The organism is Pseudomonas orientalis, assembly GCF_001439815.1.
Classification (GTDB): domain Bacteria; phylum Pseudomonadota; class Gammaproteobacteria; order Pseudomonadales; family Pseudomonadaceae; genus Aquipseudomonas; species Aquipseudomonas orientalis.
Map to the genome: position 1 here is coordinate 56,308 of NZ_JYLM01000002.1, position 56,547 is coordinate 112,854.

50 protein-coding genes and 1 pseudogene (1 of these 51 only partly in view) are annotated in these 56,547 nt (G+C 62.7%); 31 read left to right on the top strand and 20 right to left on the bottom strand.

Annotated features, from left to right (window positions below; translation table 11 throughout):
- Positions 1 to 180 precede the first annotated feature (180 nt).
- Together TU82_RS29485 and TU82_RS04705 are read right to left on the bottom strand one after the other, a co-directional pair.
- Positions 181 to 1,263: pseudogene (locus TU82_RS29485) on the bottom strand (HAMP domain-containing protein); the annotation flags it as partial.
- A 141-nt stretch (positions 1,264 to 1,404) separates the two neighbouring features.
- Positions 1,405 to 2,295 carry a bestrophin family protein gene (locus TU82_RS04705; protein ID WP_057721971.1) on the bottom strand — a complete coding sequence of 297 codons (891 nt, stop codon included), beginning with the start codon at positions 2,293 to 2,295 and terminating at the stop codon, positions 1,405 to 1,407.
- Positions 2,296 to 2,637: 342 nt separating this feature from the next.
- Here TU82_RS04705 and TU82_RS04710 point away from each other — a divergent pair, with 342 nt between their 5' ends.
- On the top strand, positions 2,638 to 3,489 hold the full coding sequence (locus TU82_RS04710; RefSeq protein WP_173667466.1) for a hypothetical protein: 852 nt from the start codon (positions 2,638 to 2,640) through the stop codon (positions 3,487 to 3,489).
- Between the two features lie 2 nt (positions 3,490 to 3,491).
- Positions 3,492 to 4,517, top strand: a complete 1,026-nt coding sequence (locus tag TU82_RS04715) for a GGDEF domain-containing protein (protein ID WP_057721973.1) — start codon at positions 3,492 to 3,494, stop codon at positions 4,515 to 4,517.
- A gap of 17 nt (positions 4,518 to 4,534) precedes the next feature.
- On the opposite strand, the gene TU82_RS04720 is transcribed toward TU82_RS04715, so the two are convergent.
- A complete protein-coding gene (locus TU82_RS04720) occupies positions 4,535 to 4,834 on the bottom strand; it encodes an ArsR/SmtB family transcription factor (protein WP_057721974.1) in 300 nt (99 codons plus the stop codon).
- A gap of 91 nt (positions 4,835 to 4,925) precedes the next feature.
- Between TU82_RS04720 and TU82_RS04725 the strand changes: the two genes are divergently transcribed.
- Together TU82_RS04725 and TU82_RS04730 are read left to right on the top strand one after the other, a co-directional pair.
- Positions 4,926 to 6,017 (top strand): NADH:flavin oxidoreductase/NADH oxidase, encoded by a 1,092-nt coding sequence (locus tag TU82_RS04725; protein ID WP_057721975.1) that lies wholly within the window; start codon positions 4,926 to 4,928, stop codon positions 6,015 to 6,017.
- A 285-nt stretch (positions 6,018 to 6,302) separates the two neighbouring features.
- Positions 6,303 to 8,429 (top strand): TonB-dependent siderophore receptor, encoded by a 2,127-nt coding sequence (locus TU82_RS04730; RefSeq protein ID WP_057721976.1) that lies wholly within the window; start codon positions 6,303 to 6,305, stop codon positions 8,427 to 8,429.
- A gap of 134 nt (positions 8,430 to 8,563) precedes the next feature.
- Here the strand turns inward: TU82_RS04730 and TU82_RS04735 are convergent, their stop codons facing one another.
- Both TU82_RS04735 and TU82_RS04740 read right to left on the bottom strand, forming a co-directional pair.
- Positions 8,564 to 9,286: a FadR/GntR family transcriptional regulator gene (locus tag TU82_RS04735; protein WP_057721977.1), complete on the bottom strand. Its 723-nt coding sequence runs from the start codon at positions 9,284 to 9,286 to the stop codon at positions 8,564 to 8,566.
- A gap of 48 nt (positions 9,287 to 9,334) precedes the next feature.
- Positions 9,335 to 11,071, bottom strand: a complete 1,737-nt coding sequence (locus TU82_RS04740) for an IlvD/Edd family dehydratase (RefSeq protein WP_057721978.1) — start codon at positions 11,069 to 11,071, stop codon at positions 9,335 to 9,337.
- A gap of 192 nt (positions 11,072 to 11,263) precedes the next feature.
- Between TU82_RS04740 and TU82_RS04745 the strand changes: the two genes are divergently transcribed.
- The 7 genes from TU82_RS04745 to araH all read left to right on the top strand — a co-directional run bounded on the left by TU82_RS04745 (position 11,264) and on the right by araH (position 19,702).
- The gene (locus TU82_RS04745; protein WP_057721979.1) at positions 11,264 to 12,586 is read left to right on the top strand and encodes an MFS transporter; all 1,323 of its coding nucleotides are present in this window, start codon (positions 11,264 to 11,266) and stop codon (positions 12,584 to 12,586) included.
- Positions 12,587 to 12,600: 14 nt separating this feature from the next.
- Positions 12,601 to 13,590 (top strand): AraD1 family protein, encoded by a 990-nt coding sequence (gene araD1 / locus TU82_RS04750; protein WP_057721980.1) that lies wholly within the window; start codon positions 12,601 to 12,603, stop codon positions 13,588 to 13,590.
- 11 nt (positions 13,591 to 13,601) lie between these two features.
- Positions 13,602 to 15,182: an aldehyde dehydrogenase (NADP(+)) gene (locus TU82_RS04755; protein WP_057721981.1), complete on the top strand. Its 1,581-nt coding sequence runs from the start codon at positions 13,602 to 13,604 to the stop codon at positions 15,180 to 15,182.
- A gap of 36 nt (positions 15,183 to 15,218) precedes the next feature.
- Entirely contained in the window at positions 15,219 to 16,082 is an 864-nt protein-coding gene (locus TU82_RS04760; RefSeq protein ID WP_057721982.1) for an SMP-30/gluconolactonase/LRE family protein, read from the top strand.
- A gap of 138 nt (positions 16,083 to 16,220) precedes the next feature.
- Entirely contained in the window at positions 16,221 to 17,225 is a 1,005-nt protein-coding gene (locus tag TU82_RS04765; RefSeq protein ID WP_057721983.1) for a substrate-binding domain-containing protein, read from the top strand.
- Positions 17,222 to 18,724: an L-arabinose ABC transporter ATP-binding protein AraG gene (araG, locus tag TU82_RS04770; RefSeq protein WP_057721984.1), complete on the top strand. Its 1,503-nt coding sequence runs from the start codon at positions 17,222 to 17,224 to the stop codon at positions 18,722 to 18,724. Before TU82_RS04765 ends, araG begins: the two co-directional genes overlap by 4 nt.
- A gap of 9 nt (positions 18,725 to 18,733) precedes the next feature.
- Complete coding sequence (gene araH, locus TU82_RS04775; protein WP_057721985.1) at positions 18,734 to 19,702, top strand: L-arabinose ABC transporter permease AraH; 969 nt, start codon at positions 18,734 to 18,736, stop codon at positions 19,700 to 19,702.
- 114 nt (positions 19,703 to 19,816) lie between these two features.
- On the opposite strand, the gene TU82_RS04780 is transcribed toward araH, so the two are convergent.
- Positions 19,817 to 20,965 carry an aldose epimerase family protein gene (locus TU82_RS04780; RefSeq protein ID WP_057721986.1) on the bottom strand — a complete coding sequence of 383 codons (1,149 nt, stop codon included), beginning with the start codon at positions 20,963 to 20,965 and terminating at the stop codon, positions 19,817 to 19,819.
- Between the two features lie 138 nt (positions 20,966 to 21,103).
- Here TU82_RS04780 and TU82_RS04785 point away from each other — a divergent pair, with 138 nt between their 5' ends.
- Entirely contained in the window at positions 21,104 to 21,871 is a 768-nt protein-coding gene (locus tag TU82_RS04785) for an SDR family NAD(P)-dependent oxidoreductase (RefSeq protein WP_057721987.1), read from the top strand.
- 153 nt (positions 21,872 to 22,024) lie between these two features.
- Here TU82_RS04785 and TU82_RS04790 read toward each other — a convergent pair whose 3' ends face one another.
- Positions 22,025 to 23,011, bottom strand: a complete 987-nt coding sequence (locus TU82_RS04790) for an AraC family transcriptional regulator (protein WP_057722592.1) — start codon at positions 23,009 to 23,011, stop codon at positions 22,025 to 22,027.
- A gap of 64 nt (positions 23,012 to 23,075) precedes the next feature.
- Here TU82_RS04790 and TU82_RS04795 point away from each other — a divergent pair, with 64 nt between their 5' ends.
- A complete protein-coding gene (locus TU82_RS04795; protein ID WP_057721988.1) occupies positions 23,076 to 24,302 on the top strand; it encodes an MFS transporter in 1,227 nt (408 codons plus the stop codon).
- A 45-nt stretch (positions 24,303 to 24,347) separates the two neighbouring features.
- Positions 24,348 to 25,175 (top strand): glutathione-dependent disulfide-bond oxidoreductase, encoded by an 828-nt coding sequence (gene yghU, locus TU82_RS04800; protein WP_057721989.1) that lies wholly within the window; start codon positions 24,348 to 24,350, stop codon positions 25,173 to 25,175.
- Positions 25,176 to 25,656: 481 nt separating this feature from the next.
- Here the strand turns inward: yghU and TU82_RS04805 are convergent, their stop codons facing one another.
- Genes TU82_RS04805 through TU82_RS04815 form a run of 3 tightly spaced genes read right to left on the bottom strand, consistent with a single transcriptional unit; the run spans position 25,657 to position 28,382 of the window.
- The gene (locus tag TU82_RS04805) at positions 25,657 to 26,583 is read right to left on the bottom strand and encodes a sugar ABC transporter substrate-binding protein (protein ID WP_057721990.1); all 927 of its coding nucleotides are present in this window, start codon (positions 26,581 to 26,583) and stop codon (positions 25,657 to 25,659) included.
- A gap of 18 nt (positions 26,584 to 26,601) precedes the next feature.
- On the bottom strand, positions 26,602 to 27,381 hold the full coding sequence (locus tag TU82_RS04810) for a TIM barrel protein (protein ID WP_082631964.1): 780 nt from the start codon (positions 27,379 to 27,381) through the stop codon (positions 26,602 to 26,604).
- The gene (locus TU82_RS04815) at positions 27,378 to 28,382 is read right to left on the bottom strand and encodes a Gfo/Idh/MocA family oxidoreductase (protein WP_057721991.1); all 1,005 of its coding nucleotides are present in this window, start codon (positions 28,380 to 28,382) and stop codon (positions 27,378 to 27,380) included. Before TU82_RS04815 ends, TU82_RS04810 begins: the two co-directional genes overlap by 4 nt.
- A gap of 173 nt (positions 28,383 to 28,555) precedes the next feature.
- Between TU82_RS04815 and TU82_RS04820 the strand changes: the two genes are divergently transcribed.
- Positions 28,556 to 30,517, top strand: a complete 1,962-nt coding sequence (locus tag TU82_RS04820) for a sigma-54 interaction domain-containing protein (RefSeq protein WP_057721992.1) — start codon at positions 28,556 to 28,558, stop codon at positions 30,515 to 30,517.
- Between the two features lie 590 nt (positions 30,518 to 31,107).
- Here the strand turns inward: TU82_RS04820 and TU82_RS04825 are convergent.
- Positions 31,108 to 32,157, bottom strand: a complete 1,050-nt coding sequence (locus TU82_RS04825; RefSeq protein WP_057721993.1) for a LacI family DNA-binding transcriptional regulator — start codon at positions 32,155 to 32,157, stop codon at positions 31,108 to 31,110.
- 161 nt (positions 32,158 to 32,318) lie between these two features.
- Between TU82_RS04825 and TU82_RS04830 the strand changes: the two genes are divergently transcribed.
- From TU82_RS04830 to TU82_RS04845, 4 genes are read left to right on the top strand one after another with little or no spacing between them, the layout of a single operon-like run.
- A complete protein-coding gene (locus TU82_RS04830; protein WP_057721994.1) occupies positions 32,319 to 33,410 on the top strand; it encodes a fatty acid desaturase family protein in 1,092 nt (363 codons plus the stop codon).
- Positions 33,411 to 33,443: 33 nt separating this feature from the next.
- Positions 33,444 to 33,764 carry a MocE family 2Fe-2S type ferredoxin gene (locus TU82_RS04835; RefSeq protein WP_057721995.1) on the top strand — a complete coding sequence of 107 codons (321 nt, stop codon included), beginning with the start codon at positions 33,444 to 33,446 and terminating at the stop codon, positions 33,762 to 33,764.
- A gap of 2 nt (positions 33,765 to 33,766) precedes the next feature.
- Complete coding sequence (locus TU82_RS04840; protein WP_057721996.1) at positions 33,767 to 34,966, top strand: NAD(P)/FAD-dependent oxidoreductase; 1,200 nt, start codon at positions 33,767 to 33,769, stop codon at positions 34,964 to 34,966.
- A gap of 1 nt (position 34,967) precedes the next feature.
- Positions 34,968 to 35,855 carry a sugar phosphate isomerase/epimerase family protein gene (locus TU82_RS04845; protein ID WP_231982747.1) on the top strand — a complete coding sequence of 296 codons (888 nt, stop codon included), beginning with the start codon at positions 34,968 to 34,970 and terminating at the stop codon, positions 35,853 to 35,855.
- Here the strand turns inward: TU82_RS04845 and TU82_RS04850 are convergent.
- Positions 35,795 to 36,667, bottom strand: coding sequence for an undecaprenyl-diphosphate phosphatase (locus TU82_RS04850; RefSeq protein ID WP_057721997.1), 873 nt, complete (start codon positions 36,665 to 36,667; stop codon positions 35,795 to 35,797). The two genes, TU82_RS04845 and TU82_RS04850, sit on opposite strands and share 61 nt — an antisense overlap.
- A gap of 177 nt (positions 36,668 to 36,844) precedes the next feature.
- Between TU82_RS04850 and TU82_RS04855 the strand changes: the two genes are divergently transcribed.
- The gene (locus tag TU82_RS04855) at positions 36,845 to 37,351 is read left to right on the top strand and encodes a GNAT family N-acetyltransferase (protein WP_057722595.1); all 507 of its coding nucleotides are present in this window, start codon (positions 36,845 to 36,847) and stop codon (positions 37,349 to 37,351) included.
- On the opposite strand, the gene TU82_RS04860 is transcribed toward TU82_RS04855, so the two are convergent.
- Positions 37,329 to 38,297: a GlxA family transcriptional regulator gene (locus TU82_RS04860; protein WP_057721998.1), complete on the bottom strand. Its 969-nt coding sequence runs from the start codon at positions 38,295 to 38,297 to the stop codon at positions 37,329 to 37,331. The two genes, TU82_RS04855 and TU82_RS04860, sit on opposite strands and share 23 nt — an antisense overlap.
- A 173-nt stretch (positions 38,298 to 38,470) precedes the next feature.
- On the opposite strand from TU82_RS04860, the gene TU82_RS04865 reads away from it, so the two are divergent.
- From TU82_RS04865 to TU82_RS04875, 3 genes are all read left to right on the top strand, one after another.
- Positions 38,471 to 39,100: a TetR/AcrR family transcriptional regulator gene (locus TU82_RS04865; RefSeq protein ID WP_057721999.1), complete on the top strand. Its 630-nt coding sequence runs from the start codon at positions 38,471 to 38,473 to the stop codon at positions 39,098 to 39,100.
- On the top strand, positions 39,097 to 39,774 hold the full coding sequence (locus TU82_RS04870; RefSeq protein WP_057722000.1) for a type 1 glutamine amidotransferase domain-containing protein: 678 nt from the start codon (positions 39,097 to 39,099) through the stop codon (positions 39,772 to 39,774). Before TU82_RS04865 ends, TU82_RS04870 begins: the two co-directional genes overlap by 4 nt.
- 94 nt (positions 39,775 to 39,868) lie before the next feature.
- Complete coding sequence (locus TU82_RS04875) at positions 39,869 to 40,996, top strand: alkene reductase (protein ID WP_057722001.1); 1,128 nt, start codon at positions 39,869 to 39,871, stop codon at positions 40,994 to 40,996.
- 605 nt (positions 40,997 to 41,601) lie between these two features.
- On the opposite strand, the gene TU82_RS04880 is transcribed toward TU82_RS04875, so the two are convergent.
- Positions 41,602 to 42,600 (bottom strand): NAD(P)H-quinone oxidoreductase, encoded by a 999-nt coding sequence (locus tag TU82_RS04880; RefSeq protein ID WP_057722002.1) that lies wholly within the window; start codon positions 42,598 to 42,600, stop codon positions 41,602 to 41,604.
- 195 nt (positions 42,601 to 42,795) lie between these two features.
- Between TU82_RS04880 and TU82_RS04885 the strand changes: the two genes are divergently transcribed.
- Positions 42,796 to 43,182: a DoxX family protein gene (locus tag TU82_RS04885; RefSeq protein WP_057722003.1), complete on the top strand. Its 387-nt coding sequence runs from the start codon at positions 42,796 to 42,798 to the stop codon at positions 43,180 to 43,182.
- 116 nt (positions 43,183 to 43,298) lie between these two features.
- Here TU82_RS04885 and TU82_RS04890 read toward each other — a convergent pair whose 3' ends face one another.
- The 3 genes from TU82_RS04890 to TU82_RS04900 all read right to left on the bottom strand — a co-directional run bounded on the left by TU82_RS04890 (position 43,299) and on the right by TU82_RS04900 (position 46,498).
- Positions 43,299 to 44,117, bottom strand: coding sequence for an alpha/beta fold hydrolase (locus tag TU82_RS04890; RefSeq protein WP_057722004.1), 819 nt, complete (start codon positions 44,115 to 44,117; stop codon positions 43,299 to 43,301).
- 96 nt (positions 44,118 to 44,213) lie between these two features.
- Positions 44,214 to 45,605, bottom strand: a complete 1,392-nt coding sequence (locus TU82_RS04895) for an alginate export family protein (RefSeq protein ID WP_057722005.1) — start codon at positions 45,603 to 45,605, stop codon at positions 44,214 to 44,216.
- Complete coding sequence (locus TU82_RS04900; RefSeq protein WP_057722006.1) at positions 45,602 to 46,498, bottom strand: VOC family protein; 897 nt, start codon at positions 46,496 to 46,498, stop codon at positions 45,602 to 45,604. The genes TU82_RS04895 and TU82_RS04900 overlap by 4 nt, the downstream gene beginning before the upstream one ends.
- Positions 46,499 to 46,645: 147 nt before the next feature.
- Between TU82_RS04900 and TU82_RS04905 the strand changes: the two genes are divergently transcribed.
- Complete coding sequence (locus TU82_RS04905; protein WP_057722597.1) at positions 46,646 to 47,722, top strand: NAD(P)-dependent alcohol dehydrogenase; 1,077 nt, start codon at positions 46,646 to 46,648, stop codon at positions 47,720 to 47,722.
- Positions 47,723 to 47,894: 172 nt separating this feature from the next.
- Here TU82_RS04905 and TU82_RS04910 read toward each other — a convergent pair whose 3' ends face one another.
- The gene (locus TU82_RS04910) at positions 47,895 to 48,467 is read right to left on the bottom strand and encodes a LuxR C-terminal-related transcriptional regulator (protein WP_057722007.1); all 573 of its coding nucleotides are present in this window, start codon (positions 48,465 to 48,467) and stop codon (positions 47,895 to 47,897) included.
- Positions 48,468 to 48,595: 128 nt separating this feature from the next.
- Here TU82_RS04910 and TU82_RS04915 point away from each other — a divergent pair, with 128 nt between their 5' ends.
- From TU82_RS04915 to TU82_RS04940, 6 genes are all read left to right on the top strand, one after another.
- On the top strand, positions 48,596 to 49,774 hold the full coding sequence (locus tag TU82_RS04915) for an acetyl-CoA acetyltransferase (RefSeq protein ID WP_057722008.1): 1,179 nt from the start codon (positions 48,596 to 48,598) through the stop codon (positions 49,772 to 49,774).
- Between the two features lie 3 nt (positions 49,775 to 49,777).
- Positions 49,778 to 51,307 carry a class I adenylate-forming enzyme family protein gene (locus tag TU82_RS04920; protein ID WP_057722009.1) on the top strand — a complete coding sequence of 510 codons (1,530 nt, stop codon included), beginning with the start codon at positions 49,778 to 49,780 and terminating at the stop codon, positions 51,305 to 51,307.
- Positions 51,308 to 51,340: 33 nt separating this feature from the next.
- Complete coding sequence (locus tag TU82_RS04925) at positions 51,341 to 52,660, top strand: MFS transporter (protein WP_057722010.1); 1,320 nt, start codon at positions 51,341 to 51,343, stop codon at positions 52,658 to 52,660.
- 77 nt (positions 52,661 to 52,737) lie between these two features.
- Positions 52,738 to 53,292: a histidine phosphatase family protein gene (locus TU82_RS04930; RefSeq protein WP_057722598.1), complete on the top strand. Its 555-nt coding sequence runs from the start codon at positions 52,738 to 52,740 to the stop codon at positions 53,290 to 53,292.
- 45 nt (positions 53,293 to 53,337) lie between these two features.
- Positions 53,338 to 54,093 carry a precorrin-6A synthase (deacetylating) gene (gene cobF, locus TU82_RS04935; RefSeq protein ID WP_057722011.1) on the top strand — a complete coding sequence of 252 codons (756 nt, stop codon included), beginning with the start codon at positions 53,338 to 53,340 and terminating at the stop codon, positions 54,091 to 54,093.
- Positions 54,094 to 54,103: 10 nt separating this feature from the next.
- Positions 54,104 to 54,820, top strand: a complete 717-nt coding sequence (locus tag TU82_RS04940; RefSeq protein ID WP_057722012.1) for an alpha/beta hydrolase — start codon at positions 54,104 to 54,106, stop codon at positions 54,818 to 54,820.
- A 131-nt stretch (positions 54,821 to 54,951) separates the two neighbouring features.
- On the opposite strand, the gene TU82_RS04945 is transcribed toward TU82_RS04940, so the two are convergent.
- Both TU82_RS04945 and TU82_RS04950 read right to left on the bottom strand, forming a co-directional pair.
- On the bottom strand, positions 54,952 to 55,506 hold the full coding sequence (locus TU82_RS04945; RefSeq protein ID WP_057722013.1) for a DcrB/PsbP domain-containing protein: 555 nt from the start codon (positions 55,504 to 55,506) through the stop codon (positions 54,952 to 54,954).
- Positions 55,507 to 55,578: 72 nt separating this feature from the next.
- Positions 55,579 to 56,547, bottom strand: the 3' portion of a protein-coding gene (locus TU82_RS04950; protein ID WP_057722014.1) for a monovalent cation:proton antiporter-2 (CPA2) family protein. Its footprint extends 840 nt past the window's final position; only the last 969 of its 1,809 coding nucleotides appear in the window; the start codon falls outside the window, past its right edge — the gene reads right to left on this strand; it ends in the stop codon at positions 55,579 to 55,581.

The following is a 56,547-nucleotide window of genomic DNA, read 5'->3' on the forward strand; positions in this document are numbered from 1 at the left end:
CACTTCATTGGCGGTAGCCACCATCTCGTTGAAGGCGGTGCTCACCAGTTCCACGGCTTCGCGCTGGCGACCGGCGGCCTGGTTCATGTTATTGGCCACTTCGCTGGTGTCGGCGGCGGCCGATTGCAGGTCCGAGGACGCGTTGCCGATGCGCTGCACCAGTTGGGCAATCATGCCCAGGAACTGGTTGAACCAGCCGGCGAGGCTGGCGGTTTCGTCCTTGCCTTGCACCTTGAGCTGGCGCGTGAGGTCGCCTTCACCTTCGGCGATCTCTTGCAGGCCATCGGCCACACCGCGAATCGGGCGCACGATCATGCTGGCGAAACTGGCGCCGACAATGGCGAACACCACGGCCAATACGGCGGCGATGGCCGCGATCAACCAGGTCAGGCGGGTGGCGCCGGCCATCACTTCATCGCGCTTGATCAGCCCGATAAAGCGCCAGCCCAGGTCTTTGGAGCTGACCACGTTGGCCATGTAGGCGACGCCGTCGATGTCGATCCGGGTCACGCCGTCGCCGCCCTTGGCCAGTTCCGCGTAGTTCGGGCCCAGGTCGGCCAGCGGCTTGAAGTTGTGCTTGGCATCGCTGGGGTCCACCAGCACGTTGCCGTTGCCTTCCACCAGCATCAGGTAGCCGCTGTCGCCAAGCTTGATGGTGCGCACCAGCTCAGTCAGTTGCTTGAGTGACACGTCCAGACCGACCACGCCGAGAATGCTGCCGGTGGCATCGGCGACGGTGCGTACGGTGCCGATCAGCACCACGTCATCCGGCGCCCAGTAGTAGGCGCCGGTGCGCACGGTCTTGCCCGGCGCGGCGACGGCGGCCTGGTACCAGGGGCGCACGCGTGGGTCGTAGTTGTTGAGCTTGGTGTCGTCCGGCCAACTGGCGTAGCCGCCGTCGCTCAGGCCCAGGGACAGGTAAGCGGTGCTGGGATGGCTTTTGGCGAACTGGTCGAAAATCGCCAGCAGTTCGGTATTGGTCGGTGTGAGCGGGATTTGCGCCGCGTCCGCGCCGGCGTAGCTTTTCAGGTCCTTGGCCGCGATAACACGCGGGTCCTTGGCCACGTACTCGACGTTCTGGCTGATGCCGTCGAAGAATTGCTTCATGCCGTTGTCGATCTGACGGATCTCGCGACCGCTGCTGTCGAGAAAGTTGGCGAGGGCGCCTTCGCGCACGTTCAGCACCACGATAACGGCGACCAGGATGACCGGCACGCACGCGATGGCCGCAAATGCCCATGTCAGCTTCTGCTTGATATTCATGACTTCACCCGCGGGTATTTATAGTTTTGGCAAGGGGAAACGGTCGTGCTAAGCGTCGCATGCGTTGTTATGGGGCCGAGGCCATGCGTACCCTCGGTTTATCGACCGAGGGCGCCGGCACTTGAGGGGAAGGGCGGGGGCTCAGCCGATCTGATCGCCGGCCAGGGCGTCACGGCGCATCGACTGCAGGTTTTTCTCGATGGTTTCGCAGATCGCTTCCATTTGGATCTGATGTTCACTGGAGCGAAACGGGCTTTGCAGGTCGGTGCCGATGCGTTCGATAGCCAGCAGCATGAAGCCCACCACCGTGGAGGCCAGCGGGGTGAACCAGCCGAGGGATTCCACCAGGCCCACGGGGACGATCAGGCAGAACAGCGAAATGAACAGCCGTGGGAAATACACGTAGGGGTAGGGCAGCGGCGTGTTGGCGATGCGTTCCATGCCGCCCTGGGCGTTGGACAGATCCACCAGCGTCGACTCCAGCCGCGCCAGGCGGATGCTGTCCAGGTGCCCGGCCTTGTATTCCCGGGCGAGCAAGGCGGCCGAGCCGGTCAGAATATCGTTGGCAAAGTTGTTGGTGGCGCCATTGCGTGCGAATTCCTCGTCAGGGATGAACGCGCGCACTTCCTCCGGGCAGGGCTCGCCCTTGAGGTGCGCGGCCAGGCAATTCACATAGGCCACATGCCGGCGCAGCAGGGTGGATTTGATCGGGTTCACTTCGCTGTCGGGGTCGTCCAGCAGGGTCAGCACCTGGCGCGCGAAGCTGCGCGAGTTGTTGACCATCGAGCCCCATAAGGTGCGCGCTTCCCACCAGCGGTTGTAGGCGCTGCTGTTACGAAAGCTGATCAGCACCACCAGCGCCGAACCCAGCAAGGTCAGGGGCATCAGCGGCAGGTTGATCTTGGAGTTGAGGAACAGCATGAAATCCACCGTGACGGCGATATCCCACAGCAACAGCCAGAACAGGGCCCAGCCCACATAGCCCATGGTCTTGATGATCAGGCGGTATTTCTTGAGAAGGGCAGCTTTCAAACGAGAACCTCGCGGCGTGCGGTTGGCGACAGTGCCAGGTTACGACGCCAGTGACGGGTGAAGGTTCGCCCGACGAGACCCGGTTGGATGTTCTAGTCAATGCAAGACCCGATGCCGGTGTGAATGTAACAGGAAGTATCTTCGAACGGCCGATGCCACGGGCCGGCGAGAAAACTGGAACAACTTTGGTACTGATGACGTCTTGCGCGGCAATCGCTGTACATTGCGTTCGAGGCAAAAAGCCATTAACCGCAGGGTTTACCACGTGATTTGTTTTGGGGCCGGGCTGCAGGGATTTCGTAGCTGAGATCAGGAATCAAGTTGGATGATCAGGGCTCTTTCATGCATGTCAGTTCGTTGAAGTCGGCTATGTGTAATACCGCGCAAGCGCTCGAACGTCATAAGGATTTTGAATCGTGCTTGAGGGCGCATTACCACGTGCTGCTCGTGCCTTATTCCAGACGACCGTTTTTCTATAAGAGTGCACTTAAATACAGCCGTTTGATGGTGTCGTTTGCGTTATTGAGTGAGTACTTCGCCACACCGTTACCGTTGTTGTCCGAAGTTAAAACCCTGTGCGTGACGCGCAGGTATTGTTCGAAAAACAGCCTGGAGTCAATGTTTCTGTTATTGCGCGCGCTGGGCTTCATGGACGTGGCGCCGCACCCGGAAGACAGTCGTTTCCGGGTCTATGCGCCCTCGGATGAAGCCTGCCGTGAAGCACGCTTGATGTTGACCTCGCTCACCGAGTCGTTGGCGCGGCTGTACCCCGATCGGGCGATCTTCCGGCAAATGCGCGAGTTGGATGACCGCGGCTTCCTGGCGCTCTATTTCAAGGGCTTTGCCATCATTCTCGACGCCGACCTGACGGTCGATGTATTGCTGCCCGAATGTTACTGGCTGGTGAAAAGAGACGCCGGGCACCTGTTGATGCTGGCCATTTATAACGATGCCTTTGCCCCCGAAAATGATCGGGCAACGTTCAGGTCTTCGTCCTATCTGGCATTGGCCAAGCAACTTTCGGTGTCCAAGACTCACGTTATCCGAATGGTTCAAGAGGGCGTGGACAAGGGCTATTTCAAAGCGCACTCCAAGACCCGCCTGGAAGTGCTGCCACCCTTCGTCAGCCTGGTAAAGCGGTTCATGGCCTTTTCATTTGCGGTGGGCCTGCATGCTATTGAAATGGGAGCGTAAGGATGCCGGCTCACTTGAAGTTAAGACCCAGGATGCGCAGGTTGCTGTCGCCTGCGGTCACGCAAGCCGAATGGATAGGCATCATTGCCTGGATCGGTATCGGTTGGATCCAGGCCACGCTGTTCGACCTCTGCATGTTGAGTGTCACCCTTGGCCTGTTGCTTGTTTGCCGTGCTCATTCGCTGACGACGAACTTTGTGCTGTGGCGATTGCTCGGGGTGACCTATATCGTGCTGTTGTCCGTAGGGTTCGCCTATGTCATTCACTTGAATCCGCAACTGCGTATCTATGGCTTGCCCTTGGCCGTCACGCTGGTGGTTGGCAGCGCGATTCTGTTTATCAGTGTCCAGGATTATCTGGTCGGCGCGCTGTCGGTGTGGCTCATTCTGTGGTCGCCCATGCAGGCCGAGCTGTATGCAGCAACCCAGGGCTATCTGCTGATATTTTGCGCTTCGTCGGTGTCGATCGGTTTTATCCTCAGTTACTCGTACCTGAAGAACCTGCGCTCGGTGTTGCTGGTGGAAAGCGAGTTTCGCGCCTTGGCCGAGACCGATTACCTGACCTCCATCCTCAACCGGCGCGCGTTCATGCAAAGCTTCGAAAAGTTGCTCGACAGTGGCCAGGGCGGCTACTTCATCATGCTCGACATCGACAGTTTCAAGGCCATGAACGACCGCTATGGCCACGACGTCGGCGACAAGATTCTACGCGCCATGGCGCTCTGCCTGAAAAACGCCAAAGGCAGCTACAGCTTTGGCAGGATCGGCGGGGAAGAATTCGGCGTGCTGTTGCAGGGCGATGACCCGGCGCTTGCCTGCGAGTATGTGCTGGATCTGCTGCAGGCGATCCGTTGCAGCGTCGCGGCGCCGCACAACTACACGTGCAGTGCCGGCATGGCGCGCTTTGCGTCAGGTGACGAACTGTCGATGGTACTCAAGATTGCCGACAAGAACCTGTATGGCGCCAAGCGCAATGGCAAGGACTGTGTGCACCTGGACGGCGCGCCGCTGCGGCCCGTCGCGGCCTGAAGCGCAGCCCGTGTTGTTCAGCGCTGGGCCAGCACACTGGCCAGCAACCCGGGGAAGCGCTCCTCGAGCTCGTCACGCCGCAATGAGTTCATATGGGTGGTGCCCACATTGCGCGTGTTCACAAGGCCCGCGTCGCGCAAGACCCTGAAGTGGTGGGACATGCTGGACTTGGGCCGCCCACCGTCCAGTTCGCCACAGGTGGCTTCGGGCACGCCGGCCAGGCAGCGCACGATGTCCAGGCGCACGGGGTCGCTGAGGGCGTAGAGCAGACGCTCCAGCGTGAGTTCTTGCAGGGTAGGGTGTTTGAAGGCGCGCATGGGGCGAATCATAACAGGGGGGTAGCACTGAATACCATAGTTCGATTACCATCGAACTATCGAATCACACACCCTTCCCATGGAGTCTCTGATGTCCGCGTTATTCGAACCGTTCAAACTAAAAGACGTTACCCTGCGCAATCGCATTGCCATTCCGCCGATGTGCCAATACATGGCCGACGACGGCATGGTCAATGACTGGCACCACGTGCACCTGGCCGGCATGGCCCGCGGCGGGGCCGGCCTGCTGGTGGTCGAGGCCACCGCCGTTGCGCCTGAGGGGCGGATCACCCCAGGCTGCGCCGGTATCTGGAGCGATGCCCATGCCGAGGCGTTCGTGCCGATGGTCAAGGCCATCAAGGCTGCGGGCTCCGTACCGGGTATCCAGATTGCCCACGCCGGGCGCAAAGCCAGCGCCAACCGCCCATGGGAAGGTGACGACCATATCCCGGCGTCCGATGCCCGCAGTTGGGAGACCATCGCCCCGTCGGCGATTGCGTTCGGCGCGAACCTGCCCAACGTCCCGCGTGCCATGACCCTGGAGGATATCGCCCGCGTCCAGCAGGACTTCGTCGATGCCGCCCGGCGTGCCCGTGATGCCGGTTTCGAGTGGATCGAATTGCACTTCGCCCACGGCTACCTGGGCCAGAGCTTTTTCTCCGAACACTCCAACCAGCGCACCGACGCCTACGGCGGCAGCTTCGACAACCGCAGCCGCTTCCTCCTGGAAACCCTGGCCGCCGTGCGTGAAGTCTGGCCGGAAAACCTGCCGCTTACCGCACGTTTTGGCGTGATCGAATACGACGGCCGTGATGAGCAGACCCTCACCGAGTCCATCGAACTGGCCCGCCGCTTCAAGGCCGGTGGCCTGGACCTGCTGAGCGTCAGCGTCGGGTTTACCATTCCCGACACCAACATCCCGTGGGGTCCTGCGTTCATGGGCCCGATTGCCGAGCGTGTGCGCCGCGAGGCGGGCATCCCGGTCACGTCGGCGTGGGGCTTTGGTACGCCGCAACTGGCCGAAGGCGCGCTGCAGGCCGGGCATCTTGACCTGGTGTCGGTGGGCCGCGCGCACCTGGCGGACCCGCATTGGGCGTACTTTGCGGCCAAGGAGCTGGGCGTGGAAAAGTCGTCCTGGACCTTGCCGGCGCCTTATGCGCACTGGTTGGAGCGCTATCGCTGAGCCAGCGGGTTGTAGGGTAACCGCTTTACTGTGGGAGGGGGCTTGCCCCCGATAGCAGTGGGTCAGTCTCAATATTTTTGACTGATACACCGCCATCGGGGGCAAGCCCCCTCCCACATTTTGTTTTTCATCCATCAGACAATCCGCGCCACGCCGTACAAAGCTGATACACGAAAAACAACAAATGAGAACCGATATCAAACGAGAATTGTTTGATATATGATGCGCGGCGAATTCTTGGCAGGTTTGCCGCCCCATCTGGCTCATTCACTAGGTTCAACATCCATGCGTCGTACCCTGATTTCCATTTGTGTGCTTCAGGCGTTTTCGCCGTTCAGTTGGGCAGATAGTGCCCCCACCGAAAAAACCAGCCTTGAGTTGCAAGCGACCACTGTGACCGGCACGGCGGATTTCGAGACGGCTCAAGGACCGGTCAAGGGCTACCACGCCACACGTTCAGCCAGTGCGACGCGTACCGATACATCCATCCATGAAACACCGCAGTCCATTACCGTGGTCTCCAAAGACGTGGTCGAGGACATTGGTGCGACCCGTCTGCAAGATGCGCTCGATTACGCGGGCGGGGTAGGCCGGGCGAATAACTTCGGCGGCCAGGGCCTCACCAGTTTCACCGTGCGCGGTTTTACCACTGCCGAGTTCTATCGCAACGGTTTCCCCGTGAACCGCGGCTACCCGGCCATGCCCGACGCCAACACGATCGAACGTCTTGAAGTGTTGCGCGGCCCGGCGACCATGCTCTACGGCCGGGGCGATCCCGGCGGCACCTTCAACGTGGTGTCCAAGCAGCCGTTGGCCGAGCGTACGGTCACACTGGGCAGCCAACTGGATGATCAAGGCATGAAACGCGGCACTCTGGATGCTTCCGGCCCGCTGGATGAAGACGGCCGCCTGGCCTATCGACTGAATGTGGTGGGCGAGGGCGGCGATACGTTCCGCGACCATGTCTCCACCGAACGCTACGGCGTGGCCCCGGTGCTGACCTGGCAGGCTACCGATGAGACCAAGGTGATCTTCGAAGGCGACTTCATACGTAACAACCACCCGCTGGATCGTGGCCTGACCCGCTTTGCCAACCAGCGCGGCACGCCGTCGCGCGACACCTTCTGGGGTGAAAAATACGCCGGTGATCTGCACAACGATAACAACACGGCGCAGTTGCGCTTTGAGCATCTGCTCAACGACAACTGGACCCTGGGCGGTGGTTTCCAGTGGCTGGACGGCACGATGAAGGGCAATGGCGTGGAGGCCAATAACGCGAGCAGCCTGGGGGCTGACGGCCGCACCCTGCAGCGCAACTTCAACTACCGCAAGCTGGAGTGGACCGACAAGGACTACCAGCTCAATCTGACCGGGCACTTCGCCACTGGCGGTTTCGAGCACACCTTGTTGACTGGCATCGAATACGAGGATTACGACTACAAGTCGATCATCCAGCGTTCCAGCGCTGCTTTCCCGATCGATATCTTCAACCCGGTCTACGGCCAGCCACGTCCGGCGCTGACCCGCACGCCGACCCACGATAAAGAAAACCTCAAGACCTATGCGGTCTTCGTCCAGGACCAGGTCGCGCTGACCGAACGATTGAAAGTCCTCGCGGGCGCACGCCTTGAGCGTTTCGAGCACCAGTACGAATCCTACGTGGCGGGCGTTAAACCGTGGAACGCGGCCGACAACGCGGTCACCCCGCGCGTCGGCGTGATGTATGACCTGACCGACACCGTCGCGATCTACGCCGATGCCGCGCGTTCCTTCAAGCCGAACACCGGTGCCAGCCGTCAAGGTGGCGGGTTCGAGCCGGAGAAGGGCAAGTCCTATGAGATGGGCGTGAAATGGGAAGCGCTGGATAAACAGCTGAGCGTCGATGCGGCGATCTATCAGATCGAAAAGAAGAACGTCCAGGGCGTCGACCCGCTCGACTCTGCCTTCAACGTGGCGACCGGTCAGGTGCGCAGCCGTGGTTTCGACCTGAACGTGGCCGGTAACCTCACGCCTGAATGGCGGATGATCGGCGGCTATGCCTATGTGGACGCCGCCGTTACCAAGGACACGGCGGTTCGTACCGGCACGCGTCTGGCCAACATCCCGCGCAATAGCTTCAGCCTGCTCAACGTGTATGAATTCCAGGATGGCGCACTCAAGGGCCTCGGCCTTGGCGCCGGTGGCAAATACGTGGCTGATCGTGCCGGGCAGACCACCAACTCCACCTTCACCATGGACGCGTACACGGTGGTCGATCTGCTCGGTTACTACAAGGTCAACGAGAACGTGCGGCTCAACCTGGATGTGAAGAACCTGTTCAACCGTGAATACGAAGAGGGCTCGTTCCAGAACTTCTATGCCTACCCGGGCGAGCCGCGCACGGTGCAGGTCGGAATCGCCTACACCCTCTGACGCTGTACACAGTGCAAATGTGGGAGGGGGCTTGCCCCCGATAGCGGTGGGTCAGTCAGATTATCGAGTACTGATACACCGTCATCGGGGGCAAGCCCCCTCCCACATTTGATCTCATTTACACCCAGGGCCCGTTACAACGGCGTCAACACATTCATCACCGTATCCAGCGCCACTCGCGTGTCATCCAGCTGCACCAGCGAAGCATGCCGCGCGCCCAGTGCATCACGGTTTTTTATCGCAGTCAGAATCGCCTTGTGCCGGGGCAGGCTCAGGCCCTGGATGTCCGGGCGGCGGTTGGTGATGTTGATCGATTCGCGCAACGGCAGCGAGAGCATGTTGCACATGTAGGCGAGCAGGTCGTTGCGGGTGGCGTCGGCAATCGCGCGGTGAAAGTCCAGGTCGGCCTGCAACAGCTCGTCGTGGGTCTTGGCGGTTTCCATGCCCTGGTAGGCGTGTTCGATGGTGGCGATGTCTTCATCGGTGGCGGTGGTCGCGGCCATGGCGGCGATTTCCGGTTCGAGAATGCGCCGCACCCCGGCCAGAGTATTGAAAAATTCACTGTGGGGCGTGGACTGCATCAACCAGGACAGCACGTCCGGGTCGAGCAGGTGCCATTTCAGGCGTGGCCGCACCACGGCGCCCACCCTGGGCTTGGAATACACCAGGCCCTTGGCGCTGAGCACCCGCGTTGCCTCGCGGAGCACCGAACGGCTGACCTTGTATTCCTCGCACAGCGTAGCTTCCATGGGCAGTCTTTCTTCCGGCTTGAAGCGACCGGAAACGATGTGCATGCCCAAGTCCTGAACGATCTGGGCATGCATGCTCTTGCGCGGCTTGGGCGGCTGGTGATCCATAACGACGGGCAGGCTCTGGCTTAGATTCGCCGCATCATAGCATCCCAATTAGTGGGAATGCCGTGGGACTTCGGCGCCACGGCAGCCCACCAGGAAGTCGAAGTCGCAGCCCTGGTCGGCCTGCAGCACATGGTCGATGTACAGCTGGCGATAGCCGCCGACGATGAGTTTTTCGGTGGGCGCCAGGTCCGCCATGCGCGCCGCCAGCTCTGCGTCGGGGATGTCCAGGTGCAGACGGCCGTTGGCGCAGTCCAGTTCGATCCAATCGCCTTCCTTCACCGCGGCCAACGGCCCGCCGGCAGCGGCTTCCGGGGCCACGTGCAGCACCACCGTGCCGTAAGCGGTGCCGCTCATGCGCGCATCGGAAATGCGCACCATATCCGTCACGCCCTGGGCCAGCAGCTTGGCCGGCAGGCCCATGTTGCCGACTTCGGCCATGCCTGGGTAACCCTTGGGCCCGCAGTTTTTCATGACCAGGATCGAGTTGGCGTCCACGTCCAGCTCCGGGTCGTTGATGCGTGCCTTGTACATGTCGAAGTTTTCGAACACTACCGCGCGGCCACGGTGCTGCATCAGCTCCGCGCTGGCGGCGGAGGGCTTGAGCACCGCACCCAGGGGCGCCAGGTTGCCGCGCAGCACGCAGATGCCACCGTCGGCGCGGATCGGGTTGTCGAGGGTGCGGATCACTTCATCCTGGCCGTAGATCGGCGAATCCTTGGTGTTCTCGCCCAGGGACTTGCCATTCACGGTCAAGGCATTCGGGTGCGGGATCAGGTTGGCTTCACCGAGACGGCGCAATACGGCGGGCAGGCCGCCGGCGTAGTAGAACTCTTCCATCAGGAAGCGCCCCGACGGCTGCAAGTCGACGATGGTCGGCATGCCGCGCCCGATGCGGGTCCAGTCATCCAGGTCGAGCTCGACGCCGATGCGCCCGGCGATGGCTTTCAAGTGAATCACCGCGTTGGTCGAACCGCCAATGGCGGCGTTCACGCGGATCGCGTTTTCGAAGGCTTCCTTGGTGAGGATCTTCGAGAGTTTCAAATCTTCGCGCACCATCTCCACCGCGCGCATGCCCGACATGTGCGCCAGTACATAACGCCGCGCATCCACCGCCGGGATCGCCGCGTTGTGGGGCAGGGACGTACCCAGCGCCTCGGCCATGCAGGCCATGGTCGACGCGGTGCCCATGGTGTTGCAGGTGCCCGCCGAGCGCGACATGCCGCCTTCGGCCGCAAGGAAATCATCCAGGGTAATAGTGCCGGCCTTGACCTGTTCGCTGAGCTGCCACACCACCGTGCCCGAGCCGATGTCCTGGCCCTTGTGCTTGCCGTTGAGCATCGGCCCGCCGGTGACGACGATAGCCGGCACATCGCAACTGGCGGCGCCCATCAGCAGCGCCGGGGTGGTTTTGTCGCAGCCGGTCAGCAGCACCACGCCGTCAATCGGGTTGCCGCGAATCGCTTCTTCCACGTCCATGCTCGCCAGGTTGCGCGTGAGCATGGCGGTAGGGCGCAGGTTGGATTCGCCATTGGAGAACACCGGGAATTCCACCGGGAAGCCACCGGCTTCGATCACGCCGCGTTTGACGTGCTCGGCGATCTGGCGGAAATGCGCGTTGCACGGGGTCAGCTCCGACCAGGTGTTGCAGATGCCGATGATCGGCTTGCCATGGAACTGATGGTCGGCAATGCCCTGGTTCTTCATCCAGCTGCGGTACATGAAGCCGTTCTTGTCGGCAGTACCGAACCACTGGGCGGAGCGTAGGCCGGGCTTTTTATCAGACATGATCGATTCTCTTATTGTATGACTATATGTTCTAACCGTGGCTAAACATAAGCGCAAAGACCAAGCTTTGGAAGAGTTGTTTTGTAAATAGTCCTACTATATAGTCTTTCTCAACTGAGGTATGACCCTGGCGGATTTTCGCGAGAGGCGTCCCCCGAGCTTCTATAAAAACAACAATCGGAGATCGACCCCATGAGCCAGGAACTGCGGCTTATTCGGCGCATCACGCTGAAACTGATTCCCTTCCTGATCCTGCTGTACCTGATTGCCTACGTGGACCGTTCCGCCGTGGGTTTCGCCAAGCTGCACATGGGCGCCGACGTCGGCATCGGCGATGCGGCCTATGGCCTGGGCGCGGGGTTGTTCTTCATTGGCTACTTCCTGTTCGAGATTCCCAGCAACCTGATGCTCGACCGCTTCGGCGCGCGGCGCTGGTTTGCGCGCATCATGATCACCTGGGGCACCATCACCATCGGCATGGCCTTTGTGCAGGGGCCGCACAGCTTCTACGTGATGCGCTTTCTGCTCGGCGCGGCCGAGGCGGGGTTCTTTCCGGGCGTGCTGTACTACATCACCCAGTGGTTCCCCGTGCGCCATCGCGGCAAGATCCTCGGGCTGTTCATTCTCTCCCAACCCATCGCCATGATGATCACCGGCCCGGTGTCCGGTGGCCTGCTGGGCATGGACGGCATCCTCGGCCTGCACGGCTGGCAGTGGCTGTTTATCGTGATCGGCACCCCGGCGATCCTGCTGACCTGGCCGGTGCTGCGCTACCTGCCGGACGGTCCCAAACAGGTCAAGTGGATGAGCGCGGAAGAAAAGGCCTGGCTCACGGGTGAGTTGGACAAAGACCTGCAAGCCTACGGCCAGACCCGCCACGGCAACCCGCTGCATGCGCTGAAAGACAAGCGCGTGTTGCTGCTGGCGCTGTTCTACCTGCCGGTGACCTTGAGCATCTACGGCCTGGGCCTGTGGCTGCCGACCTTGATCAAGCAGTTCGGCGGCAGCGACCTCACCACCGGCTTTATCTCCGCCGTGCCCTACATTTTCGGCATCATTGGTTTGCTGATCATTCCGCGCAGTTCCGACCGTTTGAATGATCGCTACGGCCACCTCGCCGTGCTCTATGTGCTGGGCGCCATCGGCCTGTTCTCAAGTGCCTGGCTGAGTGCGCCGGTGCTGCAAATGGCGGCGCTGTGCCTGGCGGCATTCGCCATGTTTTCCTGCACGGCGGTGTTCTGGACCCTGCCGGGGCGCTTCTTCGCCGGCGCCAGTGCGGCGGCCGGTATCGCCTTGATCAATTCGGTGGGCAACCTGGGCGGCTATATCGGCCCGTTCGTGATCGGTGCGCTCAAGGAATACACCGGCAACCTGGCGTCGGGCTTGTACTTTCTGTCTGCGGTGATGGTGTTCGGGCTGGTGTTGACCGGCGTGGTCTACCGCGTGCTGGAGCGCAAGCATGTACTGCCTGTCGACCAATTCGCCGCCAGTGCCCGTGGCGCTACACGATCTTAATCTGGAGAACATTCATGCGTTTAGTTCAGTTCGAGTCAAGCAATGGCGAACGCCGCGTCGGCGTTGTCGAGGGCAGCCAACTGCGTGAGGTGCGCACGGCGCGCAGCGTGCGCGAGTTGGCCCTGGCCGCCATCGAAGCGGGCGTGGGCCTGGAACAACAGGTGAACAGCCTCGGTCTGGGCGACAGCCACGACTACGCACGCCTGCTGGCCGACCTGAAGGTCCTGCCGCCGCTGGATCACCCGGACCCTGCGCACATGCTGATCAGCGGCACCGGCTTGACGCACCTGGGCAGCGCCTCGGCACGCGACAAGATGCACCAGGCCGGCGACGAGACCGCCTTGACCGACACCATGCGTATCTTCAAATGGGGCGTGGAGGGCGGCAAACCAGCCGCTGGCCACGCGGGCGTGCAACCGGAGTGGTTCTACAAGGGCGACGGCAGCACCGTCGTGCGCCCGGGCGCCGCCTTCCCGGTGCCGCCGTTTGCCGAAGATGCCGGTGAAGAGCCGGAAATCGGCGGCCTTTACGTCATCGGCCCGGACAGCAAGCCCTATCGTGTGGGCTTTGCGGTGGGCAACGAGTTCTCCGACCACATCATGGAGCGCAAGAACTACCTGTACCTGGCCCATTCCAAACTGCGCAGTTGCAGCTATGGCCCCGAGGTGCGCGTGGGCGACTTGCCCCAGCATTTGTCGGGCACCAGCCGTATCCTGCGCAACGGCGAGGAAATCTGGCGGAACGAATTCCTCAGTGGCGAGGCCAATATGTGCCACAGCCTGGAAAACCTCGAATACCACCATTTCAAATACCGCCAGTTCCTCAAGCCCGGCGATGTGCATATTCACTTCTTCGGCACCGCCACGCTGTCATTTGCCGACGGTATACGTACCCAGGCCGGCGACGTGTTCGAGATCAGCCAGGCTGAGTTCGGCGCGCCGCTGGTCAACCGTGTCGGCAGCAGCGATGCGGCATTCGAACCCGGTAACGTCATCACCCTTTAAAGGAGAGCCTCATGACCCAGTATCTCGGCCACAACTACATCGGCGGCCAGCGCAGCGCCAAGGGCAGCGTCAAGCTGCAAAGCGTCGACGCGACCACTGGCGAAGCCTTGCCCCAGGATTTCTACCAGGCCACCCCGGAAGAAGTCGACGCCGCCGCCAAGGCCGCCGCGCAGGCGTATCCCGCCTACCGCGCGTTGAGTGCGGCGCGGCGCGCGCAGTTCCTCGATGCGATCGCCGACGAACTGGATGCCCTGAGTGACAATTTCGTTGAGTTGGTATGCCGCGAAACCGCCTTGCCGGCCGCGCGTATCAAAGGCGAGCGTGGGCGTACCAGCGGCCAGATGCGCCTGTTCGCCAACGTGTTGCGCCGTGGAGATTTCTACGGTGCGCGCATCGACAAGGCACTGCCTGATCGCCAGCCGCTGCCGCGCCCGGACCTGCGCCAATACCGCATCGGCCTAGGCCCGGTGGCGGTGTTCGGCGCGAGCAACTTCCCGCTGGCGTTTTCCACGGCCGGTGGCGATACCGCAGCGGCTCTGGCGGCAGGCTGTCCGGTGGTGTTCAAAGCCCACAGCGGCCATATGGCGACGGCTGAACAGGTCGCCGATGCAATCATTCGCGCCGCGCAAGCGACCGAGATGCCGGCCGGTGTGTTCAACATGATCTTTGGCGGCGGCGTCGGCGAAGCGCTGGTCAAGCACCCGGCGATCCAGGCGGTGGGCTTTACCGGCTCGCTCAAGGGCGGTCGTGCCCTGTGTGACATGGCGGCAGCGCGCCCGCAACCGATCCCGGTGTTTGCCGAGATGTCGAGCATCAACCCGGTGATTGTATTGCCCCAGGCCCTCACCGCACGGGCTGAAAGCGTGGCCCGCGACCTGACCGCTTCGGTGGTGCAAGGCTGCGGCCAGTTCTGCACCAACCCTGGCCTGGTGATCGGCATCGCTTCGCCCGAATTCACCGCATTTACCCAGCAAGTGGCGCAACTGATCGGCGAGCAGCCGGCGCAGACCATGCTCAACGCCGGCACCCTGGGCAGCTACGGCAAGGGCCTGGAAAAGCTGCTGTCCCACCCCGGGATCGAGCACCTGGCAGGCAGCGCGCAATCGGGCAACCAGGCGCAGCCGCAACTGTTCAAGGCTGATGTACGCCTGTTGATCGATGGCGACGAAGTGCTGCAGGAAGAAGTCTTCGGCCCCACCACGGTGTTTGTCGAAGTCGCCGACCAGGCCCAGCTCAGCGCCGCCTTGCATGGCCTGCACGGGCAGTTGACCGCCACCATCATTGGCGAACCGGCCGACCTGCAACAGTTCGCCGAGCTGACGCCGCTGCTGGAGCAGAAAGTCGGGCGCATCCTGCTCAACGGCTACCCCACCGGTGTGGAAGTCTGCGATTCGATGGTGCACGGCGGGCCGTATCCGGCCACCTCCGATGCCCGTGGCACCTCGGTCGGCACCTTGGCCATCGATCGTTTCCTGCGCCCGGTATGCTTCCAGAACTACCCTGACAGCCTGCTGCCCGACGCGCTGAAGAACGCCAACCCGCTGCGTATCCAGCGGCTGGTGGATGGCGCGCCGTCACGCGAATCGCTGTAACGCGTACCTGAGAACAGCCACGCTCAAGGAGGCATCATGTCGTTTCACGCTGTCACCGCGCATCGCGCGCAACTGGGGGAGGGCCCGTTCTGGGACGCGCCCACCCAGGCGCTGTACTGGGTCAATATCGCCGGCAAACAGGCGCTGCGCCTGATGGACGGGCAGTTGCGCATCTGGCAATTACCCGAACACGTCTCGGCGTTCATTCCCTGTGAAAGCGGCGATGCGCTGGTGACCTTGAGCAGCGGCGTGTATCGCCTCGACCTGGCCACCGAAGCCCTGACGCTGCTGTGCGTGGCCGACCCGCAAGCCGGCAACCGTGGCAATGAAGCGCGCTGCGATGCCCAGGGCCGACTGTGGCTGGGCACCATGCAGAACAATATCGGCGAGCAGGGTGAAGACCTGCCCATCACGCGACGCTCCGGCGGCCTGTTTCGCATCGATGCCGATGCGACGGTCACGCCGTTGCTGAGCGGGCTGGGCATTCCCAATACCTTGCTGTGGAACGAGGAGGGTAGCCAGGTGCACTTTGGCGACAGCATGGATGGCACGCTCTATCAGCATTCGATCCAAGCCGATGGCCAGCTTGCACCCTCACAGGTGTGGTTCGGCCCGCACGAACGCGGCGGGCCGGACGGCTCGGCCATGGACGCGCAAGGCTATATCTGGAACGCGCGCTGGGACGGCAGTTGCCTGCTGCGCCTTGCACCTGACGGTCAGGTGGACCGCATTATCGAACTGCCGGTCAGCCGTCCCACCAGTTGCGTGTTCGGTGGACCCAACCTTACCACTCTGTATATCACCAGTGCCGCCAGCCCTCTGGGTCACCCCCTGGACGGTGCGGTACTGGCGATTGAAGTTGATGTACCTGGAAAACCTTGCACTCGCTTTGCCGGATAAACCCTGTAGGAGCGAGCTTGCTCGCGAAAAACGTCAACGATAACGCGTTCGTCCTGGATGAACGCGGTGCTCTCAGGTTTTTCGCGAGCAAGCTCGCTCCTACACAAAAACACAAAACAACAACAAGGAGTCACCCGTATGAATCGTCGTCGTGGTTTGCGTTCCCTGTGCTGCGCCGCTGTGGCGGTCTCGGCCATGAGCTTGAGCGGCCTGTTGCTGGCCGCTGAAGAAGTGAAGATCGGTTTCCTGGTCAAGCAGGCCGAGGAACCGTGGTTCCAGACCGAATGGGCCTTCGCCGAAAAAGCCGGCAAGGAACACGGTTTCACCGTGATCAAGATCGCCGTACCCGACGGCGAGAAAACCCTTTCAGCCATCGACAGCCTGGCGGCCAACGGCGCCAAGGGCTTTGTTATCTGCCCTCCGGACGTGTCCCTGGGCCCGGCAATTGTCGCCAAGGCCAAGGCCAATGGCCTCAAAGTGATCGCCGTGGATGACCGTTTCGTCGACGCCAAAGGCGCCTTTATGGAAGACGTGCCGTACCTGGGCATGGCCGCGTTCGAAGTCGGCCAGAAGCAGGGCGCCGCCATGGCCGCTGAAGCGAAGAAACGCGGCTGGGACTGGAAGGACACCTACGCGGTGATCAACACCTTCAACGAACTCGACACCGGCAAGAAACGCACCGACGGCTCGATCAAATCCCTGGAAGAAGCCGGCATTCCCAAGGACCACATCCTTACCGCCGCGCTTAAAACCCTCGACGTGCCCGGCAGCATGGACGCCACCAACTCGGCCCTGGTCAAGCTGCCCAGCGGTGCGAAAAACCTGATCATCGGCGGCATGAACGACAACACCGTGCTCGGCGGCGTACGCGCCACTGAAAGCGCCGGCTTCAAGGCCGCCAACGTGATCGGCATCGGCATCAATGGCACCGACGCCATTGGTGAGCTCAAGAAGAAAGACAGCGGCTTCTTCGGCTCGATGCTGCCCAGCCCGCATATCGAGGGCTACAACACCGCGCTGATGATGTACGAGTGGGTCACCAAAGGCACTGAACCGCCGAAGTACACCGCCATGGACGAAGTGACCCTGATCACGCGCGCCAACTTCCAGGAAGAGCTGACCAAGATCGGGCTGTGGAAATGACCGCTGCCGCCTTGCGATTCGACGGCATCGGCAAAACCTTTCCCGGGGTCAAGGCGCTGGATGGCATCAGCTTCACCGCGCACCCGGGGCAAGTGCACGCCCTGATGGGCGAGAACGGTGCGGGTAAATCGACGCTGCTGAAGATCCTCGGCGGCGCCTACATCCCCAGCAGCGGCACGGTGCAGATCGGCGAGCAGACCATGGCCTTCAAATGCGCTGCCGACAGCATTGCCAGCGGCGTCGCGGTGATTCACCAGGAGCTGCACCTGGTACCGGAAATGACCGTGGCCGAGAACCTGTTTCTCGGGCATTTACCGTCGCGGTTTGGCGTGGTCAACCGCAGCCTGCTGCGCCAGCAGGCGCTGGCGTGTCTCAAGGGCCTGGCCGATGAAATCGATCCCGAGGAGAAACTCGGGCGTCTGTCCCTGGGCCAGCGCCAACTGGTGGAAATCGCCAAGGCACTGTCCCGTGGCGCCCATGTGATTGCCTTCGATGAACCGACCAGCAGCCTTTCGGCGCGGGAAATCGACCGCCTGATGGCGATCATCACGCGCCTGCGCGATGAGGGCAAAGTGGTGCTCTACGTGTCGCACCGCATGGAAGAGGTGTTCCGTATCTGCAATGCGGTGACGGTGTTCAAGGACGGTCGCTTCGTGCGTACCTTCGAGGACATGAGCGCGCTGAGCCACGATCAGTTGGTGACCTGCATGGTCGGCCGGGATATCCAGGACATCTATGACTACCGTCCGCGCGAGCATGGCGACGTCGCCCTGAAGGTCGATGGCCTGCTCGGCCCTGGCCTGCGCGAACCGATCAGTTTCCAGGTGTGCAAAGGCGAAATCCTCGGCCTGTTCGGATTGGTGGGGGCCGGACGCACGGAGCTGTTCAGGTTGCTCAGCGGCCTGGAGCGGGCCAGCGCCGGCAACCTGGAGCTGTGCGGTGAGCCGCTGCAATTGCGCTCACCGCGCGATGCCATCGCGGCCGGCGTGCTGCTGTGCCCGGAAGACCGCAAGAAGGAGGGCATCATTCCGCTGTCCAGCGTCGCCGAGAACATCAATATCAGTGCACGTGGCGCGCATTCGGCGTTCGGCTGGCTGTTGCGCGATGGCTGGGAAAAGGGCAACGCCGAACATCAGATCAAGGCGATGAAGGTCAAGACCCCGAACTCGGCACAGAAGATCATGTACCTGTCCGGCGGCAACCAGCAGAAGGCCATTCTCGGCCGCTGGCTGTCGATGCCGATGAAGGTGCTGCTGCTGGACGAACCCACGCGCGGCATCGACATCGGCGCCAAGGCCGAGATCTACCAGATCATCCACAACCTCGCGGCGCAGGGCATTGCGGTGATCGTGGTGTCCAGCGACCTGATGGAGGTGATGGGCATTTCCGACCGCATCCTGGTGCTGTGCGAAGGCGCCATGCGCGGTGAACAACTGCGCGAAAACGCGACTGAATCCAACCTGCTGCAGCTGGCCTTGCCGCGCGGCCTGGCGAACTGAGAGACGACCATGACCATTCAAAACAACGCGTTGCCCTCGGCACGCAAACCCCTCGATCTGCGCGCCTTGCTCGACAACTGGGCCATGCTGCTGGCGGCGGTGGGCATCTTTGTGCTGTGTGCCTTGCTGATCGACAACTTCCTCTCGCCGCTGAACATGCGCGGGCTGGGCCTGGCGATTTCCACGGTGGGCATTGCCGCGTGCACCATGCTGTTCTGCCTGGCGTCGGGGCATTTCGACTTGTCGGTGGGCTCGGTGATTGCCTGCGCCGGTGTGGTGGCGGCGATTGTGATGCGCGACACCGACAGCGTGATGCTGGGCATCGGCGCGGCGCTGTTGATGGGCCTGATGGTGGGCTTGATCAACGGCATCGTGATTGCCAAGCTGCGGGTCAACGCGTTGATCACCACCTTGGCGACCATGCAGATCGTGCGTGGCCTGGCTTATATCTTTGCCGACGGCAAAGCGGTGGGCGTGTCCCAGGATCAGTTCTTCGTGTTCGGCAACGGCCAGCTGTTCGGCGTGCCGGTGCCGATCCTGATCACCATCGTGTGCTTTCTGTTCTTCGGCTGGTTGCTCAATTACACCACCTACGGGCGCAACACCATGGCCATCGGCGGTAACCCGGAAGCGGCATTGCTGGCCGGCGTGAACGTTGATCGCACCAAGATCCTGATCTTCGCCGTGCACGGTTTGATCGGCGCGTTGGCCGGGGTGATCCTCGCCTCGCGCATGACCTCCGGCCAACCGATGATCGGCCAGGGCTTCGAGCTGACGGTGATTTCGGCCTGTGTGCTGGGCGGGGTGTCATTGAGTGGCGGTATCGGCATGATCCGCCATGTGATCGCCGGGGTGTTGATCCTGGCGATCATCGAGAACGCGATGAACCTGAAGAACATCGATACCTTCTACCAGTACGTGATCCGCGGCTCGATCCTGCTGCTGGCCGTGGTCATCGACCGTATGAAACAACGCTGAGTTATGCCATGTGAGGACTAAATGTGGGAGGGGGCTTGCCCCCGATAGCGGTGGGTCAGTTGATGCATCTGTAGCTGACCCACCGCAATCGGGGGCAAGCCCCCTCCCACAGTTTTAATTGGCGCTGAATTTGAAGACGGTGTTCTGGGTGTAGGTTTGCCCTGGGTTCAAGCGAGTCGAGGCAAAACCAGGCTGGTTAGGCGCATCCGGAAAATGCTGGGTCTCCAGGGTGAACCCGCTCCAATGCGGGTACGCCTTGCCGCCCTTGCCCTTCATCGAACCGTCCAGGAAGTTGCTGGTATAGAACTGCACCCCAGGCTCGCTGGTGTAGAGCTGCAGGCGTCGACCCGACTCAGGATCATGCACCTCGGCGGCCAGTTGCTTCACATCGCCTTTGGTATCCAGCGCCCAGTTGAAATCGAACCCGCCCTGTTTCGGTTCGGCAAACTTGAGCTGCGGATGGTCGTCCTTGATGTGCTGGCCGATGGCGGTAGGCTTGAGGAAGTCCATCGGCGTGCCCTTGACCGGCGCCAGTTCGCCGGTGGGGATCAGGGTGGCGTTCACCGGTGTGTAATGGCTGGCGTGCAGGGTGGCGACCTGCTTGAGGATGTCGCCGTTGCCGGCGCCGGCCAGGTTGAAGTAGCTGTGGTTGGTGAGGTTGAGCACGGTCGGTTTGTCGGTGGTGGCGGTGTAGTCGATGTGCAGTTCGTTCTTGTCGTTCAGGCGGTAGGTGACTTCGGTTTTCAGGTTACCGGGGAAACCCATCTCGCCGTCCTTGGACAGGTAACTGAGCTTCACGCCGACTGAGTCCTTGTCCTTGACCGATTCGGCTTTCCATACCTGCTTGTCGAAGCCCTGGGCGCCGCCATGCAGCGAGTTGGGGCCGTCGTTGAGCGGCACCTGGAAGCGTTTGCCGTCGAGCTCGAAAGCACCGCCGGCCAGGCGATTGCCGAAGCGGCCAATGGTCGCGCCGAAAAACGCGGTGCCGGCCTGGTAGCCCTGCACGTCGTCAAAACCCAGCACCACGTCGTCGACCTTGCCGTGTTTGTCCGGCACCTTCAGCGACTGCAGCACACCGCCGTAGGTAATCACCGTGGCTTGCATGCCATGGCTGTTGCGCAACACATATTGTTCGACAGGGGTGCCGTCATTGGTTTTGCCAAAGGGTTTGTTTTCGCTGCTCAGGCCGGCGGCCTGGGCGCCGCCGCTGGCGATCAACATGGACAGCGCCAGGCCGGACAGCAGGTATCGAGGGTGCTTCATGGTCGAACTTCCTTTTGTTGTTTTAGGATTGAATAGTTCTACTAATGTGCGATATTTCGTCACTTGGACAGCGAATTTATAGCCTTTAACGCCGATTTCGTAAAATAAAATAAGACTAATTGATCGAGGCATCACGTTATGAGTACTGAGCACGCCCTGTATCCCGACCTCAAGGGCAAGACCGTAATGATCTCCGGCGGGGCTTCCGGGATCGGCGAATTCATGGTGCGGGCCTTCGCGGCCCAAGGCGCCAAGGTGGCCTTTGTGGACCGCGCACAAAGCCAGGGCGAACGCCTGGCGGCGTTGCTCAATTCCAAGGGGCATACCGTCGAGTTCGAATGCTGCGATATCACCGACGAGATTGGCTATCGCGCCGCGATCGGGCGCTTCGAGCACTCCCTGGGCCCGATCACGGTGCTGGTCAACAACGCCGCGAACGATGTGCGCCACAGCCTGGAAGAAATCGATTCGGACATGTTCGACCGCCTGATCGCGGTCAACCTGAAGCACGCCTTCTTCGCGGCCAAGGCCGTGGTGCCGATGATGAAACACGAAGGTGGCGGCTCGATCATCAACCTGGGCTCCGTCGGCTGGATGATGGCCTCGGCCGGCTACCCGGTGTACGCCGCCAGCAAGGCCGCCGCCCATGGCATGACCCGCGGCCTGGCCCGGGAGCTGGGGCCGCACCGCATCCGCATCAACACCCTGGTGCCGGGCTGGGTGATGACGGAAAAACAATTGTCCATGTGGGTGGACGACGCAGCCCGTGAGCTGATCGCCCGCAGCCAGTGCCTGCCCGGCAGCGTGATGCCGGAGCATATTGCCAATATGGCGCTGTTTTTGGCTTCCGACGCCTCGGCGATGTGTTCGGCGCAGAACTTTATCGTCGATGGTGGCTGGGTATAGGCCCACGCCGCGGTCCAAATGTGGGAGGGGGCTTGCCCCCGATGGCGGTGTACCAATCAACATATAAGCCGGCTGACAAACCGCTATCGGGGGCAAGCCCCCTCCCACATTTGAACAGTGGTGCTTATGAAGGCCGCGTGCTGCTCCAGGCCTTCATATCGAACGCCTCGCCGCGCCGGGCGGCTGTCCGGTAATGCGCTTGAAGGCACGGCTGAACGCCGCCTGGGAGGTGTAGCCGAGGCGCTGCGCCACGGTTTCGATGGGCATGCGCTCCAGAGTCAGCCATTGGCTGGCCAGGCGCATGCGCAGTTGCGTGGCGTAACGCAGCGGCGGTACGCCGAGGACGGCCTGGAAGCGATCGGCGAACACCGAGCGTGAGGTATGACATTGGGCGGCAAGCTCCGCCACGCTCCACTCGTGGCCCGGTTGCTGGTGCAGGGCGAGCAGGGCGCGGGCCAGGCGCGGGTCGCGCAATGCCGCCGCCAGGCCCGAGGCGTTGCCACAGGCGCACTCGACCCAGCCCCGTACGATCATCGCCGCCACCACATCGGCGAGGCGCGCGAGAATACCGGCATAACCCACGCGCGCCGTGGACACTTCGCGTTCCATGACCGCCAGGATCGGCATCAGTCCCGGGTAACGCTGGCCTGTTGCATCAATCAGCATCAAGGCCGGCATCAGGTTGCCCAGGCCCTGGAGGCTGCCGAGCTCGAACTCCATGCAGGCACTGAACAACAGCCTGTCGGGGACGGTATCGGGTGACGCATCCACGGCGCAGACGGTATCCCCCAACGGCGCGCTGTCGAACTGGCTGATGTCCTGCACAGCGGCATCCGCTGTGGACAGCAACGCGTGCGCGCCGCCATGGGACACGAACACGGCGTTGCCGGCCGACAGTGCGAAAAGGCTGCCGTCTTCGGCGCGCAGCGTGGCGTTACCGGCCGCGAGGAAGTGGAAATAGGCGTGGCCCGGCCTGGCGTCAAAACCGATGCCGAACGTAGGCCCGGCCTGGATGCGCCGGTACTGCACACCCCGCAGGCGCATGCCGCGCAGCAACTCATTGATCAGGTCGGAGGAAGCGGTGAAAGCGTCCACTGCAGTCATATTCGGGGTTTCAGTCAAGAATTCAAGGTTCTGCATCATAGATCATCCTGATGGGCCTACCTAGACTGAGCGCCACGTAAATGACTGGAGGAGACTTGTTATGACCGATTGTGCAGCCCGTGCGCCTGCGGGCATTGTGGCGGAGCCGGCCTGGCTGGCGGTATTTTCCCTGGCGATGGGGGTGTTCGGCTTGCTCACGGCTGAGTACTTGCCGGCCAGCCTGTTGACGCCGATGGCCCTGGACCTGGGCGTTACAGAGGCGCTGGCCGGGCAAGCCGTCACGGTGACGGCGGTGGTCGCGCTGTTCGCCGGTTTGCTGGTGCCGGGGCTGACCCGTGGTATCGACCGACGCATCGTGCTGCTGGGCTTTTCCACGCTGATGATCGCCTCCAACCTGCTGGTGGCGTTGTCCTCGAGCCTGACGGTGCTGTTGTTGATGCGCATCCTGCTGGGCATCGCCCTTGGCGGTTTCTGGAGCATGGCGGCGGCGGTGGCGATGCGCCTGGTGCCTGCGGCGTCCTTGCCCCGTGCGCTGTCGATCATTTTCAGCGGCATCGCGCTGGGCACCGTGGTCGCCGTGCCGCTGGGCAGCTACCTGGGTGGCCTGTACGGCTGGCGCAGTGCGTTTATCGCGGCGGCCGCCGTCGGCCTGGTGACCCTGGCGTTCCAGTCGTTCACGCTGCCGCGCCTGGCACCCAATGGCACCGCGCGCCTGCGCACCGTGTTGCATGTGCTGCAGCGCCCCGGCATCGCCATGGGCATGTTCGGCTGCGTGCTGGTGCACACCGCGCATTTCGCGCTGTTCACCTATATCCGGCCGTTCCTGGAAAGCACCACCGGGGTCGGTACCGAAGGGCTGGCGCTGATGCTGCTGGGTTTTGGCGTAGCGAATTTTGCCGGCACGCTGTTCGCCGGTTGGTTGCTGGTGCGCTACCCACGGGCAACACTGGTGTTGATGCCGGTGCTGGTGGGCATTGCGGCACTGGCGCTGGTCTGGCTGCCTGCGTCACTGCCGACCCAGGCGCTGCTTCTGGCGCTATGGGGCATGGCGTTTGGCGGCGTGCCGGTGGCGTGGTCGAACTGGGTGGCGCGAGCGGTACCGGACCAGGCCGAAAGTGCCGGCGGCATGGTGGTCGCGTCGGTGCAGTCGGCCATCGCCGCAGGCGCTGCCGGTGGCGGGTTGATGTTCAGCGTCAGCGGCATTGGTGGCGTGTTTGTCGGGGCGGGTGTGTTGATACTGTTCGCGGCCTTGCTTATTGCACTGCGTGTGCAGGTACCAGGGCCAGAAGGTGACCGAAGTGTGACGCGCCATCAGTCTTTGGTTTAGTCTGAAACCCTTCGTTGATCGCAAACGCCCCCAGGAGCACTGAGCATGACTGACTACGTACCCCCCAAGGTCTGGACCTGGGACGCCGAAAGCGGCGGCACCTTCGCCAGCATCAACCGGCCCATCGCCGGCGCCACCCATGAAAAAGCGTTGCCGGTGGGCAAGCACCCCTTGCAGTTGTATTCCCTGGCCACGCCCAACGGGCAGAAGGTCACCATCCTGCTCGAAGAGTTGTTGGCCCTCGGGCACACCGGCGCCGAATACGACGCCTGGCTGATCAAGATCGGCGACGGTGACCAGTTCGGCAGCGGCTTCGTGGGCGTCAACCCGAACTCGAAGATTCCGGCGTTGATGGATCACAGCGGCGCGACGCCGATCCGCGTGTTCGAGTCGGGCGCGATCCTGCAGTACCTGGGCGAGAAATTCGGTGCATTCTTCCCCTCCGAACCTGCGGCACGTGCCGAGTGCCTGTCGTGGCTGTTCTGGCAGATGGGCAGCGCGCCGTATCTGGGCGGCGGCTTCGGGCATTTCTATGCGTATGCGCCGAGCAAGATGGAGTACCCGATCAATCGCTTTGCCATGGAGGCCAAGCGTCAGCTGGATGTGCTGGACAAGCGCCTGGCGGTGAGCGAGTACATTGCCGGTGATGAATACACCATTGCCGATATCGCCATCTGGCCCTGGTACGGCGGCTTGGTGAAAGGGCGGTTGTATGGGGCGGCGGAGTTTCTCTCGGTGCATGAGTACAAGCATGTGCTGCGCTGGGCCGATGCGATCGATGCGCGGCCGGCGGTGCAGCGCGGGCGGCGGGTGAATCGGGTGTCGGGCGACGATCAGTTGGCCGAGCGCCATGATGCACGTGATCTGGACTGAGTGAAATCCAAGTGTGGGAGGGGGGGCTCCTGTGACCGCCTGACAGCCGACGGGTATCTACCTGACGCTCCGAGGTCCAAATGTGGGAGGGGGCTTGCCCCCGATGGCGGTCTCTGGGCTGGCAAGTATCTTGGATCAGACCGAGTACATATCCATTATTTAGGTGACGGCCACTTAGGGTTCCGCTTTTACAGCGGCTCACTTTTGAAAAGCGCAAAAGTAAGCAAAACGCTCTTGCCCCACCACTCGGCACCTCGCTTGGGCTCGGTGTGCCCGAACGCAGGCTTGAATCCGTGGGCCGCCGCAATGGGCCATCCCTGGCCCAGTGCGGCTAACCCGGCGTCCTGCCGGGTTACCCACGGATTCAAGCCTGCGTTCGGCCAGCGTGGTTTAACGGGGCGCCTAAGATCAAAAGCAAGATCAAGAGCGGCTCGCTTCGCATCGTGGATACGTTGTTTGTGGGAGGGGACTTGCCTTCGATTTATTTGTAGCGTTGCTCGAAGACGGCCACCTGTTCGGGCTTGATCAGCTCGAAAGGCACCCACACCTCCGACTCAATCGGCTCGCCCTTGATCATCCGCACTGCTGCCTGTACCGCCTGGGTCGCCTGGGCTTTGGGGTCCTGGAACACCGATGCGCTGAGCACGCCGCGCCGGATCGCCGCCAGCCCGTCGGGCAAGCCGTCGATCCCCACAATCGCCACCTCGCCCTTGGCCTTGCCCGCTTGCTGCAAAGCCATGGCCGCGCCAATCGCCATTTCATCGTTGTTGGCCACGATCGCATCGAACTGCGTGCCCGCCAACAGCCAGTTGCTGGTCAGGTCCATGGCCTTGCTGCGTTGCCATTCGGCACTTTGCTGCTCAACGATCCTGATGCCGGGAAAGTCCTTGAGCACCTGCCTGGCGCCTTCAGTGCGGTCGCGGGTGGCGTTTTGCGCCAGGTCGCCCATGATGATCGCCACGTTGCCCTTGCCGCCGAGCTTTTGCGCGAGGTAGCGCATCTGCAATTGTCCGGCTTCAATGTCGTTGGAGGCCACGGTGACCACACCCTTGGGCAACGTGCGCTCATCCGGGTGACGGTTGACGTACACCAGCGGGGTTTTGCTGGCGACGGCGGCACGGGTGATGTTGGCGGTGGCGGCGGTGTCCACCGGCAGTACGATCACTGCGTCGACGTTCTGGTTGAGGAAGCCTTCGACCTGGTTGAGCTGGCGCACCACGTCGCCCTGGGCGTCCTCGAACTGGATCTGCACGTCCTGTTGCGTGGCGGCCGCTTCAAGACCGGTGCGCACGTAGGTCATGAAGTTATCGTCGACCCGCGCGATGCTCACGCCGATGCGATACGCGGCGAAGCTCGATTGACTGAACAGCAATAGCAGTGTGGCCACGATCAATGAATAGCGATGCATGAGGTGTTCCTCTTGTTGTTATAGGGTGAACGCTTGGCGGAAACGCTCCAGGGCCCTGTCGCTGTCGCCGCTGGCCCAACCTTCCAGGCCGACCACGCCGCTGTAGCCCATGGCATGCAGCGCCCTGGCAATCGCCGGGTAGTGGATTTCGCCGGTGCCGGGCTCCTGGCGTCCGGGCACGTCGGCCACCTGGATTTCTCCGATGGCGGGGCCTGCGCGCTGGATCAGTTCGATCAGGTTGCCTTCGCCGATCTGCGCGTGGTACAGGTCCAGGTTCATCTTCAGGTGCGCGCTGCCCACCGCTTCGATCAGGGCCAGGGTGTCGTCGGCGCGGGCGAACGGGGTGCCGGGGTGGTCCACCTCGGTGTTGAGGTTTTCCAGCAGGAACACGCGGCCGGCGTCCTCGCCCAGGCGTGCGATCCTTTCCAGGGTCTTGCAGGCGCTCAGCCACATGCGCCCGGTGGTCCGGCTGACGGGCTGCACCGGCAGGCCGCCGTCACCCAGGCCGGTACCGTGCAGATTCAGGCTGGGGCAGTTCAGGCGCTCGGCAACGCGCAAGGATTGGCGGGCGCTGTCGAGCAAGTGGCGGACACCGTCAGGGTCGGTCAGCGTGCCGCTGATGTAGCCGGTCATCGAGGTGAAGTCCGCGCCTGTCGCGGCCAGGGCGTTGATGTCCTTGTTTGTCCAGCTCCAGATTTCGGCGCTGAAACCCAGAGCATGAATGCGTTTGACCCGCTCCACGAACGGCAGGTCAAGGAACACCATCTCGGCACTGACCGCCAGCTTGAACGGGATCACAGGCTCACCGCCGTGCCTTGCTCGTAGGACTCGATACACGCGCGCGCAATCGCCAGGGCGGCGCGGGCATCTTCGCCGCTGGCCAGGGGTTTGGCGCCGCTGCGCAGGCAGTCGACAAAGTGGTTGAGCTCGGCGATGTAGGCGTCGCGCAACAGGTCGGTGTCCAGGCGCTGGGTGTCGGCCTGGATGCCTGGGGCCTGGTAGCGCACAAGGTCGGATGCCTGCACGCCGCCCATGGTCAGCATGCCGGCGCTGCCGAACACTTCACCGCGTACGTCGTAGCCATACACGGCCTGGAAGCTGGCTTCGGCGGTGGCAATGGCACCGTTATCGAAGCGGATCGTGACCACGGCGGTGTCGAGCAAGCCTCGGCTTTTGTATTCCGGGGCGATCAGGGCGTCGGCCATTACGTGCACCTGCACCGCTTCGGCACCGGGGTTGAGGTAGCGCAGGGTGTCGAAGTCGTGGATCAGGGTTTCCAGGAAAATCACCCATTGCGGTGAGGCGCCAGGGTTGTTCAGCGCCGGGTCGCGGGTCAGTGAGCGCAGCAACTGCGGGGTGCCGATGCGTCCTGCCGCAACGTCGAGGTGGGCGCTGCGAAAGCTCTTGGCAAAACGCCGGTTGAAGCCGACCTGCAGGGTCACACGGGCATCGGCCGCGGCGGCGATGGCGCGGTCGGCTTCATCGAGGGTGATGGCCATGGGTTTCTCGCAGAAGATCCCCTTGCCGGCGCGGGCGGCGCTGATCACCAGTTCCGCATGGCTGCGGGCGGGGGCGGCGATGAGGATGGCGTCGATGTCCGGGTCGTCGAGCAACTGCTGTGGGTCGGTGTAGACCTTGTCCACACCCAGCTCCGCCGCCAGGCGTGCGGCTTGCCCTGGGGTCGGGTCGGCGATGGCGGCGAGGCAGGCGCCGGGAATATGCCTGGCGGCGGTAAGGCCGTGGAAGCTGCCCATGCGACCGGCGCCGATCAAGCCCAGGCGAATGCGTTTGGTATTCATGTATGACCCCTTTTTATTGTTGGCCTCAGGACAATCCTGGCTGGCAAAGGGGCAAGAGCAAAGGCTGTGCCAGAATGTAAATAACTGATATCTATAGAGTTTAAAAAATAAAGTGTTCATTTAAATGACATGTCTATGCTGACATGTCGAAAACATGAACATGGACCCCCCTTATGAGCCTGGCAATCAGTGCGCAAGACCTCGATTACCTGACGACGCTCGGGCCCGCTGCGCTCAACGATGGCCCGGTCGCGGCGTTGGAGCAGGCGTGGCAGGCCTGCCTGCGCGGCCAGGTGCAGCGCCCGGACAAGGTGCGTCAAACGATCTGGGATTCCTGGCGGCGCAGCGTCAAGGCCGGCATCGACCCCGTCGACAGCGCGTACCGCTTCATTGCCGCCGACCGCCTGACGGCCACGCTGGCCAGCCACCGCGTGCTGATCGCCGCCGCCGCGCAAGTCATGCAGGGCTTGCTGGCGTACAACCTGCGCGGGCATATCAACCTCACTGATGCCCACGGCACCACCTTGTATTTCTGCGGGCTGGATATCACCCCCGTGGGCAGTCGCCTGCTCGAATCGGTCCAGGGCACCAACTGCACCGGCCTGGCGCTGGCTGAAGATCACCTGGTGTATGTGCTGGCCGAAGAAAACTTCGCGGTCGGCCTGCGTCAACGCCGCATGCACTGCGCCGCCGCGCCGATCAAGAATGCCCAGGGCCAGACCCTGGCCGTGCTGACACTCACCGCCGAACCCGGCTGGTTTCACTTTCATACCCTGGGCACCGTGCAGGCGGCCGCGGAAGCTGTGTCGCGGCAGATGGCGCTGCAGGCGCTGCTGGAAGAACAGCAGACCGTGCTCGAGGTGCTCAACGAAGGCCTCGTGGTGGTGGATGAACGCGGCTGCATCAAGGCGCTCAACCGCTATGCCCGGCAGTTGTTCGGGGTGGGACTGGAGCTGATTGGCAGTCCTTTCCAGCACCTGGGCCGCAGTGAATTGAGCGAGGCGCTGGGCGAGGCTGTGCGCGACCTGGATTGCACGTTCCACCTGCACGACCGCAGCCAACTCGCCTGCCTGGTCTCGGTGTGCCCACTGGAGCAGGGCGGGGTGATTGTGTCGCTGCGCGAAAACCGCCGCATCCGCGAAATCACCCGGCGCCTTGTCGGCACCCAGGCGCGTTATACCTTCGACACCATCCAGGGCAGCTCGCGGGCAATCCAGGACGCGCTGCACCTGGGGCGCATCGCCAGCCGCAGTGATTCGACCACGCTGATTCTCGGGGAAAGCGGCACCGGCAAGGAGTTGTTCGCCCAGGCTATTCATAACGCCAGCGAGCGTTGCCACGGCCCGTTCGTGGCGGTCAACTGCGGCGCGATTCCACGGGACCTGGTGCAGAGTGAATTGTTCGGGCACGTCGAGGGCGCGTTCACCGGCTCGGCCCGTGGCGGCTCGGCGGGCAAGTTCGAGCTGGCCGATGGCGGCACCATTTTCCTGGATGAGATTGGTGACATGTCCTTCGATGCCCAGGTCAGCCTGTTGCGGGTGTTGCAGGAGGGCGAAGTCGCGCGGGTCGGCGCAAAAAGTGCACGCCAGGTGGATGTACGCATCATCGCCGCCACCCACCGCAATCTCAGCCAGGCAGTCGCCGAAGGTGCGTTTCGCGAAGACCTCTACTACCGCCTGAATGTGCTGAACCTGACGGTGCCGCCGCTGCGGATGCGCCGCGACGACATCCCGCTGCTGGCGCGGTACTTCCTCAAGCGCTGCGCGCGCTCGTTGCGCAAGTCGGTGCAGGGTTTCGCGCCGGACGCGCTGGCCGTGCTTTGCGCTCATGCCTGGCCGGGCAATGTACGCGAGCTGGAAAACGCCATCGAACGGGCGACCAACCTGGCCATGGGTGAGTTGATCCAGGTGAGTGACTTGCCGTTGGACAGCAAGCCTCGTTCATTGGCCCATGCCTATGTGCCGCAACCCTCCCAGAACTTGAGCAGCCACGAAATGCACGCCATCGTCGCCGCGCTGAAAAACACCGGTGGCAATATCCGCCTGGCCGCCCGGCAGCTGAATGTGTCCCGGGGCGGGCTGTACAACAAGATGAATCGGTTTGGGTTGAGTGCCGGGGATTTTCGCGGCCTGTGAACGGTTACTCAGGGGAGGGCTCTTGCTCCCGTGACGGCCGGACAGCCGATGCGTATTTACCTGACGTTCCGAGGTCAAAATGTGGGAGGGGGCTTGCCCCCGATGAGGGAGAGTCAGTGAGCACATCAGTGACTGACACACAGCCATCGGGGGCAAGTCGAATCGTCGCACCGCCCCTCCCACATTTGGATCGCGGATCGGCAAAAGATACCGGTCGGCTCTAAGGCCGCCGCGCTTTTGCTTTTGATCTCAGGCGCCCCGTTAAACCACGCTGGCCGAACGCAGGCTTGAACTCGTGGGTAACCCGGCAGGACGCCGGGTTAGCCGCACTGGGCCATGGATGGCCCATTGCGGCGGCCCACGGATTCAAGCCTGCGTTCGGGCACACCGAGCCTGGGCGAGGTGCCGAGTGGTGGGGCAAGAGCGTTTTGCTTACTTTTGCGCTTTTCAAAAGTGAGCCGCTGTAAAAGCGGAACCCTAAGTAGCCTTTACCGAAGAAACGGATATGTACTCGATCTGATCCAACATCCTGGTCGGTCCTGAGGCCGCCATCGGGGGCAAGCCCCCTCCCACATTTTACTGAACATGTCTCAGGTGCCCAGGTTTTCCGAGGTGACAATGTGCGGCGGGATATGCACCCGATGCCGTATTGCATCGAACCCCTCGGCGCTCTGCAATTGCACCAGCAACTCCACCAACGCCAGCGCCGTCTGGCGCGGTTGCGAGTCCATCACCACATCGATCAACCCTTGGCTCAGCGCCTGGCGCGACAACTCGGTGGACTCCTGCAGGATGCAGCACAACGCCGGGCGCTTGGGCAGTTGCGCCAGGGCGCTGATCACGCCGTCGCCGCCACCGCCGACTACGCACAATCCGCGCAGGTCGGTGTGGCGGCTGAGCAGGTCGAGGGTGGCCTCCTCAGTGATGTCGCAGTTGTCCAGATTGATCAGCGGTTCCAGCGGCTTGAGCCCCGGCGCGTGTTCGGCCAGGTAGCTGTGCAGGCCTTCGACCCGCGCCTGGTGGCCGAGAAAACGATGGCCGCCGAGCAGAATGCCCACGCTGCCTTTGCGCGCGCCGCACGTGCGCGCCAACAGCCAGCCCATGGTGCGTCCGACGACGTGATTGTCCTGGCCCACATACGGTTCCAGGGCTTGCTCATGAATGTCCGAAAGCAATGCCACCACCGGCACGCCGGCTTCGCGGATTTGCGCAAGGCAGGCATTGATCAGCGGATGGGCGAAGCTGACCACCGCCAGGGCGTCGCACTGCACGGCCAGCTGTTCTATCTGCGCGACGATGGCGCTGGGCGTGCGGTCGTTGATGTAGTCGAACTGGCAACTCAGGTTGGCCGTGGCGTGATGCTGCGCCGCGTCGCCGATGGACTGGGCCAGGTTGGCATAGAACGCCTGGGCGGTGCCCAGCAGGAGAATGCCGAAGCGGTAGGTCGGGCGCCGTTCGCGAATGCGCTGGCCGATCAGCCGCGCGGCGAAATAACCCACGGCTTCGGCGGCCTGGAACACCTGTTCGGCGGTTTGCGGATTGACCGGTGCGCGGGCGTTCAACACGCGGTCGACGGTGGCTACGCTGAGGCCCGCGTGGGCGGCAACGGTGGCGATGGTCGGGCGTTTATGGTTGGTCATGACGAGCCCCTTGAGCGTCTTGATAGAAAACTATCAAGCCCCGCTGGGCCTGGATGATAGCTTGATAGGGAATGGATTCAAGGCCTTGAGGGTGATTTAGCCGCGCTCTATGGTTGGTTTCGCAACGTTTCTGAAATCACCCGCTGCGGAGAATAATAACAATGCCTGAACACACCGCTCACCGCGCCCGGCGCGACTACAGCCTGACCGGCCCCGAGGCCGCCCGCGCCGCGGAAAAAGGCCTGGTCTCGGCCCGCTGGTATCAGTCGCCGGTACCGCGCAAACGCATGAAGGAACTGATGCAGCGCCGCGACGGCCCGGCGCTGGTCGACACGGTCATCTGGTTCGCGGCGTTGTTCGCAACCGGCTTTGGCGGCTACTGGTTCTGGGGCTCCTGGGCCTGTGTGCCGTTCTTCCTGGCCTATGGCGTGCTCTACGGCACCGCCTCCAATCCGCGCTGGCACGAAACCGGCCATGGCACGGCGTTCAAGACCCGCTGGATGAATGACGCGCTGTACCAGGTGGCGAGCTTCATGTGCATTTTCGAACCCCATGTGTGGCGCTGGAGCCATGCCCGGCATCACACCGACACCATCGTCGTCGGCCGCGACCCGGAGATCGTCGAGCCGCGTCCGCCGAGCTTTTTGATGATGTTCCTGAGCCTGTTCAATCTGCCCCTGGCGTGGAAGACCTTCAGTGGCGTGGCGCGCCATGCCATCGGCCGGATGAGCGCCCAGGAACGGGATTTCATCCCCGAATCCGAATGGCCGAAGGTATTTCGCGCCGCGCGCATCTGGGTGGGCCTCTATGCGCTGATCATCGGCAGCGCCTTGTACCTGCACAGCTGGCTGCCGCTGATGCTGGTGGGCTTGCCGAGCATCTATGGCGCCTGGCTTGGCTACTTGTTCGGCCTTACCCAGCACGTGGGCCTGGCCGAAGACGTGCTGGACCATCGCAGCAACTGCCGCACCATCTACATGAACCGCGTGCTGCGCTTTATCTACATGAACATGAACTACCACCTCGAGCACCACATGTACCCGATGGTGCCATACCACGCACTGGCGCAATTGCACGAAGAGATCCGTCGCGACTGCCCGCCGCCTTACGCCAATCTGTGGGCGGCGTACAAGGAGATCCTCCCGACGGTCTGGAAGCAGCGCAGCGATCCGACCTATTTCGTCCAGCGTCCGATCCGACGGCAGCCTGAATCTGCCCCAGCCTCTCTGCACGCAGAAGTTTCTGCCGGCTGAAGTTCGTTTCCCTTTAATAAGAGATAAAAAAACATGAACGATCAATGGATCGACGTCTGCGCCGTGGGCGACATAGACGAAGAAGACGTGCTGCGCTTCGACCATGGGGCGCACACCTACGCGGTATTTCGCTCGGCCGAGAATGAGTTTTTCGCCACCGCGGGCCTGTGCACCCATGAAAAAATCCACCTGGCCGACGGCCTGGTCATGGACCATGTGATCGAATGCCCCAAGCACAACGGGCGCTTCGATTACCGCTCCGGCAAGGCCCTGGGCGCGCCGGTGTGCGTCAATCTGCAAACCTACCCGGTACGGGTCGAAGCGGGGCGGGTGCTGCTCGCCGTCACGGCCTGATGATGGACGTACCCCTGATTATCGTCGGCGCCGGCCATGCCGGTGGCCGTGCGGCGTTGACCCTGCGCGAAGAAGGCTATAGCGGTCGGCTGATCCTGATCGGCGACGAACCCCATGTGCCCTACGAACGACCGCCCCTGTCCAAGGGCCTGTTGCAAGGCAGCCAGGACCTGGCCGGGTGCAGCCTGTGCGACAGCGTGCGCCTGGCCGAGCTGGGTATCGAGCATATCGCGGGCAACGCGGTCAGCCGGCTGGCGCCGCCGCAGCATCGGCTGCAGTTGGCCGATGGCCGCTGGCTGCCCTACAGCGGACTACTGCTGGCTACCGGCGGCCGTGCGCGGCGTCTGCCGCAGGCGCAGTGCAATGTGCTTTACCTGCGCACCCATGACGAAGCCCTGGCCCTGCGCGAGCAGTTACGCCCCGGTACTCGGCTGGTGGTTGTCGGCGGCGGCTTTATCGGCCTGGAAGTAGCGGCGACCGCGCGCGGCCTGGGCTGTGCGGTGACGCTGCTCGAAGCCGGGCCACGCCTGGCGGGCAGGGTATTGCCGGCGATCATCAGTGACGCGCTGCTGGCTTTGCACCGCGAGCAGGGTGTGGACGTACGCTTGAATGTCACGGTGGCGTCCATCGAGGCCGACGCTGTGCACCTGATGGACGGGCAAACGCTGCCGTGCGACCTGGTGGTGGTCGGCATCGGCATGCAACCCAATCTCGAACTGGCGGCGGCGGCCGGGCTGGACGTGGGGCAGGGCATTCGTGTCGACGCGCAGTTGCGCACCAGCGCGGCGGATATCTACGCGGCCGGGGACGTCTGCGAGTTCCGTCTCGGCGGTCTCTACCAGCGCCAGGAAACCTGGCGCAACGCCGAGGCCCAGGGTCGGCATGCGGCCTTGAATCTGCTCGGCCGCGCATTGCCTTTCGAGGCCGTGCCGGGGTTTTGGTCCGACCAGTATGACTGGGGTTTGCAGACGGTCGGTGTGATGACGCCGAACGTGGTCAGCCGGGCATTGCCCGAGGGCGGCCTGCTGCTGTTCTACCTCGATGACCATGGGCTGTTACAGGGCGCCTGCGGTTGGGCACCGGGCAACCGCGTGGCCAGGGACATCAAGCTGTGCGAACGCCTGATCGCCGCCCGTGTGCCGTTGTCATCGGCTGCCCTGGCTGATCCGGCTGTTTCTCTCAAACAATGGCTGCGAGGCTGATATGCGCCAATTGCTGGTATTTCAATCCTTATGGGCGATGCACACCGAACCCGGCCCGCTCGAGGCGCAGCTGGACCGCATCGCCGCCGCCGGTTTCGATGGTGTCACCGATCACTACTGGCAGGCCGCCGAGGTTGCACGCCTGCACGCGGCCACCGCCGCGCGCGGCTTGCAGATCGAAGGCCAACTGTTCCCGCAGACGGTGGACGACCTGGCATGCGCGCTGGAGGTGATCAGCCGCTACGGCTGTCATCACCTCACCCTGCAAGCCGACGTGCGTCCGCGTACCCAGGCCGAGGCGGGCCGCTTGATCGAGGGCTGGCAACGCCTGGCCGAACAGGTGGATTTCCCGATCCTGCTGGAAACCCACCGCTATCGCCTGACCAGTGACCTGTTGTTCACCCTCGACCTGCTGGCGCAAATGCCTGACTTGAAACTGCTCGCGGACTTGTCCCACTACGTGGTCGGGCGCGAATTGCCCGAACCCGGCGCCGCCGATGACGATGAGCAGATACGCACCATTCTGCGCCATAGCTGGGGCTTTCATGGGCGCGTGGCCAGCAGTGAACAGGTGCAGGTTGGCCTGGACTTCCCCCAGCATCAGCCGTGGGTGGAACGATTTACCGGCTGGTGGCGCTACGGGATCGAAGACTGGCTGGCCCGCCCCGACACACCCCCAAGCCTGTCGTTCACCTGCGAACTCGGCCCGCCGCCCTACGCGATCACCGGCGCGGACGGCCGAGAACTCACTGATCGCTGGGCCGAGGCGCTGAAGCTCAAAGCATTGATTCGCCAGGTGTGGCACCGCTCACTGGCGACAACACAGCATCAGGCCAGCAATCCGGTGCTGACCGCCACAATCAAAAACACCCCCAGCAGCGCGCGGTAGATCACGAACGGCCAGGTGGAGAAGCGTTCCAGAAACTTCATCAGGCCCCAGATCGCGAAGAACGCCGAAATGCTCGCCACCACCAGGCCGAAAATCAAATGCGGCCAGGCGTGGGCGGGCATGTCGGCGTGCAGCAGTACCCAGAGTTCTTTCAAACCGGCCAGGGCAATGGCGGGCAGGCCCAGCAGGAACGAGAACCGTGCGGCTTCTTCGCGTTTAAAGTTCAGGAACAGCGCCGCGGTCAAGGTCGAGCCCGAACGCGATACGCCGGGGATCAGCGCGCCAATCTGCGCGACCCCGACGATCAGCGCATCACGCAGACGCATCTGGCTTACGTCGCGGGTGTGGCGGGCGCGCAGTTCAGCCGCCGCCAGCAACACCGCCATCACCACACAGGCAATCCCGATCACCATCAGCCCGCGCAACGGCGAGTTGCAGGTGTTCAAGGTCGAGGACAGCACCAGGCCGGCGATGCAGATCGGGATCGTTGCCAGCACAATCGCCACCGCCAGCTTGAACCAGCGGTCGTTGTAGTCGCCCCGGCGTACGGCACTGATGCTGCCGGTGGCCACTTGCTGCACGTCGCGCCAGAAGTAAATTACCACCGCCGCGAGCGCCGCCAATTGCATCGCAGCGGAAAACGCCGAGCCCGGATCTTGCCAGCCGAGCAGGGCGGGCACCACGCGCATGTGGGCGGTGGACGACACCGGCAGCAGCTCGGTGATGCCCTGGATCACCCCCAGGATGAAAATCTGCAGGTAATCCAGGGAGGCGAACCCCACATCCAGGCCGGCGGAGCAGACGTTAGTCAAAATAGGTGTCCTTGAAAAAAGGGATAACCGGCGAAGTTTATTCTAAATGTTTCAGGATTTCGGCCAGGGTGATCGCTATCTGCAATCGGTTCAGCCAATAGAAAGGTTGGGCAATGTATTGGCCTGGCCTGCGCTTTTGTGAACAATGGCGCCCTGCGTTTTTTCACCGAGAGCCCCATGCCTGAAACCACCGTCGAATTGATCCAGACCGGCCCTGAACACGCCGAGCTGATCCGCAATCTCTATCAGTACTACGCATATGAGTCTTCGGACTGGGAACAGGAAGACGTCGAGGCCGATGGCCGTTTCTACATCCACGACGAGCACCTGGCCCGTTATTGGCAAGACCCGCAATGGAGCGCCAACCTGTTACTGGTGGACGGTTATATCGCCGGCTTCCTGCTGATCGAAGGCAGCGAATTGCCGGGTATCGATGCCCTGGAACTGGCCGACCTGTTCATCCTCAAGCGCTACCGCCGCAAAGGCATCGGCCGCGCCATCGCCACCCAGGTGCTGTGCAGCGGCGAGGACAATTGGTTGGTGCGTTTTTATGACCAGGACGAAGTGTCCCAGGCGTTCTGGCGCACGGTGCTGGATAACCTGCCGCGTCCGGTGCAGACCCTGGAACTGGACGATGAGCCGCAGTTGGTGAGTTACCTGGTTACCCGCGCTTCACTGCATTGATCGAATACTGGCCCCGCCCGCAGAGCCGTTGCTGCATCGCCTGCGGCGGTTGCCCGAACGCCCTGAGAAACGCCTGACGCATGCGCTCGCGATCACCGAAGCCGGTTTCCCGGGCCACGACTTCGACCGGGTGGCGACTGGTTTCCATCATGGCGCGTGCCGCTTCCACGCGCAGGGCTTCGATGGCCTTGGCCGGCGTCTGCCCGGTTTCTTCGCGAAACACCCGGCTGAACTGGCGCGGGCTGAGGCGGGCGACATCGGCCAGGGCGTCCACCGACAGGTCGTGGGTGAGGTTTTCGCGGGCGTAGGCCAGGGCCAGTTGCACGCGGTCGGACTTGGGGTCCAGTTCCAGCAAGGCCGACAGTTGCGATTGCTCACTGCCGCGCCGTTGGGCGATCACCAGCTTGCGGGCGATGCGCCGCGCCAGGTCGCTGCCCAGGTCGTTCTCCACCATCGCCAGCGCCAGGTCGACCCCGGCGCTCATGCCGGCGCCGGTCCACACTTGGCCGTCCACTACGAATAACTTGTCTTCTTCCAGATGGATATCCGGGTAGCGCTTGCGAAACGCCGGCGCGTGGATCCAGTGGGTGGTGGTGCGCTTGCCGTCGAGCAAACCGGCTTCGGCCAGCACGAAAATGCCCATGCACAGCGAGGCCACGCGGCGCGATTGCGCAGACGCCGCCTTGACCATCTCCATCAGGTTGGCTTCCGGCAGGCGAAATTCCAGGTAGCCGCTGACGATCAGCGTGTCATAGCCCTCGGGACGGATCGCCGTGGTGTTCACCGAAAATCCCTGGGACGTCATCACGGCGCCACCGCTTTCCGACACCAGATGAAACGCATAGGCCGGCTCGCCCCGCAGCAGGTTGGCGCACTCGAACACCGAGCCCAGGCTGAGACTCAAGGACTGGAAGTTCGGGTAAACCATCAGCGCAACGCTGTGCATCGTCATTCTCCAAGGGGCGCGGGAGGGGGGATTGTCGGCGCGTGCCGGGTAAACGGCAACTGCCGGTGGCGGATGTCCGTAATCCTTGCGGATATGACATTGTGAGCCTGCCCCCACGTGCCTAAGATTGCCCCAACGAACTAGACGACTGGTCTAATCGAAAGGGGCCAAGCATGAGCAGCGAAACCAGAAGCGCACGGCAGACCATTCTTGAGAGTGCACAGGCGATTGTGGGCGCCAAGGGATTTTCCGCGGTGGGGTTGAATGAAATCCTGCAAGCCGCCGACGTACCCAAGGGCTCGTTCTATCACTACTTCACCTCCAAGGATGCGTTCGGTGTGGTGCTGCTCGACACCTACTTCGATCACTACGTCGAAGGCATGCAGCAGCTTTTCAGCCAACCGGGTATGTCCCACTACGCCAAGCTGATGCGCTACTGGCAGGCCTGGATCGACAACCACACTGGCTGCACCGACGCCGGCAAATGCCTTGCCGTCAAACTCGGCGCCGAGGTGTCAGACCTTTCAGAGCCGATGCGCCTGGCGTTGCAGCGCGGCACTTCACGCACCATCGAGTTGCTCGCCATGGCGTTGCAGCAGGGCGTGCAAGACGGTTCGCTGATGCTTGAGCAACCGCCCGAAAGCCTGGCCAGACGCCTGTATGCGTTGTGGCTGGGGACCAGCGTCATGGGCAAGATCACCCGTACCACCGCGCCGTTCGATGAGGCGCTGGGCCTGACCCGACAGTTGTTGGGCCACCCCGAAAACCCTGCTATTCACCACGATCGAGGCACTGGAAAATGAAAGTATTAATGGTACTGACCTCTCACGACCAGCTGGGCGATACCGGCCGCAAGACCGGCTTCTGGCTCGAAGAGTTTGCCGCTCCCTATTACGCGTTCAAGGACGCCGGTGCCGAGGTGGTGCTGGCATCGCCTGCCGGTGGCCAGCCGCCGCTGGACCCGGTCAGTGACCAGCCGGACGCCCAGACCGAACAGACCCACCGTTTCAACGCCGACCCGGCTGCGCAGCAGGCCCTTGCCACTACGGTGAAATTGGACTCGGTCAACGCCGATGACTTCGACACCGTGTTCTACCCAGGTGGACACGGCCCGCTGTGGGACCTGGCCGAGTCGCCGGTGTCCATCGCGCTGATCGAGTCGTTCGAGCGTGCCGGCAAGCCTGTCGGCCTGGTCTGCCATGCCCCGGGCGCCTTGCGTCACGTCAAGGCGGTCAACGGCGAGCCATTGATCAAGGGCCGTCGCGTCACCGGGTTCTCCAACTCGGAAGAAGCCGCAGTGGGACTGACCGAGGTGGTGCCATTTCTGATTGAAGATGAATTCAAAAAACTGGGCGGCAAGTACGAGAAGGGCGCCGATTGGCAGTCGTTCGTGATCGTCGATGGCCTGCTGGTAACCGGGCAGAACCCCGGCAGCTCCAGTGAAGTGGCCAAGGCCCTGTTGAAACTCACCGCTTAACTTAACCCTACCGACTTAACCCCGCCGATTGATGCATGTGGCGGCTCGCAAGAGCCGCCAGTGTTTTCGCTCGTCCTGAATTTGGAATATTCCCATGGCTCATGCCTTGAACACCCCGGTAAAACTGGGGCATCACACCTTGAACAACCGCGTCGTATTGCCGCCCTTGACGCGTCAGCGCAGCGCCCAACCCGGCGATATCGCCACCGACTTGATGGCCACGTACTACCGCCAACGCGCCAGCGCCGGTTTCATGGTCAGCGAGGGCACCCAGATCGAGCCCCGTGGCCAGGGTTACGCGTGGACGCCGGGGATCTACACGCCGGCGCAGATTGACGGCTGGCGCAAGGTCACCGAGGCGGTGCATGCCGAGGGCGGCGTGATCTTCGCCCAGTTGTGGCATGTGGGCCGCGTGTCCCATAACGCCTTGCAACCCGACGGCGCCGCGCCGGTCGCGCCCTCGGCGATCCAGGCCCTGCAGGCCAAGGCCTTTATCGAAACCGCTCCGGGCGTCGGCGAGCTGAAACAACCGCCGGTGCCCCGCGCCCTCACGGTGCTGGAGATCGAGGAACTGGTCGGTCACTACGCACAGGCCGCGCGCAATGCACTGGACGCCGGCTTCGACGGTGTGGAGATCCATTCGGCCAACGGTTACCTGGTCAACCAGTTTATCTCGGCCCATTCCAACCAGCGCGATGATGAATACGGTGGCACGCTGGACAATCGCCTGCGCTTTTTGCGCGAAATTGTCGAAGCGGTGTGCCGAGTAGTGGGCCCTGAGCGCGTAGGCGTGCGTTTTTCGCCGTTGTTCAGTGGCACCGATCAGGAGCGTGTCTACATCGGCCTGGTGGAAGAAGACCCGCACCACACCTACATCGAAGCGATCAAGGTGCTGGAACAGTCGGGTATCGCTTATGTCTCCATCGCCGAAGCCGACTGGGACAATGCCCCCGACCTGCCCGACAGCTTCCGCCAGGCCGTGCGCAGCACCTTCAGCGGGCGCATCATCTATGCCGGCCGCTACACCGCCGAACGCGGCGCAAAACTGGTGGAAGCCGGGCTGGCGGACCTGATTGCCTTCGGTCGTCCGTTCATTGCCAACCCGGACCTGCCGCAGCGGATCTTCAATGGCTGGCCGTTGAATGCGTTGAAGGCTGAGGGGTTGTATGGCGGGACTGCCGCGGGGTATGTGGATTATCCGGAATATATTCAACCAGGCTGAGCTCGACAGCTACCCTGTGGCGAGGGAGCTAACGGGTATCTACCTGACGCTCCGAGATCCAAATGTGGGAGGGGCGGTGCGACGATTCGACTTGCTCCCCGTGGCTACTCGTCAGCCTGTGACTATCTTGCTGATGCTCCACAATCCAAATGTGGGAGGGGGCTTGCCCCCGATGGCGGCCTCCGGGCCGACCAGGATGTTGGATTGGACCGAGTACATATCCGTTTCTGCGGTCATGGCTGCTAATGGTTCCGCTTTTACAGCGGCTCACTTTTGAAAAGCGCAAAAGTAAGCAAAACGCTCTTGCCCCACCACTCGGCACCTCGCTTAGGCTCGGTGTGCCCGAACGCAGGCTTGAATCCGTGGGCCGCCGCAATGGGCCATCCCTGGCCCAGTGCGGCTAACCCGGCGTCCTGCCGGGTTACCCACGGATTCAAGCCTGCGTTCGGCCAGCGTGGCTTAACGGGGCGCCTAAGATCAAAAGCAGATCAAAAGCCAGAGCCAGAGCGACTCGCTTCGCATCGTGGTTACGGTTGGGCGCTACAGAGTTGTGTAGATACCTATGCTCCAGCGGGAGCAAGCTCACTCGCCCCAGGGGGGCTGGTTTATTCGACCCGCAGCACAATCTTGCCAATGTGGTCCCCACCTTCCATCCGTGCGTGAGCCTGGGCGGCGTCGGTGTATTCGTAGACCTTGTCGATGATCGGCAGGCACCGGCCCTGGCTCAACACCGGCCAAATGTGTTCACGCAGTTGCTCGGCGATGGCGGCTTTTTCTTCGCGGGTGCGGGCGCGCAATAGGGACCCTGTGATCACCGCACGTTTGCCGAGGATGGTCAGCAGGTCCACATCATTGGCCTTGGCGCCACCGAGAAAGCCCAGAATCACCAGATGGCCGTCCATGCCCAGGGCCTTGAGGTTGTTGTTGAGGTACGAGGCACCCATGATGTCGAGGATCACATCAACGCCTTTGCCCGCCGTTTTCTCGGCAATGACCTGGGCAAAGTCCTCTTCGCGATAATTGATCGGCTGCGCCCCGAGCTTGGCAATCGCGGTGCATTTGTCGGCGCTGCCGGCGGTGGCGAATGCCTCGATACCGAACTCCTGGCAGAGCATCAGGGCGGTAGTGCCGATGCCACTGGTGCCGCCGTGGATCAGCGCGCGCTGGCCGTTGCAGGCACCGCCGAGACCGAACAGGTTGGCCCAGACGGTGAAGAAAGTCTCCGGCACGGCCGCCGCCTGAATCCAGTCCATGCCTTCGGGAATCGGCAACGCCTGGCTGGCCGGCACCGTGCAGAATTGCGCGTAGCCGCCGCCGTTGGTCAGGGCGCAGACCTTGTCGCCGACGGTGTATTGATGCACGCCTTCACCCAGCGCCACCACTTCACCGGCCACTTCCAGGCCGGGAATCGGGCTCATGCCGGGTTTCATCGGGTATTTGCCGGCGCGTTGCAGGGCGTCGGGACGGTTGACCCCGGCGGCATGCACGCGAATCAGGATCTCGCCCGGGCCGGCCACCGGCACGTCTGCGCGACGCGGCTGCAGTACGTCGGGGCCGCCGGGAGCGGTGATTTCGATCAGGGTCATTTCTTGGGGCAGGGTCATGGACGGGTTCCTGTAACGATGAGCGTATGGGTTGGGACCGTGGCGAGCGGTCGACGGTTCAGCCAGATGATGCCCGCTTCCCGCAGCAGTGCAACCACAATGGCGCCGGTTGCGAAGTCAGCACACCCCTGCAAGCCCATTGTCATGATCAGGACCACACTGGCGGTCGGTCATTTCGACGGACACAGGTGGCGTATGAACGAAACAAGAAATCAGGATATCGGGCTGTTGTTTCTGCGAGTCAGCGGGGCGCTGTTTTTGCTGTGGGTGCATGGGTTGCCGAAACTGCTCAACTACAGCGAACAGCTGAAGCTGATCGAAGACCCGTTTCACCTGGGTGCGTCTGTCACCTTGTGCCTGGCGATTTTCGCCGAAGTGCTGTGCCCGTTGTTGATCGTCGCGGGCGTGCTGGTGCGCCTGGCGTGCCTGCCGATCCTGGCGGTGCTGGTGATCGCGCTGCTGGTGGTGCATCCGCAGTGGACGCTGTTCGAAGGGCAGTTTGGCTGGCTGTTGATGATCATCTTTACCAGCATCCTGATCGCCGGGCCGGGCCGACTGACACTGGGGCAGCGCTTTGCCTGATAGTCAAGGTGATTCAAATGTGGGAGGGGGCTTGCTCCCGATGAGGGTGTGTCAGTCACTGAATGTATCGACTGATACACCGCCATCGGGAGCAAGCCCCCTCCCACAGGGGATTTTCAGCGGTTGAGGAAGGCCAGCAGGTCTTCATTGAGCTGTTGAGTGTGGGTGGCGGCGAATCCGTGGGGTGCGTCCTTGTACACCTTCAGTTGCGCGCCCTCGATCATCTGGGCCGCGACTTTGCCGGTGGTTTCGAACGGCACGATCTGGTCACCGTCACCGTGGATGACCAGGGTCGGTACATCGATGCTGGCCATGTCCGGGCGGAAGTCGGTCTGCGAGAACGCGGTCACGCAATCCACGGTGGATTTGAGCGAGGCCTGCAGGGCGATCTGCAGGGTTTGGGTGAGCACGCCTTCCGAGACCTTCTGGCCCTTGTTGAGCCCGAAGAACGGCGTGTTGAAATCGCTGATGAACTGCGCACGGTCCTTCAGCAGGCCGGCCTTGATGCCATCGAATACGTCGTTGGGCACGCCCTGGGGGTAATCGTCCTTCTGGCCGAAGATCGGCGTCACGGCGCCGAGCAGCACCAGGCCGGCAACCCGTGCGCTGCCATGGCGCGCGATGTAGCGGGCCACATCACCGCCGCCCATGGAGAAGCCCACCAGCGTTACGTCCTTGAGGTCCAGGTGTTCGATCAACTGGGCGATATCGTCAGCGAAGGTATCGTAGTCGTTGCCGGTCCACGGCTGGTCCGAACGGCCAAAGCCTCGGCGGTCGAACGCGAGGGTGCGAAAGCCACGGCTGCTCAGGTATTCCATCTGGTATTCCCACATGTCGGCATCCAGCGGCCAGCCGTGGCTGAACAGCACGGGCTTGCCGCTGCCCCAGTCCTTGAAATAGATCCGGGTACCGTCTTTGGCAACGAATGTGCTCATGTGAAGCTCCTTTGTCTGCATGAAAAGAGTGGGTGAAAACCGCGTCACTATTGCGCCAAAGCCGACGCGCGGCTTGTATCGGTGTGCTTGCCGGCGTTACCAGCTGAACTTGAGTTCCATGCCCAGGTAGTTGCTGTCGTGTCCGCCGGCATCGCGCAGGCTCTGGCCGACCGCGTAATGCACGGCTTCGACCGCGCCGGTCAGGTTCGACGTGAAGGCATAGTCGGTTCTCAGCTGACCGTAGGCGCCGGTCCACCGTTCACCCTGGCCTGCGGTGCCGGCGACCGGCACGCTGGGCTGGGTGTAGACGGCATCCGCGGTGGTTTGCCGCCACAACAGGCCGACGGCGGTTTGCACACTGAGCCTGGCGATGGGCTTGACGGTGATCGACGGCTTGACGTGGATCAGGTTGCTGTAGCCGGTATAGCCCGCCAGGGAAAAATAGTAGCCGTTGGGGAACAGCGGGTTGAAGGTGCCGACCGTACCGTCACCGCTTTTGCGGTCGCCGGAGGCGATGTCCAGTTGCAGGCCCAGGCGCGGTTTCCACGCCAGGCTGTCAAAGGTGTAGCCGGTGCGGCTGCCGCCGGCCCAGGCGCGGATGTCCTTGCTGCCCACCGAGCCGCCTTGCAGCATGGCTTCGATGTCCCAGTCGAACCCCTGTGCCGCGCCCCCCAGGCGCGCATCGAACAGCTGGCGCGTCTCGTCGCCATCAGCGTCCAGGTAGTGCGCCGCGCTGCGCTCGTACACGCCGTAGTAGGCCGACAGCTCGTTGGTGCCGCCCACCAGGCGCTCAACCCGCAGCAGGTGAAAGCGCGCATCGCTGTTGGATTTGTCGTCGAAATGCCGGCCATCCTGGTACTGCACCGGTTGGCTGGCGATCCCGATAAAGCGCCAGTTCGGCGTTTCCCAGTCGGCCCACACCGCATCGAACGACTGCCGCACATTCGGGCCGTCCCGTGACGAAATGAAGCGCTGCAAGTCAAAGGCGAAATCCTGGCGGCCGATCCGACTCTTGAACGTGCCGCTGCTGAAGGTGTTCACGTACTCGGCAAACGCCAGGCGCAGATCCACGCGGTTCTGATCGGCGCCGCCGATCGTGGTCTTGTCATAGGCGCGCACGTCTTCAAGCTGGGTGAACACGCGCCAGTGTTCGTTCAAATGCAGATCGGCATGCACCTGAAAGCGCTGGATCAAATAGCGGTCACGGGCCACGTTTTTCACACCGAAACCGCTGGCGTCATTCATCTCGAAGCGCTCGCGCAAGGTCGCGCCCAGGGACAGGTAGGTGAACGGGTCGGTGCCGGACAGCGCGATGTACTTGAGGTTGTCCAGCGGCTGCGTACGCAGCTCCGGATCCTTGAGCACCGACCAGTCTTCCTGCCAGCGATTGGCCTTGATCGCCGGTCGGCTCGGTTGATCCTCGGCATGGACGCTGCCGACCAGCAGCGGCCACAGCACGGCCAGGCTCCAGCCTGTGTGACGAATCATTTTGCCGCGGTAAGTTGGTGAATTTCCGCGACATAACCGCCGGGGAATTCAACCAGTGCGCTGCGCCGACCCTTGCTGTCGAACGCGGGCACCAGCACCTTGGCCCCGGAACCGGTAGCCTTGCCCAGGGTCGCGGTCAGGTCGCTGACCTGGTAACCGGTGGTGTCGTGGCCGAACGGGTAGGGCAGTTGGCCATTGGTGACCAGCACGGCCATGCGCCCGAAAGGCGATTCGATCTCCACGCGCCGGTAAGTGCCGCCCGCCTGGCCGACATCCACGGCGGGCGCGTGCGTGTCGTCGCTCACCACCTTGCCATGGGAGAAGCCGAGGAACGCCTTGATAAAGCGCTCGGCGCTGTCGTTGGAGACATACACGCGGTTTTCCGGAACGGTCTCGAACGCCGCGTAATCCGGAGTCTTGGTGTGCCAGTAAAGCTGCATGTTGACGCCGCCCGGCCATTGCACCACGGCGTCGCGGCCGATGGGGTCGGGAAAGTCGCTGACGATCACATCGGCGCCGTTGTCCCGCGCCGCCTTGAGCGCCACGTCCATGTCCTTGACCAGATAGCCGTTGCGCTCCTGGCCGAACGGGTGCGGCACGGGCGTGGTAAAGCCGAACAACGACACCGTGCCCGCCGGGGTCTGCAGCAATTGCGAGGTGGTACTGCTCGGCACCGGCAGCACATTCACCACCACCTGTGGCGTGCTTTTGCCGCCGAACGTGGCGAGGAAGCTCTGGGCGAAACGCTCCACATCGGCCGGCGCCACATACACGTGGCTGGTGTCATATTGCGGCGCCACGGCGACGCTTGGGGTGGCGGCCAGCGCGCTGTTGATCATTGCGCTTGCCAACAGTGTCAGTGCCACGGATACCTTGATTGCCTTGTTACGCATGCCCATTCTCCAGCGCTTGTGCGGGTTCGAAAGCCGTGAGGTTAGGGCGCGCAGCGCAGCGCGAATTGTATGGACGTGCTCGGTTGAACGTTTCAGCGGCCCGGCGTGTCCACCGAACTCTTCCGTCAGATCACGCAGGTGAACGAAATGGCCAGGACTTACAGCTACGCCGCCCGGGACTCCAAGGATTCGCTCAAGCCCTTTACCTTCGAGCGCCGCGCCCCCGGGGCGGATGACGTACAAATCGAGATTCTGTATTGCGGAGTGTGCCATTCCGACCTGCACACCGCCCGCAACGAGTGGAACAACACCCTTTATCCTTCGGTACCCGGCCATGAAATCGTCGGCCGCGTGACGGAGGTCGGCGCCAATGTAACGAAGTTCAGGGTGGGTGACCTGGCCGGTGTCGGCTGCATGGTCGACAGCTGCCAGCACTGCGCCTCCTGTGCCGAAGGCGAGGAGCAGTATTGCGAGAATGGCTTCACCGGCACCTATAACGGGCCGCTGTTCGGTGGCGAAAATACTTACGGCGGCTATTCGGACAACATCGTGGTCAAGCAGCAGTTCGTGCTGCGCATCTCCCACGACGACACCCACCTGGCGGCGGTGGCGCCGTTGCTGTGCGCCGGGATTACCACCTACTCGCCGCTGCACCACTGGAAGGTTGGCCCGGGCAAGAAAGTCGGGGTGGTGGGCCTCGGCGGGCTTGGGCATATGGCGGTGAAGATTGCCCACGCCATGGGCGCCCATGTGACGCTGTTCACCACTTCACCGAACAAGCGCGAAGACGGCCTGCGCCTGGGGGCCGATCAGGTGGTGGTGTCGAAGAACGCGGATGAAATGGCCAAGGTTGCCAACAGCCTGGACTTCATTCTCAACACCGTCGCTGCGCCGCATAACCTGGATGCGTTTATCAGCCTGCTCAAGCGCGACGGCACCATGACCCTGGTCGGTGCGCCTGACAGCCCGCATCCTTCGCCTGCGGTGTTCAACCTGATCTTCAAGCGTCGCAGCCTGGCGGGCTCGTTGATCGGGGGGATTCAGGAAACCCAGGAGATGCTCGACTTCTGTGCCAGGCACGGGATTGTTTCGGAGATTGAGATGATTGATATCCAGGGTATCAATGAGGCGTATGAGCGGATGCTCAAGGGCGATGTGAAGTATCGGTTTGTGATTGATATGGAGAGTTTGAAGCAGGAGAGGCGTGCGGCCAGTGTGGCTTGACCGTGCGCTTTGTGTCGATCCCGGTCCAAACGTTGGAGGGGGCTTGCCCTCTGTAGGAGCGAGCTTGCTCGCGAAGAACGTCAACGATAACGCGTGCTTTCTGAATGAACGCGGTGCCTGTGAGTTTTTCGCGAGCAAGCTCGCTCCTACACTGGGATTAGGGCTGGCCCCCTCACGCCACCATAATAATCTTCGACACCAACTCCACCACCGTCTTGGCCTGCAACTTCCTCATCAATCGCGCCCGGTGCACTTCCACCGTGCGGTGGGAAATCCCCAGGCGCAGGGCGATTTCCTTGGATTTGAGCCCGTTCACAATGTGCATGGCAATCTCCCGCTCCCGCGGCGTGAGGTCCCCCGTACCCTGGTGGCTGCGGTCCAGGCGCTCGAAGTGCCAGATCATCAGCTTGAACGGGTCCCTGGGGGTGAGGGTGTAGCCATGGGATTTGGCCCAGAACACCTCGCCGTTGCGATGCTGCATGAAGCGCTCGTCGGAATAAAAACCGTTGTCGCTGTCAAGCAGCCAATCATGGCTGCGCTTGCCAATGGCCTGGTAGTCGGCCTGGGAGGGGTAGATCAGCAAGGTCAATTGATTGACCAGCGCCTCGCGGGTATAGCCGAACAGTTTCAGGAACGCGTCGTTGCAGTCGAGGATCACGCGGTTGCTGGTGACCAGTTGCGGAGCAGGGGACAGTTTGAACGCCAGGCGTTCGAGGTCTTTCAATGGCTGGGTAAACACGGTCATGGCATCCTGCCTCGTTGTTCAACTCACTGGCGGACTACTTATCCATGTAAGTAGTTACACGAATTGGCCCGCGCCTTGAGGTGGGTCATTGTAGGGAAAGTCCGGTTCAAGAACAGAAGAAATTGATTATGCCTGTTGATTGCGTGTCTATCGTTGCCGCTGGTCATTCGCGTTTTGGTCGCTTGGAAGGCACTACGCTGGAGGATCTGATTGTTCAGGTCACGCGTGAGGCCCTCAGCGATGCCGACCTCGAGGCGTCGCAGATCGACGCGCTGTTCCTGGGTCACTTCAATGCCGGGCTGGTGCCGGATGGGTTTGCCGCTTCGTTGCTGCTGCAGGCCGACCCCGGGCTGCGCTTCAAGCCGGCCACGCGCTGTGAGAACGCCTGTGCATCCGGTTCGGCGGCGATCCAGGCCGGGGTCAACGCGATCCTGTCCGGCAGCGCCGAGTTGGTGCTGGTGGTGGGCGCCGAAAAAATGACCCACACCTCCACGGTCGCCGTCACCCAGGCGCTGGCCGGCGCCGGTTACCAGAACGATGCCGCCGAGGCCGGCCTGAGCTTCCCGCAACTGTTCGGCCGCGCCGCGCGTCAATACGCCGAGCGCTACCACAGCCCGCTGGGCTCGATGGCGGCGATCGCTACCAAGAACCACTCCAATGCCATGGCCAACCCGTTGGCGCAGATGCACCGGGAGATGAATTTCGAGCACTGCAACAACGTGTCCCAGAGCAACCCGTTCGTGGCCGAGTCGCTGCGCCTCACCGATTGCTCGCTGATCAGCGACGGTGCTGCGGCGATCATCCTGGCTTCACCCAAGCGGGCGCGGGCGTTTCGCCGCGATGTACAGATCCGTGCGATGACCCAGGTCAACGACACCTTGCCCATCGCCCAGCGTGACATCCTCGCGTTTGAAGGCCCGCAGCGAGCGATTCATGGGGCGCTGCGCGGGGCGAATGTGACCCTGGCCGACCTGAGTTTCGCCGAGGTGCATGACTGCTTCACCATCGCCGAGCTGCTGATCTACGAAGCCATGGGCCTGGCGCCCAAGGGCGAGGGGCACCGTGTGCTCGACAGCGGCGTGGTGCGCGCCGGTGGGCGCTTGCCGGTGAACCTTTCCGGTGGGCTCAAGGCCAAGGGCCATCCCGTCGGCGCGACCGGCGTTTCGATGCATGCCCTGGCGTTCCGGCAATTGACCGGCGAACCGATCGGCCTGGCGGTGCCCAATGCCGAATTCGGGCTGGTGTTCAACATGGGTGGCCTGGCGGTGGCCAACTACGCCTCGGTCCTGCATGCGCGCCGGTACTGACCCATGAACATTGCCAACTGGTTGCACGACACCCAGCGTCGCGACCCGCAACGCCCGGCGCTGTTCGACGGCTCCCGGCAAGTGGCCGATTACGCCACCTTCACCGCCCATGTGCGCCAGCGCGCCGCGCAGTTGGTGGAGCAGCACGGCCTGCAGCCGGGGGATGCGGTGGCGGTGCTGATGAAAAACAGCTGCGACTACCTGGAGTTGCTCTACGCCATCTGGTGGATGGGGGCGGTGGCGGTGCCGATCAACGCCAAGCTGCACCCGACCGAGGCGGCGTGGATCGCCGATAACGCCCAGGCCCGGCTGATCTTTACCGATGGCGGCCGGGTGTTTTCGTCGCGCGATCTGCCCCAGCGCTGCACGGAGGTCGATGGCCACGCGCTGCCGCCTGACCTTGGCAGGCCGACGCTTGCGCAACCGGTGCCGCGCCAGGATCACGACCTTGCCTGGCTGTTCTACACCTCCGGCACCACCGGGCGGTCCAAGGGCGTGATGCTGTCCCATGGCAATCTGGTCGCCATGTCGCTGTGCTACGCCACCGATGTCGACCCGGTAAGCGCCGACGATGCGGCGCTGTATGCCGCGCCGATGTCCCATGGCGCCGGGCTCTATAACTTCATTCATGTACGCTGCGGCGCGCGGCATGTGGTACCGGCGTCCAACGGTTTTGACGCCGCCGAGCTGTTTGGCCTGGCGGCCGAGCTGGGCCGTGTTTCGCTGTTTGCCGCGCCAACCATGGTCAAGCGCATGGTCGAGCAGGCGCGGCGCCAGGGCTACGGCGGCGAAGGTATCAAGACCATTGTCTACGGCGGTGGCCCGATGTACCTGGCCGACTTGCGCGACGCCGTCGACACCTTCGGCGCCCGCCTGGTGCAGATCTACGGCCAGGGCGAGAGCCCGATGACCATCAGTGTGCTGCCCCGTGGGCTGATTGCCGACCGCCAACGCCCCGACTGGGCGACTCTGGCCGCCTCCGTTGGTTATGCGCAAGCCTGCGTGGAAATCCGCATTCTCGATACCAAGCACCAACCGCTGCCCACAGGGGCGCGCGGCGAAATTGCCGTACGTGGCGCCACGGTCATGCAGGGTTATTGGCGTAACCCCGAGGCCACGCGCCAGGCCTTGGTCGACGGCTGGTTGCTGACCGGTGATATTGGCTTTCTCGACCCCGCCGGTTACCTGACCCTGACGGATCGCTCCAAGGACGTGATTATCAGCGGCGGCAGTAACGTGTACCCGCGTGAAGTCGAGGAAGTGCTGGCCCAGCATCCCGAGGTGTTTGAAGTCTGCGTGGTGGGCGAGCCGGACCCGCAATGGGGCGAGTCGGTGGTGGCGTTCGTGGTGACGCGCAGCGGCCGGCCCCTCGACGAAGGCGAACTCGGCGCATGGTTCACGGCGCGCATGGCGTCATTCAAAAAACCGAAGAAGTACGTGTGGCGCAACGAGTTGCCCAAGAACAGCTACGGCAAAATCCTCAAGACCGACTTGCGGCAATGGCTCAAAGCAGCGAGTATCGCCGCGCTTTAGCATGGATCGACAAACAGACAAGGAGTCCCCTCGATGGGCAATCACGCGCAAGACACTGTCCGCAAACGCCGCCGTGCGTTTCTCGGTGCCACCTCCGGCCACTTGATCGAGTGGTACGACTATGGCGTCTACGGCTTTCTTGCCGTCTATATCGGCCAGGCATTCTTCGTCTCCGATGACCCCACCACCAGCCTGCTGGCCAGTTTTGCCGCGTTCGCCCTGAGCTTCTTCATCCGGCCCCTGGGCGGGCTGTTCTTCGGCCCGCTGGCGGACAAGATCGGCCGGCGTAAAACCCTGATCATGGCGCTGGTGATGATGACCGGCTCCACGGTGATGCTCGGGTTGTTGCCGACGTACGCGACCCTGGGCATCGCCGCGCCGATCCTGTTGATCCTGGTGCGCTGCGTACAAGGCTTCTCGGCGGGCGGTGAAATCGGCACGGTCACCAGCTTCATTTCCGAATACGCCGGTCCCGGCCGACGCGGCTTTGCCACCTGCTGGTTGATGGTCACCGCCGTGCTTGGCCTGCTGCTGGGCGGCGCCGTGGCCAATGGCATGACCTGGGTGCTGGGCGCCGACATGATGCAGGCGTGGGCCTGGCGCGTGCCGTTCCTGATCGCCGCGCCCCTGGGCTTCATTTCCATGTACATCCGCCTCAAGCTCGAAGACAGCCCCGAGTTCCTGGCCCTGCAACGCGCCGGGCAAACCTCGCGCGCGCCTCTGCGTGAAGTCTGGCAGTGGAAGCGTGCGATTGCCCTGGTGTTCTTCATCATCACCTTGCACAGCTCGATCTTTTATCTGGTGCTGACTTTTGCCTCGACCTACATGGCCAAAATTCTCAAGTTCGACAGCGGCACCACCTTGCTCTACGTGTTCGTCGCCAGCTTCTCGGCCGCCTTCGTCATGCCGTTCGGCGGCGCCTTTACCGATAGGTACGGGCGCAAGCCGTTCCTGATGGTGATCGGCACGCTGGCGACCCTGGCGATGTTCTGGCTGTTCAAGATGGCCCCCACCGCCACCCCCGCAAGCTTCTTCGCGCCGTTGATGGCGGTGGCGATTCTGTTCGGCCTCTATGCTTCGTCCACCTATGCGCTGATGAGCGAACTGCTGCCCACACGCATCCGCTCCACCGGGATTGCCGTGGCGTACAACGTGCCGGTTGCGGTGTTCGGCGGCAGCGCGCCGCTGATCTCCACCTGGCTGATCAAGGTGACCGGTGACATCACCTCGCCCTGGTACTTCTATGTGGCGACCGGGTTGGTGTCCTTGATCGCCTTGGTGCTGCTGCGCAAGGAGGACTTCGTGGCCGGCACCAGCCCTGCGGCAGCGCCTGCAGGGGCGGCATTGGCTTGAAGGCGTGGTAGTCGGGCGTTGCATCGACGCGTTAACTGCGCCAGGCTTGGCAGCCTGATCCCAGCGGAGTGAATGGCGTGCAGGCTACCCGTTTGACCCTGATCTGCCATGCGGCCACGGCGGCGCAGAAACAGGCACGCTTTGCCGATGACGAGTCGCTGCTGATGGACTGGCAAGGCGCCCAGTCATCCTTGGCCGGTCGTTATCCCAAGGCTGTGCGCCTGGTGTGCGGGCCGGAGGTGCGAGCTCGGCAGACGGCGGCGTTGTTCGGCGCGCAGCCGCGCATCGAACCGGCCCTGTGCGACCTGAACCTGGGGCACTGGAAAGGCCAGGCGATCGGCGATCTCGACAGCAGTGAGATGAACGCCTGGCTCACCGACAGTGCCGCCGCACCCCATGGCGGCGAGACGGTGGGGCAGTTGTGCACGCGGGTCGGGGACTGGATCAAGGCCCAGGAAAGTCAGCCCGGCCACGTGCTGGCGGTGACTCATCCTTTCGTCATCCGCGCCGCGCTGCTGTACGTCATGCAGTGCCCGGCCTCGATGTTCTACCGGATCGACGTTGAACCGCTGTCCCACACCGAGCTGCGCTTCAACGCGGTCTGGCGCCTGCGTCTGGAAACTCACGCCTGATGCCCCGATCATGGCAAAATCCACGCCCCGCAATGAGAGCAACCCATGAAACGCATCCTGATCATCGGCATCGGCGCCGGCAACCCTGACTACATCACGATGCAGGCCGTGAAGGCGCTGAACCGCACCGACGTGTTCTTCCTGATGGACAAGGGGCAGAGCAAGGACAAGCTGATCGACCTGCGGCGTGAAATCTGCGAGACCTACATCACCGAGCCCGGCTATCGCTTCGTCGAGGCCGATTGCCCCGAGCGCGCACGCGGTGATATTGACTACACCACCGCCGTGCGCGACCTCAACCGCGACAAGCAGCAGACCTTCGAACGCATGATCAACGAGGAAATGGCCGACGGAGAAGTGGGCGCTTTTCTGGCCTGGGGTGACCCGGCGTTGTACGACAGCACCATTCGCATTCTGCAGGCGATCCTGGCTGACGGTCGCTGTGAGTTCGAGTTCGAGGTGATCCCCGGCATTACCAGCGTGCAGGCCCTGGCGGCCCGGCATAAAGTGCCGTTGAACCGGATCGGCAAGTCCATTGAAATTACCACCGGGCGGCGCCTGGCGGCGGGGCAGGCGAGTGATGCCGACACGCTGGTGGTGATGCTCGATGCCGAAGATTCCTACCGCAGCGTGGCTGATCAAGACATGGATATCTACTGGGGTGCCTACCTGGGCACGCCGGACGAGATCCTGATCAGCGGTAAAGTGGCGCAAGTGGCAGAAGAAATCGAACGGGTACGCAAGGCGGCGCGCCTGGAGAACGGCTGGATCATGGACACCTATTTGTTGCGCAAACCCTGAGGTAAACCCAATGCTCAAACAGCTTGCCCTCGCGTTGGCCCTGGTGGCCGGAGCCGCTCATGCCGATAACGGCTTGCACACCGACTTGCCGTTGTCCTACCTGGAACAGACCCAGGGCGATGCGCGCAACCAGCCGTTGGTGATTTTCCTGCATGGTTTTGGTAGCAACGAGGAAGATTTGTTTGGCATCAAGGACGCCTTGCCGTCCACCTGGACCTACCTGTCGGTGCGTGCGCCGCTGCCGGTGGAGCCGCGCGGTTATCGTTGGTTTACCAAGACCGATGAGCCTGAGTACAACGGCCAGACCGATGAACTATCCAGCAGCGCCCGGCTGATCAAGGACTTTGTGGTCAAGGCCACCGCCAAGTACCACACCCAAAGTGATCGGGTGTTCCTGGTGGGGTTCAGCCAGGGCGCGATCATGTCCTATGAGGTGGGCTTGCGCAGGCCCGAGCTGCTGCGTGGCATAGCGGCTCTGAGCGGCAGTGTGTTGCCGGTGCTCAAGGCCGAGCTCAAGCCGAATGACGCGTTGGGCAAGCTGGCGATCTTTATCGGCCATGGCACGTTGGACCAGGCGCTGCCCTATGCCTCGGGAACGCGGGCGAATGAGGTGTTGGAGGGGATTGGGTTGAAGCCGGAATTTCATGGGTATCCGGGGATGAATCATACGATCAGCGAGGCGGAAGTGCAGGACTTGAAAGCCTGGCTGGAAAAAAGTTTGAAGTGAAATGCAGTTGAAAATGTGGGAGGGGGCTTGCTCCCGATAGCGGTGCTTCAGTCAAAGATATTGCGACTGACACACCGCTATCGGGGGCAAGCCCCCTCCCACATTGGTTTTGTGTCGCTTGGGAGATTGGCTTACTTGCCGCCGGTAATCTGCTTGACCAGCGCAGCATGCCCCTTCACGTCATCCGCCCGCGATATCGCCTGGATCACCAGCAACTGATTGCCGGACCCGCCGAGAAAGGTGGAGTTCAAGGTCTTGCCGCCGCCCTGGGTCGCGGTGCTGTCGACCTGGCGCAGACCGAGGCCCTTGTAGGTGAGTTTCTTCTCGTTTTGCTTCTTGAAGTCGGGCAGGGCGGCGCTCTGGTTCTTGACGAAATCGGCCACGGCGCCGTCGAGGAACTGCGGGTCGTTATCCTGGATGGCTACCCCATCGTTGCGCACGGTTTCGGCGACGATCACCACACTTTTCGTGGTGGCGTTTGCGTACAGGGTGCCCTGGGTGTCGGCGGTGCCATCTTCGGCTTTGCCGGAGGGCAGGGTGTCGGCGGTGTAGGCCTTGGGCAGGTTGAAGGTGAACTTGCCGCCCAGGGTGGAGATGGTTTGCGTGGTCGCCTTGGAGGCAGCCCATACGCTGCCGGCGGTAAGCGCGAGGGCCAGCAGCAGTGCAGTCTTGGTGAACGTGGCCATGAAGCGCTCCAGAGATGAACGAAATTGCGGCGTATTCTGTCAGAAAATTCGCAAGATCGTTCACCTGCAGCCTCACACCTTGTCGGACTCTTCTTGCAGTCGATCCATCTCAAACAGGCGCGCCAGCTCGGTACGGGCTTCCTGGGCGGTCTGCATGACCTTGGCCGCATCGTCATACACCGCATGCTGGGCGGCGAGGACTTGCTGGTCATGGGCCCTGAAACGGTCGATGCGTGCATCGGCCTGGGCCTGGCTCAAACCGAGGCCGACCAGGGTGCGGCGGCTCATCTCCAGGCTGGAATAGAACGTTTCACGCACCGGCGAGGCGTCCAGGTCCACCAGGCGGTGTACGTGCTGGCGGTTACGCGCGCGGGCGATGATCTTCATGTGCGGGTAGAGGTTGCGCACCAGTTCGGCGGTCTTGATGTTGATCTCGGGGTCATCCATGGCGATCACGAAGAACTCCGCCTGGTCGACCTTGGCCGCATGCAGGATTTCCGGGCGTTGCGGGTCGCCGTAGAACACCGGCATGCCGCCGAAACTGCGGGTCAGTTCGATGGTTTCCACCGAGGTGTCCAGGGCAATGAACGAGACGTTCTGCGCGCGCAGGATTCGCGCGACGATCTGGCCCATCCGGCCCATGCCGGCAATCACGACACGCGGCGCATCGCCTTCGATGGCGCGGTATTCCTCGGGCACGTCCACCGGCTTGACCTTGGTTTTGAACAGCTTCGGGCATATCAGCAGCAGCAACGGTGTGACGGCCATCGACAGGGTGATGGTCAGCACCAGCACGTCGTAGAGGTGCGGTTCGAACAGGCCCTGGTCGCGACCGATCTTGAACACCACGAAGGCAAACTCACCACCGGCCGCCAGTACCACGCCCAGGCGCAGGGCGCTTTCGCGATTGAGCTCACCCGCCATGCGACCCACGGCGTACAGCAGCGGCAGTTTCAACCCGATCAGCAGCAAGGTCAGCCCGATCACTACCAGCGGCGTGCTGAGCAGCAGGCTGAGGTTGGCGCCCATGCCCACGCTGAT

Excerpts from the sequence above, each read along its gene's own strand:
- TU82_RS04720 (WP_057721974.1), bottom strand. The coding sequence starts at position 4,834 with ATGCGCGCCTTCAAACACCCTACCCTGCAAGAACTCACGCTGGAGCGT.
- TU82_RS04765 (WP_057721983.1), top strand. The coding sequence starts at position 16,221 with ATGAATCGTCGTCGTGGTTTGCGTTCCCTGTGCTGCGCCGCTGTGGCG.
- TU82_RS04875 (WP_057722001.1), top strand. The coding sequence starts at position 39,869 with ATGGCTCATGCCTTGAACACCCCGGTAAAACTGGGGCATCACACCTTG.
- TU82_RS04825 (WP_057721993.1), bottom strand. The coding sequence starts at position 32,157 with ATGACCAACCATAAACGCCCGACCATCGCCACCGTTGCCGCCCACGCG.
- TU82_RS04735 (WP_057721977.1), bottom strand. The coding sequence starts at position 9,286 with ATGGATCACCAGCCGCCCAAGCCGCGCAAGAGCATGCATGCCCAGATC.
- TU82_RS04725 (WP_057721975.1), top strand. The coding sequence starts at position 4,926 with ATGTCCGCGTTATTCGAACCGTTCAAACTAAAAGACGTTACCCTGCGC.
- TU82_RS04870 (WP_057722000.1), top strand. The coding sequence starts at position 39,097 with ATGAAAGTATTAATGGTACTGACCTCTCACGACCAGCTGGGCGATACC.
- TU82_RS04780 (WP_057721986.1), bottom strand. The coding sequence starts at position 20,965 with ATGAAGCACCCTCGATACCTGCTGTCCGGCCTGGCGCTGTCCATGTTG.
- TU82_RS04830 (WP_057721994.1), top strand. The coding sequence starts at position 32,319 with ATGCCTGAACACACCGCTCACCGCGCCCGGCGCGACTACAGCCTGACC.
- TU82_RS04820 (WP_057721992.1), top strand. The coding sequence starts at position 28,556 with ATGAGCCTGGCAATCAGTGCGCAAGACCTCGATTACCTGACGACGCTC.
- araH (WP_057721985.1), top strand. The coding sequence starts at position 18,734 with ATGACCATTCAAAACAACGCGTTGCCCTCGGCACGCAAACCCCTCGAT.
- TU82_RS04835 (WP_057721995.1), top strand. The coding sequence starts at position 33,444 with ATGAACGATCAATGGATCGACGTCTGCGCCGTGGGCGACATAGACGAA.
- TU82_RS04915 (WP_057722008.1), top strand. The coding sequence starts at position 48,596 with ATGCCTGTTGATTGCGTGTCTATCGTTGCCGCTGGTCATTCGCGTTTT.
- TU82_RS04905 (WP_057722597.1), top strand. The coding sequence starts at position 46,646 with ATGGCCAGGACTTACAGCTACGCCGCCCGGGACTCCAAGGATTCGCTC.
- TU82_RS04940 (WP_057722012.1), top strand. The coding sequence starts at position 54,104 with ATGCTCAAACAGCTTGCCCTCGCGTTGGCCCTGGTGGCCGGAGCCGCT.
- TU82_RS04805 (WP_057721990.1), bottom strand. The coding sequence starts at position 26,583 with ATGCATCGCTATTCATTGATCGTGGCCACACTGCTATTGCTGTTCAGT.
- TU82_RS04715 (WP_057721973.1), top strand. The coding sequence starts at position 3,492 with ATGCCGGCTCACTTGAAGTTAAGACCCAGGATGCGCAGGTTGCTGTCG.
- TU82_RS04900 (WP_057722006.1), bottom strand. The coding sequence starts at position 46,498 with ATGCGTAACAAGGCAATCAAGGTATCCGTGGCACTGACACTGTTGGCA.
- TU82_RS04885 (WP_057722003.1), top strand. The coding sequence starts at position 42,796 with ATGAACGAAACAAGAAATCAGGATATCGGGCTGTTGTTTCTGCGAGTC.
- TU82_RS04795 (WP_057721988.1), top strand. The coding sequence starts at position 23,076 with ATGACCGATTGTGCAGCCCGTGCGCCTGCGGGCATTGTGGCGGAGCCG.
- TU82_RS04925 (WP_057722010.1), top strand. The coding sequence starts at position 51,341 with ATGGGCAATCACGCGCAAGACACTGTCCGCAAACGCCGCCGTGCGTTT.
- TU82_RS04855 (WP_057722595.1), top strand. The coding sequence starts at position 36,845 with ATGCCTGAAACCACCGTCGAATTGATCCAGACCGGCCCTGAACACGCC.
- cobF (WP_057722011.1), top strand. The coding sequence starts at position 53,338 with ATGAAACGCATCCTGATCATCGGCATCGGCGCCGGCAACCCTGACTAC.
- TU82_RS04895 (WP_057722005.1), bottom strand. The coding sequence starts at position 45,605 with ATGATTCGTCACACAGGCTGGAGCCTGGCCGTGCTGTGGCCGCTGCTG.
- TU82_RS04755 (WP_057721981.1), top strand. The coding sequence starts at position 13,602 with ATGACCCAGTATCTCGGCCACAACTACATCGGCGGCCAGCGCAGCGCC.
- TU82_RS04730 (WP_057721976.1), top strand. The coding sequence starts at position 6,303 with ATGCGTCGTACCCTGATTTCCATTTGTGTGCTTCAGGCGTTTTCGCCG.
- araG (WP_057721984.1), top strand. The coding sequence starts at position 17,222 with ATGACCGCTGCCGCCTTGCGATTCGACGGCATCGGCAAAACCTTTCCC.
- TU82_RS04710 (WP_173667466.1), top strand. The coding sequence starts at position 2,638 with ATGCATGTCAGTTCGTTGAAGTCGGCTATGTGTAATACCGCGCAAGCG.
- araD1 (WP_057721980.1), top strand. The coding sequence starts at position 12,601 with ATGCGTTTAGTTCAGTTCGAGTCAAGCAATGGCGAACGCCGCGTCGGC.
- TU82_RS04760 (WP_057721982.1), top strand. The coding sequence starts at position 15,219 with ATGTCGTTTCACGCTGTCACCGCGCATCGCGCGCAACTGGGGGAGGGC.
- TU82_RS04740 (WP_057721978.1), bottom strand. The coding sequence starts at position 11,071 with ATGTCTGATAAAAAGCCCGGCCTACGCTCCGCCCAGTGGTTCGGTACT.
- TU82_RS04840 (WP_057721996.1), top strand. The coding sequence starts at position 33,767 with ATGGACGTACCCCTGATTATCGTCGGCGCCGGCCATGCCGGTGGCCGT.
- TU82_RS04865 (WP_057721999.1), top strand. The coding sequence starts at position 38,471 with ATGAGCAGCGAAACCAGAAGCGCACGGCAGACCATTCTTGAGAGTGCA.
- TU82_RS04745 (WP_057721979.1), top strand. The coding sequence starts at position 11,264 with ATGAGCCAGGAACTGCGGCTTATTCGGCGCATCACGCTGAAACTGATT.
- yghU (WP_057721989.1), top strand. The coding sequence starts at position 24,348 with ATGACTGACTACGTACCCCCCAAGGTCTGGACCTGGGACGCCGAAAGC.
- TU82_RS04890 (WP_057722004.1), bottom strand. The coding sequence starts at position 44,117 with ATGAGCACATTCGTTGCCAAAGACGGTACCCGGATCTATTTCAAGGAC.
- TU82_RS04790 (WP_057722592.1), bottom strand. The coding sequence starts at position 23,011 with ATGCAGAACCTTGAATTCTTGACTGAAACCCCGAATATGACTGCAGTG.
- TU82_RS04785 (WP_057721987.1), top strand. The coding sequence starts at position 21,104 with ATGAGTACTGAGCACGCCCTGTATCCCGACCTCAAGGGCAAGACCGTA.
- TU82_RS04910 (WP_057722007.1), bottom strand. The coding sequence starts at position 48,467 with ATGACCGTGTTTACCCAGCCATTGAAAGACCTCGAACGCCTGGCGTTC.
- TU82_RS04845 (WP_231982747.1), top strand. The coding sequence starts at position 34,968 with ATGCGCCAATTGCTGGTATTTCAATCCTTATGGGCGATGCACACCGAA.
- TU82_RS04815 (WP_057721991.1), bottom strand. The coding sequence starts at position 28,382 with ATGAATACCAAACGCATTCGCCTGGGCTTGATCGGCGCCGGTCGCATG.
- TU82_RS04880 (WP_057722002.1), bottom strand. The coding sequence starts at position 42,600 with ATGACCCTGCCCCAAGAAATGACCCTGATCGAAATCACCGCTCCCGGC.
- TU82_RS04945 (WP_057722013.1), bottom strand. The coding sequence starts at position 55,506 with ATGGCCACGTTCACCAAGACTGCACTGCTGCTGGCCCTCGCGCTTACC.
- TU82_RS04860 (WP_057721998.1), bottom strand. The coding sequence starts at position 38,297 with ATGCACAGCGTTGCGCTGATGGTTTACCCGAACTTCCAGTCCTTGAGT.
- TU82_RS04920 (WP_057722009.1), top strand. The coding sequence starts at position 49,778 with ATGAACATTGCCAACTGGTTGCACGACACCCAGCGTCGCGACCCGCAA.